Raw genomic sequence first — 56091 nt, 5'->3', positions numbered from 1 at the left:
TCCCCGCCGACGGTCAGCCTCAGGCCTGGGCGCTGTTCGCCCATTGCTTCACCTGCAACAAGAACTACAAGGCCATGGGCCACATCAGCCGGGCCCTGGCAAGGCGCGGCTACGGCGTCCTGCGCTTCGACTTCACCGGGCTGGGGCAGAGCGAGGGGGACTTCGCCGATACCGACTTTTCCTCCAACGTGGCCGACCTTCTGGCGGCCGCCGAGTACCTGGAGCGTGAGCACCAGGCACCGGCCCTGCTGGTGGGGCATTCCCTGGGCGGGGCCGCGGTGCTGATGGCGGCGCCTGATCTGGGCAGCGTACGGGCGGTGGCAACCCTGGCCGCCCCCGCGGCGCCGGAGCATGTGCTGGAGCTGCTGCGAGACGATCTGGACACGCTGCGGGCCAAGGGGCAGGCGCAGGTGAATATCGGCGGCCGCTCTTTTCGCATCCGCAAGGAGTTCGTGGACGACCTGGAGGCACAGCGCCTGGACGAGACCGTGCGCGGCCTGAACCGCGCCTTGCTGGTGCTGCACTCGCCACGGGACACGGTGGTGGGTATCGACAATGCCTCGAAGATCTTCCTGCAGGCCCGGCACCCGAAGAGCTTCGTGAGCCTGGACAGCGCCGATCATCTGCTCAGCGCCGAGGCCGATGCCGAGTACGTCGGCGAAGTGGTCGCGGCCTGGGCCCGGCGCTATGTGGGCGCGGAGGAGGCGGCGGTGGCCGCGGCCGCCGGAGATGATGGCTATGTGAGCGCGAGCATCGGCGCTGCGGGTTTTACCACCGAGATACGCGCAAGCGGTCATGCCCTGCTGGCCGACGAGCCCCGTTCAGCGGGTGGCGAAGGTCGCGGCCCCAGCCCCTATGATCTGCTCAGCGCCGGCCTGGGCGCCTGCACGTCCATGACCCTGCGCATGTATGCCGACCACAAGGGCTGGCCGCTGGAGGCGGTCACCACCCGGGTGGCGCATCGCAAGATCCAGGCCCAGGGCCGCGCGGAATGTGAACAGAGCAGCGGCAAGGTGGATCGCTTCGCGCGGGAGATCGCTCTGGAAGGCGCCCTGGATGCGGAACAGCGGGGGCGCTTGCTGGAGATCGCCGAACGCTGCCCCGTGCACAAGACCCTGCAGGGGCCGATCCAGGTGAGCACCCGGCTCGCGGACGGCGAATGAGCAAATCAACAAGGGGGGAATCCCGGCCAAGAGCCGCTCCTGCAGCGGCAGCAGCACTGTAGGAGAGCGGCTTCTGGCCGGGATTTCACCGACACCGATCAGGCGTCGCTCCCATGACGCCATCCCCGCGCTCTGGTAAAGTCGCGCAGGTCCTTTCCCGCCAGCCGAGCCCGCTCCTATGCACGTAGCCCAGCCGCTTTTCTCCCGCCCCCCCTACTGGGCCGAATGCTTCGGTACCGCGCCCTTTCTGCCCATGTCCCGGGCGGAGATGGATGAGCTGGGCTGGGACAGTTGCGACATCATCATCGTCTGCGGCGACGCCTACGTGGACCACCCCAGCTTCGGCATGGCGGTGATCGGCCGTCTGCTGGAGCGCCAGGGCTTTCGGGTCGGGATCATCGCTCAGCCCGACTGGAGTTCCGCCGAGGCCTTCCAGGCCCTGGGCAAGCCGAACCTGTTCTTCGCCGTGTCCGCGGGCAACATGGATTCCATGATCAACCGCTACACGGCGGACCGGAAGGTGCGCCACGACGACGCCTACACGCCCCATAACGAAGGCGGCAAGCGCCCGGACCGGGCGGTGCTGGTTTATACCCAACGCTGCCGGGAAGCCTATAAGGACAGCCAGGTGCTGATAGGCGGCATCGAGGCGAGCCTGCGCCGCATTGCCCACTACGATTACTGGTCGGACAAGGTGCGCCGTTCCGTACTGCTGGATTCCAAGGCGGATCTGCTGGTCTACGGCAATGCCGAGCGGGCGGTGGTGGACATCGCCCACCGCGCGGCCTGTGGCGAGGCGCTGAAAGACATGGCCGATATCCGCGGCACGGCGCGCCTGATCAATGCCCTGCCCGAGGGCTGGAAGGGCCGCGACTCCAGCCGCATCGACAAGCCGGGCAAGGTGGACCCGCTGCCCAATCCTTATGCCTATGACGCGGGGGAGGCCGGCGGCGACAGCCCCTGCGCCGGGCAGGGCAAGGAGGCGGCGCCCAAGCCCGCCGAGACGAAGGTGGTGCGCATTTCCCCGGTCATCGGCAGTGGGCGGACCTACATCCTGCTGCCCGCCTATGAGCAGGTGAAGTCCGACCCTGTGCTTTACGCTCACACCTCGCGTGTGCTGCATCTGGAAACCAACCCCGCCAATGCCCACACCTTGGTGCAGCCCCACGGGGATCGTTACGTCTGGCTTACGCCGCCGCCTCTTCCCCTGTCTACCGAGGAGCTGGACAGCGTCTTCGAGCTGCCCTATCAGCGGGTGCCGCACCCGGCCTACGGTGAGGCGCGCATACCCGCCTACGAGATGATCCGCTTTTCGGTGAACATCATGCGCGGCTGCTTCGGGGGCTGCTCCTTCTGCTCCATCACCGAGCACGAGGGGCGGGTGATTCAGAGCCGCTCGGAGGATTCCATCGTCCGCGAGGTGGAGAAGATCCGCGACATGACGCCGGGGTTCACCGGCACCATCTCGGATCTGGGGGGGCCCACCGCGAACATGTACCAGCTCAACTGCAAGAGCGAGGAGATCCACGCCAGCTGCCGGCGACTGTCCTGCGTGTATCCGAGCATCTGCAAGAATCTGGTAACCGACCAGTCGCCCACCACACGCTTGTACCGCCGTACCCGCAAGCTGCCCGGCATCAAGCGGGTGCTGGTAGCCTCGGGGCTGCGCTACGATCTGGCGGTGAAAGACCCGGAATACGTGGAAGAACTGGTAAGCCACCACGTGGGCGGCTATCTGAAGATTGCCCCGGAGCATACCGAGGATGGTCCGCTTACCCGGATGATGAAGCCCGGCATGGGCAGTTACTACGAGTTCAAGCGCATGTTCGAGCGTTTTTCGGAACGCGCGGGCAAGCAGCAGTTCCTGATCCCGTACTTCATCTCCGCGCATCCGGGGACTACCGACGAAGACATGTTGAATCTTGCGCTGTGGCTCAGGAACAACGGTTTTCGGGCGGATCAGGTGCAGAACTTCTACCCCTCGCCCATGGCCAGCGCCACCGCCATGTACCACACCGGCAAGGACCCGCTGCACCGCATCGACGCCAAGGCGCCGTCCGATATCCCCGTGCCGAAGGGCGCGCGCCAACGCCGCCTGCACAAGGCTTTCCTGCGCTACCACGACCCGGATAATTGGCCGCTGCTGCGGGATGCGCTAAAACGCATGGGCCGGGAAGATCTGATCGGCTACAGCAAGCAGCACCTGGTGCCGCCCACCCAGCCGGCGAACCACCCCAGCGCGAAGCGGGAGGCCCGTCAGGGCCGGGCCCAGCCGCGCAAGGGGCAGGTGCTGACCCAGCATACCGGGCTGCCGCCGAGAAAAGGCGCGGGAGCCCCCAAGCGACGGGGTGGCCGCCGCCAGGGGTGATCCCACCGCGGGATCGGCGTTCAGGGTTCGACGGTGAGTAGATCCGTCGGCAGATCCGTGGCAAAACCCGCCGCCTTGGCATGCCCGCCTCCACCGAAGCGCGCGGCGATCTTCGCCACATCCTCGCCACCGTCTCGGGCGCGCAGCGACCAGCCCCGCTTGTGGCCCGTGTCGCTGTAACCGGCGGCGAAGGGCTGGCCCTGCGCCAGTTCACCCAGCAGTTCGCTGCGGATATCGGAAGGCGCGTTGACGATGGGTACGGTGTAACCGGCGATCTGGCCCATCACCGCCCTGCGCTTGTAGCTGGCGATCTGCTGCTTGCGGTAACGGTTGATGGCCTGCCCCTCGGTGGCGAGCACCTCGACCCCGTGGCCGGACTCAATGAACCCGTGCCAGAGATCGAATTCGTAGGGGTGCGCCATCAGCGCGGCGGTGACGTCCGCGCTTTCCGGAAGCTTCCACTGCCACAGATCCCGATCCTGGACACAAGCCAGCAGCCGAGGAACCGGTGCACTGTGGAAATATTCCCAGGTGATCACCGCACCGGAGCGTTGCATGTCGAAAACCAGTTCCAGGTTGTCGAACTCCCGGTCCAGCCCCTCCAGATCCTCCTGGGCGGTAACGTGGTGGTCGAGAATCACCACATGGCGCGCGGCGGCGCACAGATCTCGAAGCAGGGGGCGCTTGTAGGAGAAATCCAGCAGGTAGACATCCCGATCCGCCACCTCGGGCAGGGGGTCACCGTGACTGGCTGGCAGGTATTCCGCCTCCACTGCCTGATTCAGGGCGAAATGGCGCCAGGCCGCGTAGGCGCTGCCGAAACCGTCCAGGCAGTTGCTGCCGTGATAAATGACCAGGGGTTTAGCCAAGGGTTCTCTCCGTTGGGTGCCGTTGTTGAACAGAGCTTAACCCAGGCGAGCTGCCCACCCCAGTGGGGCGTCAGGTGCTGCCCCCCGCGGGGTCCGGGCCTTGCTCCAGGCTCTCCCGCAGACGCCGCAGCAGGGATTGGTCCGCATGGCCGTCGGCGGGGTAGCCGCCGATCTGTTGGAAGGCACGCACGGCCTGGCGGGTCTGGGGGCCGACGATGCCGTCCGGCTCGCCCGCGCCCAGGCCCAGCGCGTTGAGCCCGCGCTGGATCTCCAGCACCTGCCCCCGGCGCAGAGGCGCTTCGTTCAGGGGCGCTGCACGCAGCTCCCCCATGCCGGCGATGCGGTCCGCCAGGTGCCCCACGGCCAAAGCGTAGTGGCTGGATCGGTTCCAGCGCATGATCACGTGGAAGTTCTGGTAAACCAGGAACGACGGCCCGCGGTGCCCCTGTGGCAGCAACAGGGCGGCCTGCATGTCCCCCGGGGGCAGGGGGGCGCCATTGGCGCGGCGCACGCCCAGCGCGCGCCACTCGTCCAGCGGGCGGTTTTCGTCCAGGCGCGCCAGGCTCCAGTCAAAGTCCCGGGGCAGGCGTACTTCTCGCCCCCAGCGCTCGCCGTCACGCCAGCCTTCGGCGCTCAGGTAATTGGCCGCCGAGGCGAAGGCGTCGGGCAGGCTGCCCCAGAGGTCACGGCGGCCGTCGCCGTCGTAGTCCAGGGCGTAGGCGTTGTAGGTGGAGGGCATGAATTGCTTATGGCCCATGGCGCCGGCCCAGGAGCCGCGCATCAGTTCCAGGGCGACGTCACCGCTTTGTACGATACGCAGCGCCTGCAGCAGTTCGTTGCGGAAAAAATCGGCCCGGCGGGTGTCGCAGGCCAGGGTGGCCAGCGCGTCCAGCACACCCATGCCACCCATGTAGCCGCCATAATTGGTCTCCAGCCCCCAGAAGGCGAGCAGATACTCCGGTCGCACGCCGAACTCGCGGTGCACCCGCCATAGAAGCGGACCGTGGGCTTGCAGCAGTCGGCGGCCCTGCTCCACGCGGGCCTGGGTGACCCGCGCCTGTAGATACTGCCAAAAGGTACGCTGGAACTCCGGCTGACTGGCATCCAGCTCCAGCACCCGGGGGCGCCGCTGTATACCCGCGAAGGCTCGGTCCACGGCGTGGTCGCTCAGGCCCTGGGCCAGGGCCTGAGCTCGCAACTCATCCAGACAGGCCCGGAAGCTGTCTTCCTCGGCGAGGGCGGCGCCCGAGATCAGGGGCAGGGCAAGCAGCAGGGCAGTCAGACGCATGGGCTGGGTCAGTCCTCGTGGCTGTTGTCGGGGGCGTCATGGCCTCCGGCTTTGAGCTCCGCTGAGGCCGTTGGTTCCCCGGCGCGGCTCAGGGCGGCGGATTCCTCTCTCGCTGCTCCCGGCTCTGCTCCAGGTAGTGCCGCAGAAGCCGCTGTTCAGCGTGGGCGGAGCGCCCGGCAGGCACCGGATACCGGGCCAGCAGATGCAGCTCATCGGGTTTGGGAAGGTGCAGGCTGACCCGTGGTTCCACCGCCGGAGGCTCTATGCCCAGGCGCCGGGAAAGCTGGTTCATGTGTTCGCGGGCCGGTTCCAGATACTCCGCGCACAGCTCACGGGCGGCACCGAGCAGGGCCTGCTCATGGCGCTGCCAGTCCTGATCCCGCTTGAGCGGCACCAGGGTGCACTGCAGCACGAACTGCTCCGTGTAACTTTCGTTGATGACCGGCTCGGTGAGGAACAGGGCGTTGGGCAGCACGATGGCCCGGCCGCTGTGTTGCTGGTTGAAGTTGTCGGGCCCGATTTCCAAAATCGTGGTGGTGAGCATGGTGAAGTCCACCACCTCGCCACGCAGCCCCTTGACCACGATGCGGTCACCCACACGGAAGCTGCCCGCTCCGGAGCGCAACAGGCCGCCGGTCATGCACATGAGCAGTTCCTTGGTGACCAGCACGATGGCCACCGCGAAACCCACCACGGAAACGGCCAGGGTGCGCAACTGCGCCGCCCAGATGACTACCAGCCCAAGCAGAAAGAGCAGTATGGCGAGGTTGCGCGCCATCACCAGCCAGCGCCGGCGGATGTCGGCGCTGGCCCATGGGGTGCGGCGTATACTGAGCGAGGCCAGCCGATAGGTGAACAGCACCGCCAGCAGCAGCAACAGGCTGCTGAGCAAGCGCCCGCCGGTCGTGCCTTCCGCCAGAGCCTGCGCCCAGTCCATGAAGGTCAGCTCTGGCCCCCACCGGCAATCTTCGCCCAGGTGTCACGCAGGGTGACGCTGCGGTTGAACACCAGCCGGTCGGTTTCCTTGTGATCCCGGTAGAAGTAGCCCTCGCGCTCGAACTGGAAGCGGGCTTCCGGGGGCGCCTCGGCCAGGGACGGTTCCACCCGGGCCTGGACGATGCGCAGGGATTCGGGGTTGAGATCCTCATGCCAGTCCCTGTCCTTGACCGCACCCGGGTCCGGCACCAGGAACAGGCGATCGTAGAGGCGCACTTCAGCCGCTACGCTGTGGCTGGCGGATACCCAGTGGATCACGCCCTTGACCTTGCGCCCCACGGGGTTGCTGCCCAGGGTGTCCGGGTCGTAGCTGCAGCGCAGTTCGGTGATCTCGCCCTGGGCATCCTTGACGGCCTCGTCGCAGCGAATCACGTAGCCGTTGCGCAAGCGCACCTCGCCGCCCAGCACCAGGCGCTTGAACTTCTTGTTCGGCGCCACTTCCATGAAATCGTCCCGATCGATGTAGAGCTCTTGGGTGAAGGGCACCTGGCGGCTGCCCATGCTCTCGTCCTTGGGGTGATTGGCGGCGGGCAGGTGTTCCACGCGGCCTTCAGGGTAGTTGCTCAGCACCACCTTGAGCGGGTTCAGCACGGCCATGGCGCGCGGGGCGCTGCGGTCCAGCTCCTCGCGCACGCAGTTCTCCAGCAAGGCCATCTCCACCGTGCCGTCGGACTTGGTCACGCCGATGCGCTCACAGAAGTCGCGGATGGCGGCGGGCGGATAGCCGCGGCGGCGCAGCCCGGCGATGGTGGGCATGCGCGGATCGTCCCAGCCCTCTACACGGCCTTCGCGCACCAGCTCGGTGAGCTTGCGCTTGCTGAGCACGGTGAATTCCAGGTTCAGGCGACCGAACTCGATCTGCTTCGGTTTGGCCGGCACGTCCAGCTGCTCGATGAACCAGTTGTACAGCGGTCGGTGATCCTCGAACTCCAGGGTGCACAGGGAGTGGGTGATGCCCTCGATGGCGTCCGAGAGACAGTGGGTGTAGTCGTACATGGGGTAGATCGGCCAGGCTTCGCCGGTCTGGTGATGCACCGCGCCCCGGCGGATCCGGTAGATGGTCGGGTCGCGCATATTGATGTTGGGGGAGGCCATGTCGATCTTCGCCCGCAGCACCCGCTCGCCGTCCTCGAACTCGCCGGCTCGCATGCGGGCGAACAGGTCCAGGTTCTCTTCGACGGAGCGGTTCCGGTAGGGGCTGTCGCGGCCGGGCTCGGTGAGGGTGCCGCGGTATTCCCGCATCTGCTCGGCGCTCAGGTCGCACACGTAGGCCTTGCCGTCACGGATCAGATCCTGGGCATAGGCGTAGAGCTGCGGGAAATAATCCGAAGCGTAGTACAGGGCGTTCCAGTCGAAGCCCAGCCAGCGTACGTCTTCCTTGATGGATTCGACGAACTCCAGGTTCTCCTTCTCCGGGTTGGTGTCGTCAAAGCGCAGATTGCAGCTGCCCTGGTAATCCCGGGCGATACCGAAGTTCAGGCAGATGGACTTGGCATGGCCGATATGCAGATAGCCGTTGGGTTCCGGCGGAAAGCGGGTGGCGACGCGGCCGTCATTGAGGCCGGCGGCCCGGTCGGCGTCGATGATCTGGCGAATGAAGTTGCTGGGCGCTTCCCGGGTGCTCATGAATACGGAGACCTTTCCTGCGTGGCGTACGAACGTTACTGGGGCGGCGCATTATAGCGCCGCCGGCGTCATGGTTATAAGAGGGGTAGAAAATGCCTATTGCACAAGGGCTTGTCAGCGGTTGTTGAGGCTCATCCGACCAGGGCCGCTGATGGCCAGCGCCAGGGCGGTGAACAGGAACATGCCCTGCAGCTCCAGAGCCCAGCCGCCGTTGCCGCCGAGCTGGAAGAACTCGTCGCTGTGAACGAGAAAGAGCGCGAAGAGCATGTTCACCACGATCAGCGCCGCACCCACCCGGGCGTAGTAGCCGATGATCAGCAGGATCGGGGCCAGTACCTCGCCGATGTAGACGCCGTAAGCGATGAAAGCCGGCAGGCCGTGGCCGGCGAGCATACCCTCGATGCCGCTCACGCCGCTGCGCAGCTTGGCGATGCCGTGAAGCAGGATGAGGATGCCCAGGGTCAGGCGCAGGATCAGCTTGGCGAGGTTGTCGGTTTCAGTCTGGGTCATGCGGGCTTCCTTCGGCTGTTATTGCTTGCTTTTCGGTCATGGGGGCGCGGGCGCGGCGACCCCAGACTGGGAGTATGGATAAGAACGGCGCGATACACCATGGCGGGCCCATGGGATTGAGGGCAGGCCGGGAGGCGTGCTCCCCATGAGGCTGTCGGCGGGCAAGCGACAGGTGCTGCGGCAGCTTGGGTTGATCGTCCTGGCCTTGCTGGTCATCGGGCTGTTGATCCAGGCCCTGGGAGGCATCGAGTTCGGCCGCGTGCTCACCGAGCTGCGCGCCATGCCCGCGGAGGCATTGTTGTACGCGGTGCTGCTCACCGTGCCCGCCTATGCCTGCTTGCTGGCCTACGAGGCTCTCGCGCTGGCATTTCTTGGTCGCCGTCTGCCTGTCGCGCGCCTGGTGGCGGTGTCTTTGGCCGCATTCGCGCTGCAGCGCAATGTGGGGCCGGCGCCGGTGACCGGCGGTTCCCTGCGTTACCGCTATTACCGGCCCTGTGGGTTCAGCGTCGGCGATGCGGTGTCCATCACGTTGCTGTGCGGCTTCGCCTTTACCTTGGGCATCGTCGCGACCACGGGTATGGCGCTGCTGCTGGAGCCTCAGGCCGTTTCCGCCTTGCTGCCGCTGCGGGATCTTGCATGGCGTCTGCTCGGGCTGCTGCTCCTGATGGGGCTGGCGGGCTATCTGTACTGGTCCCACCGGCGGCGGATGCCGTTGCGGTTTCGGAACTGGCAGGCGCCCACACCGGAATTGCGCATCAGCGCGGCACAGGTGCTGGTGGGCGTGATGGATATCGCGCTGGTGGCGGCGGTGCTCTACGTGCTGCTGCCAGCGGGCACGGGGGTGGATTATCCCGCCTTCGTGGGGCTGTATGTGCTGGCCATGCTGGTTGGGGCGCTCAGTCACGTACCCGGTGGTATCGGGGTGTTCGAGGCGACGCTGGCCTTGATGTTGCCGGGAACGGAGACTCATGAATTACTGGCGGCGATGCTGGCTTTCAGAGGAGTCTATTATCTGCTGCCCTTAGGTTTGGCGGGGCTTGGGGTGGGGGGCCATGAGCTTGGCCGGTGGCTGCTCAGGCGTTGATCTTCGGGCATCCTCGATTCCGCCTGGGGCTGCACAGGGGCTGGCTGAGGCCTGCGCAGGCCGCCGGGTTCGATGTGGCTTCCGCCAGGGCGAATCAGGTGTCGTCCAGCAGAGGCCGCAAGCCCTCCCAGATGTTGTCGAGGATCAACGGTTGGGCATCCTCGTTGGGGTGAATGCCGTCGTCCTGCATCAACTCGGGGCGCTCGCCGACCTTGTCGAGAATGCGCGGCACCAGCGGCGCGCCGGTTTCATGGGCTACTTGGCGGTAGCTTTCGGCGAACAGGCGGGTGAACGCGGCTCCGTAGTTGGGGGGTAGACGTACCCCCACCAGCAGCACTTTGGCGCCCGCCTCGCGACCCAGTGCCACCATGCGGCTGAGGTTCTCGCGCATTTCCCGGGCGGGAATGGCGCGCAACCCGTCGTTGCCCCCCAGGGCGATCACCAGTATGTTCGGTTCGTGGCGCGCCAGCGCCTGGGGCAGGCGGCTGAGCCCACCACGGGTGGTGTCGCCGGTGATGGCGGCATTCACGACCCGGTAAGCCAGCCCGCGCTCCCGCAGTCTCTGCTCCAGCAGCGCCGTCCAGCGGCTCTCCCGGGGCACGCCGTAACCGGCGCTGAGACTGTCGCCCATCACCAGGATGACCGCCTCGGCGGCGGCGCCCGGGGACACCGTCCACAGCAATGCGAGCAGGAGCCAGCGAGACATGGCGGAAGACAGCCGGCGGGTGGTTTTGGAAACGGAAGCTCTGGGCATGGTGTTCCAGGGTCCTGGGGGTGAGATTCGCTTGTTCGATGGGCTCGATCTTAGCATTTGCAGCGGCGAGAGCCTCGCCATCCTCGGGGCTTCCGGCTCGGGCAAGTCCACCTTGCTGGGCCTGCTGGCGGGGCTGGATTTGCCCAGTCACGGGCGCGTAAGCCTGTTGGGCACCGACCTGACCGCGTTGGGCGAGGATGCCCGCGCCCGCCTGCGCGGTCAGTCCCTGGGCTTTGTCTTCCAGGCCTTTCATCTGCTCGCGGGGCTGACCGCGCGGGAGAATGTGATGCTGCCCCTGGAGCTGGCCGGCGAGGACGGTGCCGGGGCCCGCGCGGAGGCCGCGCTCACCCAGGTGGGCCTGGAGCATCGCCTGGGCCATTACCCGCGCCAGCTTTCCGGCGGCGAGCAGCAGCGGGTCGCCATCGCCCGCGCCTTCGTCGCCAAGCCCGCGTTGCTGCTGGCCGATGAGCCCACCGGCAATCTGGACGAGGAGACCGGGCACCGGGTCGCCGATCTTCTGTTCCACCTGAACCGCGAATCCGGCACCACGTTGGTGATGGTGACCCATGATCCGCAACTCGCTTCCCGCTGTGACCGGGTACTGCGCCTGGAGCATGGCCGTTTGGTGGCTGCCTGATGGTGCCGCTGCGTTTCGCCCTGCGACAGCTGCTGCGGGACTGGCGCTCCGGCGAGCTGCGCTTGCTGGTGCTCGCCGTGGTGTTGGCGGTGACCGCCGTCAGTGCAGTGGGCTGGCTGGCGCAACGGGTCGGGGATGCCACCGAGGTGAGGGCTTCCGAGCTGCTGGCCGCCGACCGGGTGCTGGAGACCGATGACCCGTTACCCGATGCCTGGCTGGAAGAGGCCCAGGCGCGGGGATTGAACACCGCTCGAATGATGATCTTCCCCAGCGCCGTGCTGAGCGGCGAGCAGTTTCAGCTTGCCTCGATCAAGGCGGTGGAGGATGCCTACCCGCTGCGTGGAGAGTTGCAGGTGGGCGATTCACCCACCCGCGACCCGGTGACCAGTCGCGAGATTCCGCCCCCCGGCGAAGCCTGGGTATCGCCGCGCCTGCTGTTGCAGATGGACCTGGCAGTGGGCGATACGCTGCGCCTGGGCGAGTCGGAGCTGCGCATCGGCAAGGTACTGTTCCTGGAGCCCGACCGGGGCGGCGGCTTCGTCAATCTGGCGCCCAGGGTGTTGATCCATTTCGACCAGGTGGCCGACACCGGCCTGATCCAGCAGGCCTCCCGGGTGCGGTATCGACTGCTGCTCGGCGGCGCCGAGGCGGCCCTGGCCGACTACCAGCAATGGGTGCTCGCCCAGGGCCGCCGGGACGTGGAGATCGAAACCCCGGCCGAGGGCCAGCCCGGCGTGGGGGAGGTGATGCGCACCGCGCAGCGCTTCCTGGGTTTGAGCGCCTTGCTCACCATCATCGTCGGTGGCGTGGCCATGCTGCTCACCATCCGCCGTTATGCCGCCCGGCAGCTTGACCCGGTGGCGGTGATGCGGTGTCTGGGTGCGAGCCAGCGCCAGATCGTTCTGCTCTTTGCCCTGAAGCTCATCGTGCTGGGCTTGCTCGCCGGCGCGCTGGGCAGCCTGCTGGGCTTCGCCCTGCACGGGGTGCTGATGACGCTGGTGGCGGATCTGTTGCCCCATATGCCGGCCCCCGACTGGCGACCGGCGGTGATGGGCCTGCTCACCGGTCAGGTGGTGCTGCTGGGCTTTGCCGTGCCCAGCGTGCTGCGCTTGCGCCGGGTGCCGCCGCTGCGGGTGCTGCGCCGGGACCTGGGCGGGCGCCTGCTGGGCGGGCTGTCGGTGTATCTGGCCGCCTTGCTCAGTGTGTTCCTGCTGATGTGGTGGCAGGTGAACGATCTTCAGCTCGCCCTGTATGTCTTCGGCGCGGTGCTGGGCACCTTGTTGTTGCTCGGGCTGGGCGCTGCGCTGACGGTGTGGCTGGTGCGCGTGGCTCGGCGCCATACCCGCGGCACCGCGGCTCTGGCGCTCGCCGGCGTGGCGCGCCGGCCCTGGACCACGGTCATCCAGGTAGTGGTTTTAGGCCTGGGCTTGATGGCTCTGTTGTTGCTGGGCGTGGTGCGGGACGACCTGCTGGTGGCCTGGAAGGCGCGCATCCCGCCTGATGCACCCAATTACTTTCTGATCAATGTGCAACCGGAAGAAGTGGCCGCTGTGCAGGAGTTGATCGGGAGAAGCGGCGCCGAGAGCACCCTGTATCCGATGATTCGGGGCCGGCTGCTGGCCATCAGCGGCCGGCCGGTGAGCCGGGCGGATTACGACACGCCCCGGGGCAAGCGCCTGGTGGACCGGGAATTCAACCTCTCCTGGCTGGAGGTCCTGCCTGCCGACAATGAGCTCGCCGCCGGTCAGTGGTGGGACGAGCGGAACGGGGAACGTGCCCAGTGGTCGGTAGAGACCGATATCGCCGAGACCCTGGGTATGGAACTGGGGGATGAGCTCAGCTTCGAGGTGGCCGGCGAGATCGTCACCGGGCGAGTCACCAGTCTGCGGGAGGTGGACTGGGACAGCTTCAATGTCAATTTCTTCGTGGTGGGCACGCCGCAGCTGTTGCGGGGGCTGCCGGCGACCTATATCACCAGCTTCTACCTGCCCGAGGCCGCGCGGGGCATGCTGCCGGAACTGGTGCGTCGCTATCCCAGTGTCACCATCATCGACGTGAACGCCATTCTGCACACGGTGCGGGGAATCATCGACCAGGGCTCCCGGGTGGTGGAAACCATGGTGCTGCTGACCCTGGCGGCGGGGCTGCTGGTATTGCTGGCCGCACTGCAGATCACCCGTGAGGAGCGGCAGTTCGAAAGCGCGCTGTTGCGCTCCCTGGGCGCGCGACGCAGCCTGATTCGGCGCCTGGCCTGGGTGGAATTCGCCCTGGTGGGCGGCATTGCCGGCAGTCTGGCGGGGCTGGGGGCGGCCGCGGCGGGCTGGGCGATGGCGGATGCGCTGTTCCGTCTGGACTACGGCTTCCCGGCGTATCTGATCGCCCTGGGAGGTGGCGCCGGTGCGCTGATGGTGCTGTTGGCCGGCGCCCTGGCGACGCGACGCCTTTATACCGCCTCGCCCATGCGCCTGCTGCAGGCCGCCGAGGAGAACTGAGCGCGGGTGGCACCCCTGCCCAAGGGCGTCTGATATCCACCCGCAACCGAGCGGCCGAGCCGTGGCCAGACGACGCGGGTTCCGACTTGGGGCGCCAAGCGGCTGGCCCCAGGCCCGGGTGGGCGCGATGCAGCCGCTGGCGAAAACGAGGATCCCCCAACCACCACGGCTCGAGGATCCCCGTCCTTTTCCGCTTAGCCCCGCGCCTTGCGCCGTGCCTGCAGATCGATGGCTTCCCCCGCGCCCGGCACCCGCGGCGCGGCGGCGAGGATCTCCTCGCTGGCCTGATCGGCATAGGCGGCGAAGTTCTCCTGGTAGAGCTTCGCCAGCTTGATGGCCGTCTCCCGATAGGCATCCTTGTCGGCCCAGCTGTTCACCGGGATCAGCACCTCGTCGGGCACGTTCGGGCACTGGGTGGGAACTTCCAGGCCGAAGATCGGGTCGGTGACCGTCTCGGCCTGATCCAGGCTGCCGTCGTGAATGGCATCGATGATCGCCCGGGTGTGGGCGATGCTCATGCGCTTGCCCACGCCGTAGGGGCCGCCGGACCAGCCAGTGTTCACCATCCAGACCTTGACGTCGTGCTTGCGGATCTTGTCCGCCAGCAGCTCGGCGTATCGGGTCGGGTGCCAGACCAGGAAGGGGGCGCCGAAACAGGCGGAGAAGGTGGCCTGGGGCTCGGTGACGCCCATCTCGGTGCCGGCCACCTTGGCGGTGTAGCCACTGATGAAGTGGTACATGGCCTGGGCCGGGTTCAGCTTGCTCACCGGCGGCAATACGCTGAAGGCGTCGCAGGTGAGGAAGATGACGTTCTTCGGAATCGCGCCGGTGCCCGGAATCTTGCAGTTGGGGATGAACTCCACCGGGTAGGAGCACCGGGTATTCTCGGTGATGGACTTGTCGGTGTAATCCACCTCGCGGGTGGTCGGGTCGTAGACCACGTTCTCCAGCACCGCGCCGAAGCGGATGGCGTTGTAGATGTCGGGCTCGGCCTCGGCGGAGAGATCGATCACCTTGGCGTAGCAGCCGCCCTCGATATTGAACACGCCGTCATCGGTCCAGCAGTGCTCGTCATCGCCGATCAGGCGACGGGCCGGGTCGGCGGAGAGGGTGGTCTTGCCGGTGCCCGACAGGCCGAAGAAGATGGAGACGTCGCCATGGGGGCCTTCGTTGGCGGAGCCGTGCATGGAGAGCACGTCCTGCTTGGGCATGATGTAGTTCATGATGGTGAACACGCCCTTCTTCATCTCGCCGGCGTATTCGGTGCCCAGGATCACGAACTCGCCCTGTTTCAGGCACAGGCTCACGCTGGTCTTGGAGCTGATGCCCGGCAGCTGATCATTGGCGGGGAAACGCCCGGCGTTGTAGATCACATAGTCCGGCTCGCCGAATTCGGCCAGCTCCGCCGCCGAGGGGCGGATCAGCATATTGCGCATGAACAGCGCATGGTAGGCGCGTTCGCAAATCACCCGGATCTTGACCCGGTAGCGGCTGTCCCAGCCCGCATAGCCGTCCACCACATAGAGTTGTTCGCGGGTGTTCAGATAATCCACCGCCAGCTGGCGGGTCATGCGGAAGGTGGATTCCTCCAGGCTGATGTTCACGTCCCCCCACCAGACATCGTCCTTCAGCTCCTGGTGTTCTACTACACGTTTGTCCTTCGGGCTGCGCCCGGTCTTCTCGCCGGACAGCGCGATCAGTGCGCCGCTGGAGGAGATGGCGGAACCGGGCTCGTTGCGCAGCGCTTGCTCGTAGAGCTCGGCGGGAGCGGCGTTGCGCAGTACGCGGGGTTTGACGATGCCGTGTTGCTGAAGGTCGAAGCTGGACATGAGGCCTCCTGTTTGGGGTAAGACGCTTCCCTGCGCCCGGTCGCCCGGACATTTCTCGTTATTGACAGGCAAGCATAATGCAAAAGCGGGCAGAGTATTAAACCCTACGTCGGGTACCCGCTGTGGGCCGGTGCAAAAGCGGCGCAGGGCAAGGCGTGCGGTGCGCGTGGAGGCAAGCCTGCCGCCGGGCGGCGGCAGGCTGAGGATGGGGGCGCTACCACATCAGGTCGTCAGGGATGGGGTGCTCTTCGTAGGCAGGGTCGATGTCGGCCTGGGGATCCAGCAGGTAGACCATGAGGAAGGGGGCAAGGGCCTGAACCTTCTCGCCGATTTCCCGGGGAACCAGCCGGAACAGGTTTCGGGTGCGGCCCACCGCCAGTTTGCCCTCGGAGAGCTGCTTGTGCTGCTCGGCGCTGACGTAGAAATGCTTGATCTTGTTGTTGACCGTGACATTGAAGGCCACGTCGCCCTTGCCGTGGGGGATCTGGTGTTTCAACAACATCTCCCGGGCGGCGTGCTCATCGGCCTTTTGCTTGCGGGCCAGTTCCCGTTCGCGGTTCAGGGCCTGGGCGCGCAGGCGCTCCGCAGCGGCGGCATCGGCGGCGGCGCGCGCGGTTTCGCTTTGCTCGGGTCTGGCCTTGGCCTTCTTGCCGCGGTTCTGCTGCTGCTTGCGGCTGCGTTTCTTCTCGGCATTGACCTTTTTCAGGTCCTGTTCCTTGGCCAGGCCGCTTTTCAACAACTGCTCGCGTAGGGAATCGCTCATGTCCGCTTCGGCCTCCGTCCGGCGCCTCGGTGCTGGGGAAGCGAAAGCGTATCATGAGCGAGCCCGAGGGGGTGGGTCGAGGGGTCGAGGCTGTTGCGGCGGTTCCGTTGCGGGAGGAGCGGCCCGGGCCGCGAATCGCGCCCCGCCGAAACGGGAGGCCACTCGCGGCCCAGGCCGCTCTCACAAGGGTCGGGTGGCTCAGGCGAGCTTGAACTTGCCCACCACTTGCTGCAGCTCCGCGCCCAGGCGGGCCAGTTCCTTGCTGGATTGCGCGACTTCCCGCGAGCCATCCGAGGAGCGGGAGGCGGCGTCGCTGATGTCCATGACATTGCGGTTGATCTCCTCCACAGCGGCGGTCTGTTCCTCCGCGGCGGTGGCGATCTGCTGGTTCATGCCGTTGATCGAGCGCAGCCGCTGAGCCGCATCGGTGACCACGCCACCGGCCTTCTGGGCCTGGTCGACCACTTCGCCGGCCACGTCCACCTGGGCATGGATGACCTCCGCCGAGCCGCGGGCGGCCTGTTGCAACTTCTCGATGATGCTACGGATCTCTTCGGTGGACTGGTGGGCGCGGCTCGCCAGCACCCGCACCTCGTCCGCCACCACGGCGAAGCCCCGGCCCTGGTCGCCGGCCCGCGCCGCCTCGATGGCGGCGTTCAGCGCCAGCAGATTGGTCTGTTCGGCCACTTCCCGGATGACATCCAGCACCGAGCCCACGTTATCCGCATCGGCCTCCATGCGCGCCACGGCTTCGGCGCCCTCGGTGATACCCTGGGCCAGCCTCTGCATGCGCTGTACGGTGTTCTCCATGGCCTGCTGGGCATCCCGGGTAGCCTTGTCCGCGGCATCGGCCTCGCCGGCGGCCTGGTTGATGTTGCGGGCCACCTCCTGGATGGTGGCGCTCAACTCGTTGGTGGCGGTGCTCACCTGCTCGCTGGCGGAGCGCTGTTGATCTACGTTCTGCTCGGTTTCGCGGCTGGTGCCGGAGAGTTGTTCGGCAGCGGCGGCCACCTGTTGCACGGTCTTGTCCACCTGGCGCAGCATCTGCTGCAGGCTGTCCAGGAAGCGGTCCACCTCGCCGGCCATACGGCCGAACTCGTCGCGGGAATTGTGCTGGATACGCTGGGTCAGATCGCCGCCTCCGGCGTTGAGCTCGGCCAGGCGACGGGTCACGGCCCTCAGGGGTGCCAGAACCAGACGCGGCACCAGGATCAGCACGGCCGCGGAAACGGTGGCGCCGAGCATCAGCGCAATCCACAGGGCAGTAGCGCTGCGGCCAACGCGCTCGCCGGCCGCCACCGACCGTTCATTCGACAGGCCTTCCACGTGCAACATGATCTGATCCAGATGGGCGCGGGCGGCATCAAACGCCGGCGCGCCTTTTTCGGCATATTCCATATTGGCGACGTAGGTGCTGCCACCGGCGGCCAGCGCCAGTGTTTCGTCAGCAATCTTTTTCCAGATCGCCGCACTTTGGCGGAAGGCGTCGCTCATTTGGCTGCTGCGCTGCTCCCCCAGTACCTGCGCCGCGCCGGCCGCGCGGTCCAGGGCTTGCTGGTAGTTCTCGCGGAAGCTGGCTTGCTCGGAGGCAAGCTGCGCTTCTTGCAGTCGCCCGCTGAGAATGCGCTGGGCGGCAACCAACGCCTGGTGCAGATCGCGGTCTGCCTCCAGCGCCATGCGCTGGCCGGGCAGCAGGCGATCATTGTAGTGCTGGGTGTCTTGGGCCAGATCGCTCAGCAGGGACTGGGCGAGCAGCACGCTACCGATGAACAGCACCGCCAACAGCAGCAGTGGTATGGATAGTTTCCAGCGAAAGGAGAGATTCCGAATTATTTGAGCCATGGCATATCCTCGGAATACGCGACGTTATTAAGAACACACTGCGTGCATTGAGGATAGCGGCGGTGGCGGATATTTCTGAAGTATCCAGGAATGCAAGTTCAGCTTGACGGCGTATGTCCCCGTGCGGGCAGGCGCTCACTGAACAGGTTCTTGCAGTCCTCGATGATCATATACAGCGAGGGCACCAGCAGCAGCAGGATGGCCGTGGCGAAGAGGATGCCGTAGCCCAGGGAAATGGCCATGGGGATCATGAACCGTGCCTGGCGCGAGGTCTCGAAGATCATGGGCGCGAGGCCGCCGAAGGTGGTGAGGGTGGTGAGCATGATGGGGCGGAAGCGGCGTACCCCGGCGAGCGCCATGGCGGTGTAGGCATCGCGGCCCTCTCGGCGGCGGGCATTGGCGTAATCGATCATCACCAGTGAGCCATTCACGACCACGCCGGAGAGCGCGATCATGCCCATGATGCTGATCAGGCTCAGGCTGTAGCCCATCAGCAGATGCCCCAGGATCGCCCCCACCGCGCCGAAGGGAATGGCGATCATGATGATCAGCGGCTGGATGTAGCTGCGAAAGGGAATGGCCAGCAGCACGTAGATGGCCAGCAGTGCCAGGGTGGCGGTGTAGAAGAAACTTCCCACCGCATCCTGCATGCTGGCCTGGCGCCCGGCCATGCTCTGGCTCAGGCCCGGGTAGTCCCGCAACAGCGCGGGAAGAATGTCCTGCTGCACCGCGCTGAGCACCTGCTGGGTGGCGCTGGCCGGCTCCACATCGGCGGTGACGGTGAGGGTTCGGCGGCCGTTCTCGCGCTGGATTACCGGCAGGCTCAAGCCCGGTTCGATGCGGGCCACCTGGGTCAGCGGCACATAGGTGCCGGCGGGGGTGCGCACCATGAAATCCCGCACATCGCTGGGCGACCAGGTCTCCGGACCGGCCAGCCGCGCCCGCACCGTCACCTCATTGCGTCCGCGCAGCTGCTTGATTGCCTCGGCACCGAAGAAGGCGCCTCGCACCTGGCTGGCGATATCGTTGGCGCTCAGCCCCAGGGCCCGGCCGGATTCGCTCAGGCGCAGGCTCCACTGCGGGTTGCCGTCCCGGTAGCCATCATCGGTTTCCGTGACGCCGTTGATCTCCTGCATCCGTCGGGCCATGTCCTGGGCGGCGCGGTTGAGCAGGGCGGTGTCCCGGTGGCTCAGGCGCAGACTGATGGCCGCGCCGCTCCCGGGCCCGCCGCGATCACTGAGAAAGCTCAGGCTCTCGACGCCGGCCAGCTCCCCGCTGGCCTGGCGCCACAGGCGGGCGAACTCGGTGGTGCTGATGGGGCGCTGCTCCGGAGGCGTGAGGTAAACGCGCAGCTCCACGTTATTGCCACTCTCGCGGGTGAACACGCCTTCGCTGAGGCGCTCGCCGCCATTCTCCGCAATAACCTGCCTGGCCGCGGCATCCAGCCGGCGGGCGACCATGGCTACCTGCTCGCGGCTGGCCCCCTGGGGTAGCTCGGCGCTGGCCGCGGCGGCGTCGGATTCCACCCGCGGCATCAGCATGAAGCCCATGCGGCCGCTCATGGGCCAGGTGAAGGCGAGCAGCAGCAGGGCGAGCGCCAGACTCACGGTGATGTAGCGGTGGTTCATGGAAAAGCGCAGCAGCGGCCCGTAGCGCTGTTCGATGAAGCGGCTGTAGGCGCGGCTGAAGCGCTGCTGCAGCGCGTGTATCGGCGCCATCAGCCGGGTCGAGCCCTCCCGCACATGCCCCAGGTGCGAGGGCAGGATGATCAGCGCCTCCACCAGGGAGATGGCGAACACCGTGCCCACCACGGCGGGAATGACCGCCCAGATCTGGCCGAAATGGCCGGGAATCAGGGCCATGGGGAGGAAAGCCACAATATTGGTGAGCACGGCGAAGATCACCGGAATGGCGATATCCCGGGCGCCTTGAATAGCCGCCTGCATGGGCTTCATGCCCCGCTGGCGATATTCGTAGATGTTCTCCCCGGCCACAATGGCGTCATCCACCACAATCCCCAGCGCCACGATAAAGGCGAACATGGAGACCATGTTGATGGACACGCCCATGCCGGGCAGGAACAACATGGCGCCCAGGAAGGAGGCGGGGATGCCCACGGTGACCCAGAAGGCGAGCTTGAATTCCAGAAAGATACTGAGCAGCACCAGCACCAGCATCAGCCCCAGGAAGGCGTTCTTCAGCAGTAGTTGCAGCCGATCGCGGTAGATCTCCGCCCGGTCGTTACGCACCGCGGTCTCGATGGCGGGCGCCAGATCGGCGGTGAGCCCGGGCAGGGCCTCGCGCACGGCTTGCGATACGCCGATGGGCGTCTGCTCGCCCATCCTGTAAACCGCCACATTGATCGCCGGCTTGCCCTCGAACCAGGCCGCCTGGTCGGAATCGGCGAAGCCTTCGCGCAGTTCTGCCACATCCCCCAGGCGCAGCAGGGCGCTGCCGTCCCCTTGGAGGATCACCAGATCGGCGAAATCCTCGGCCCGGGCGCGGCGCTCATCCATCTGCAACAGCAGCCGGCCGTTGTCCGTGCGCAGCCGGCCCGCGGAACGGTCCAGCGCGTTGTCCGCGATGGTGCGGGAGAGCTGCTCTATGCTCAGGCCGTGGGCGCGCAATCGGCCTGCGTCCACATTGATATGGATCTCGTACTCGCGCACCCCCTGCAGTTCCACCTGGGTGATGCCCGGGGTCTGGATCAGCGCATCCCGCAGCTGCTCGGCAGCCTCCCGCAGGCTGTGCTCCGAGACCTCGCCATAGACCATTACGTCCATCACTTCCCGCTGCCATACGGGCATGGCCACCCGGGGGCGCTCGGCGTCATCGGGGAAGGTGTCTATGCGCGCGACCGCCTGCTCGATTTCCTGATAGGTGCGCTGCTGATCGGTGCCGGCGAGCAGCTCCAGGCGCACGGTGCCGCTGCCCTCGCTGGCCGTGGCGCGCATCTCCTTGATGCCGGCTATGCTCTGCACCGCCGATTCGATGGGCAGCAGAATGCCCTGTTCGATCTGCTCGGGCGTCGCGCCGGGGTAGGCCACTTTAACGGTGACCATCTCCGTCTCGAAGGGCGGGAACACTTCCTGCTGGATGCGGGTACTCATGAACAGGCCGCCCAGGATCAGCACCAGCAGGAGCAGATTGGGCGCCACCCGGTGTTCGACTATCCAGCCGATCACCCCGCGGCTCTGGCGCTGCGGCTCGGCCATCAGCGTTGCCCGTCCGATCCGGCGCCGGCGAGGCGCAGGGGCATGCCCTGAGCGGCCCCACTGATGGGGGTCGTGACGATACGCTCGCCGGGGCGCAGCTCACCGCGCAGCAGCACCCGCTCACGCCCGCGGTGCAATACCTCCACCGGACGCATGTCCAGGCGATCATCCGGGCCCATCACCCAGACCCGATCCCCGCCCCGCAGCCAGGCCGGGTCCACGGCGATGGCATCGTCCAGCCGCCGGCCGCTGATGCGCGCCTCCAGGAAGCTGCCCAGCAGCAGCGGCGGAGCATCCGTGGTCTGGCTTGCCAGCGGGTCGCTCACCTCGACCAGTAAACGGGCCAGGCGGCCCTGCTCCTCTACGCCCCCGTAGAGGCGGATCAGTCGGCCTTCACGGTATACCCCCTCGCCCCAGGCGGCTTGGTCGTAGAGCCGCACCCTGGAGCCGGGTTCGCCGTTCGCTGTGGGGAATTCCAGCCAGCGCAGGGCGTTCACCGGTACGGCAAGTTCCACCCACCAGCGCTCCACGCCCACCAGGCGGGCGAGATCCGTGCCACTGCTGACCAGCGAGCCGGGGGCGGCCTGCCGTTCCACTACCAGGGCCGGGAAGGGGGCGTTGATCCGGGTACGGCGCAGGGCCAGTTCGGCCTCCGCTACCCGGTTCTCCGCCGCGGCCACGGCCGCGCGGGCGCTGGCGAGCTGCGGTTCGCGCAGCATCAGGCGACGTTCCTGCTCGCTGACATCGCTGCCCAGCAGTTCGTACTCTCGCCGGGCTACCGCCTGTTGCCCCATCTCCAGAGCCAGATCCGCCTGGGCGCGGGTCAAATCGGCGCGTGCGTTGGCCAGTGCCAGCCGAAAGTCCGCCTGTTCCAGTTGCACCAGCACTGTGCCGGCACCCACCCGGACACCGGGGTCCAGGGCGTCGGCGACCGAGGCTACCCGGGCATTGAGCTGTGCCCGCAGGTGCAACTCCCGGGCGGGCTTCACCACGCCCCAGGCGGTGAGCGTGATGCGCTCCTGGAAACGCTGAGCCGGCTCGACCTGCACGAGCCTCGCCTGGCGTTCCGGCGGCGGGCGCCGACCCGCCTGGGGCGAGGTCTCCAGCAGTCGCGAGGCGATCAGCAGGGCGCCGCCCAGTACCAGCAACGGGATCAGGGTGAGCAGGGCTCGGCGGGCCTTGTGGGCCCAGCCTGCCTGGTTGCGGTCAGTCATGTTCCAGGTCCTGTGGCCAGCCGCCGGCCAGGCTGCGGGCGAGGGTGATGCGATTGCGAAGCACCCGCCAACGGCCCTGGATCAGTGCGCGATCCACCTGCTGCTGGCTCTCCAGGGCGTTGAGTACTTCCAGATATTGCGCGCTGCCGTTGATGTAGCGATAACGCAGCTGCTCGACGATGTGATCCGCGCGGCGGCGGCGCTGTTGCAGGTTCTCCAGCAGCCGCCTGTCCCGCTGCTCCATCTCCAATGCGGCTTCCACCTCGGCGACCGCTTCCAGCAGCGCCTGGGCATAGTCATTGAAAGCGACCGCGCGGGCCGCGGCGGCGGCATCCACGTCGGCCCGCAGGCGGCCCCCGTCCAGCAGTGGCACCGCCAGGTTGGCCGCTATGCCCGCCAGCCAATTGTCGAACAGACCGCTCAGCGAAGGGGCCCCGTAAGCCAGCGAGGCACTGAGACTGAAGCGTGGGTATTGCGCCGCCACCGCGGAGGCCAGACGGGCGTCGGCGGCGGCAAGCTCATACCAGGCCTGGCGCAGATCCGGGCGTCTTTGCAACCAGTCGGCGGGCAGGCCGGTGGCGGGCAGGTCGGGCGCTGTTGGAGCGGATGCCGGCTCGGAGAGCTGCAATTCGCCGGGCAAGCGGCCGACAAGTACCGCCAGGCGTTGGCGCAGCAGCGACCCTTTGCTCGCCTGTTCCACGATGGCCGCTTCAGTCTGGGCGGCCAGTTGGCGCTGTCGGAGCACTTCGTCGGCACTGGCGGCGCCGTTGCGGTACCGCAAGTCGACGATCTCCAGCACCTGCCCGTTCACCCGGCGTTGCTGCTCCAGCAATGCCGCCAGCTCCCGGGCCTGCAGCCATTGCATCCAACTGTCGGCCACTTCCGCCGAGAGGCTGATGGCGGCGCTGCGCAGGGCCGCGGCGCTGGCCCCGGCGTCCATCTCCGCGGCATCGGTATCCGCGGCGACTCGGCCCCACAGGTCTATTTCATAACCCGCGGCCAGGCCCGCCGACCAATGTCGTTCCGCATCAGCCCTGCGGCTGTTCTCCCGTCGGGCACCGCCGCTCAGCTCCAAAGAGGGGTAGCGGTTGCTCCCCGCGCGGCGGGCCAGCGCAGCGGCCCGCTGCAGCCGGGCGCGGGCGGCGGCGAGAGTGAAGTTCTCCTCCAGGGCCGACTCCACCAATCGGTCGAGCTCGGCACTGTCGAAATGGCGCCACCAGCGATCCGGCAGCGGCTGATCGCCGCTGGCGGAGAACTGCTCCGGCAACGGTGCGATCTCCATGGCGTTCTGCCGCTCGGGCACAGCCGCGCAGCCAGCCAGGCTCAAGGCCAGCAGGCCGGACAGAATCATGCGGCGGGTGCAGGTCGCGCTCTTCAAAGTGTTCGGTCTGGATTCGGTTTCTGTTGCTTGCGCCTTGGCGACAACGCCCGGCCATGGTGTTGACCGCGAGGTGCCCGTGTCGGTTCCGCGCGATGGGTTCTCTTGTACAACAGCCCGGGCGCAGCCCGGTGTCAAATCGTCGGCCGCCGCCGGCCGTATCCGCCCCAGGGCCCGCGCCAAGCTTGCAGGCCCGGCCATCAGCAGAATCGGGAGGCCTGTTGGTTGTCCCGCCAACCCGCGATGAACCAAAAAAAGCCGGGCCACCCGAGGGTGGCCCGGCTTTTCAGCCAGTCGAAGCGGCTTACCAGCGACGCGGGCCGCCGGCGGGCTTGCGCTCCTGGGCTTCGTTGATGCGCAGGTTGCGACCACCCATGTCCTTCCCGTCCAGGGCTTCGATGGCGGCGTCGGCGTCCGACGGGGCCATCTGCACGAAACCGAAACCGCGGGGGCGGCCGGTTTCACGGTCGGTCATCAGGCGCACGGATTCCACATTGCCGAATTCGGCAAACAGATCGCGCACTTCATCTTCGGTGGCGCTGAAGGGCAGGTTGCCCACATAGATCGACTTCATAAGGCTTCAATCACTCGTAGATACGATCGCTTGACGCGGCCACGGGGGGCCGTCCGTGTGGTCGTCCATCCGTCGTCTCGTGGGAATCCGGCGCAGGTGAAGGCTAAGGTGCCTTGGTTCGGCGGGTATCACGCAAGCCAGCGGTTTCAAACCGCAATCGACATTACCGCAGCCTTGATCGGCCGCGCAAGCGGTTTTCCCGCGCTTGCGCGGTCCGGTGCAGGGCCTCACATCAGAGCTTTGAGTGCCCGGCCCGAGAGGAGGCAGGCATGAGGGTGTTGATCGCGATGCTGGCATTCGCCGGCCTGGCCCTGGTGGCGACCGCGGTGCAGGGGCCGGGGCTGGTCCGGTGGCCTGGCGAGGCCCGACAGGCTGTGCCGGGGGAGGCTCAGACTGTGGCGGAACGCGAGGCTATTCCGACGCCTCTTGACTGACTGCCTTGCGCATCTGCGCCAGCCAATCCCGGCCGCTTTTTTTCTCTTCCGCCTGGGGGGCCGCGCCGCTGCGCCGGTCCAGCACCTGAATTTGGTGCCCGGCGCTGATCTCGGCCACGAAACGGGAGACCGCCAGGCGCTCGGCACCCTTGCCTACCGCCAGGTCCACCCGGTCGGCATGGTGGAGCGTGATGTTGTCCTGGGCGCGGGTGAGCGCCACATAGGCCAAGCGCCGCTCCTCGGCGAGGTTCTCCACCACCTGGTCGCGCTCCATGGGCATGAGCCCTTCCGAGAAGCCGAACAGGTGCACCTGGGGCCACTCCAGGCCCTTGGAGGCATGGATGGTACAGAGGGTCACCTTGGGCTGATCCGATTCGGCCTCGTCGGTGCCGGCGGCCACCACCTCCAAGGCCGCCGCCCAGCGAGCCTCCAGGCCGGGCTGGTCGCGGCTGCTGTCCATGCGCTTGCTCATGGCCATTTGCACGGCGCGCATGCGGCCCTGGGCGGGGCGCAGGGCCTGCTGCAGTTCCACGCCGCCCATGCTCTGCCCGGCGGCCTTCAACTGCGCGGCGGCACGCTGGTTGAGCCAGGCGCGGAACAGAGGGGTGTCTCGGCACCATTCCAGCAAGCTGCCCGGTCCCTGCTGATAGAGCTGGTCCAGGACGGTGCTCAGTTCCCGCACGCCCTTGGCGGCCTTGGGCGATAGACGGCCCAACTGCAGCAGGGGTTGGTCGCCGGCGCCGATCATCTGGGCGACACCCTTGGCGCCCAGGCCCGGCACCAGGTCCGCGAGTCGAGAAAGCGCCCTTATGTCCCGTCGATTGGCGGCCAGGCGTCCGGCGGCGAGCATCATGCGCACATCGGCGTAGCTGAGCAGATCGGTGCCGGCCTTGATGCGGTACGGAATGCCCCGACGCAGCAGGGCGGTTTCAACGGTGCGCGAGAGGCGGTTCTTGCGGTACAGCACGGCGATGTCCGCCGGGCTGGTGCCCAGGCTGGTGGCGGTGGCGATGCGATCGGCCACGCCTTCCGCCATGGCCTCGGCGTCCTCGTACTCCAGCAACTGCACCAGGTCGGAGGCCGGCGCGCCCCGCACCGGGTAGGGGTTCTTCTCCAGCCGGTTCTCGTTGTGACGCACCAGGGCGGTGCCGCCGTTGACGATAGCCGGCGTAGAGCGGTAGTTGCGTTCCAGGCGATAGATCACCGCGCCGTACTCATCGATGAAATCGCGCATGTTCTCGGGGCGGGCGTGGCGCCACTCGTAGATGGCCTGATCGTCATCGCCCACCAGCAGCACGGTGTTGTCTTCGGGGGTGATGAGTTTGAGCAGGCGGAACTGGGCGCCGTCCGTGTCCTGGGCTTCGTCCACGGTGACGTCCTTGAGCTGGGCGCGCAGGCGTTGCTGCAGGTCGGGCTGGCACCGCAGCAGACGGGCCGGGAGCAGGATCAGGTCGGAGAAATCCAGCACCGCCGCGCGGCGTTTTTCCGCCTCGTAACGAGCCAGGGCGGTGAGCAGGCCGGTCTTGGCGCCGCCAGGGAAGCCCTTGTCGTCACACAGCCGTTCTATGGCCGGGCGCTCGGCCTCCTCGGTGATGTCCAGGCCGTGGGCACAGAGGGTTTCGTACATGCGCATGGCGTCCAGGCGTCGGCCCTTGTCGGGGAAGCCCGCGGCGAGGAAGGCGTCGAGCATGCGGGCGGCGTCGTCGGCATCCATCAGGGTGGCGTTGCGGGGGATGCCGATGTGCTTGCCGTGCATGCGCAGCAGGCGGTTGCCGAAGCTGTGGAAGGTGCCGATCCAGGGCAGCTTGAAACCCGAGGGCAGGCGTTGGCCCAGCCGCTCGCGCATTTCGGCGGCGGCCTTGTTGGTGAAGGTGAGCAGGATCAGCCCCTCGCTGGGGACCCCGGCCTGGGTGAGCCGGCGCACCGCGCGCTCGGTGGTGCAGCGGGTCTTTCCGGAGCCCGCGCCGGCGAGCACCGCCGCGGGTCCGGTGTTGTGGGCGACGACCTGAGCCTGGTCCTGATCGAGCATGATGGCCTCTGGGATATGGCGAGCCGAGGATTGTACCCGCGCAACTGCCGAGAAGTTAGCCGCGCCGTCCCCGGTTCCGGAAGACCCCTCTCTGGGGGCGGCCCAGGCCGGGAAGTGTCGGGCGATGGCTACCGCGCCGGAGGAGCGATGGCCCGGGAAGATTTCGCAATCAAGGCCGCTCCCGCCAGGGGCCAGGGCGCTGGCGACAAAGCCAGACGGAGAAGACAATGATTCCACCGCCCAGGGCGAGCCGGCTCCAGTCCACATCGCGGCCCCAGAACAGGTAGTTCACCAGGATGCCGGCCGGAATGAGCGCGTTGTTCATGGTGGCGAGCTGGCCGGTGTTCACCCATTTGCCGGCCATGTTCCAGCCCAGGTACCCGAGCCCCGAGGCGCCTAGCCCCAGCCAGAGCAGCACCCCCCATTGCAGAGCGCCGCTGGGCAGCATACGCCAGTCCGTGAAGAGCAGCATCGCCACGCCGCTGAGCAGCGCCGCGCCCAGGAAGAAGAAGCCAAAGGCCTGAACCTGATCTCGGTTCGTACCCAGAGGCAGACGCTTGTAGGCCACCTGGCCGGCGGCGAAACACAGATTCGCCCCCTGAATCAGGGCAAAGCCGGTGAGGTAGCCCGCATTGATGCCGTCATAGCGGATCACCGCCGCCCCCAGCACCGCCACCGCAGCCGCCAGCCACCAGCGCAGGGGCAGGTGGCGGCGCTGCAGGATCAGTTCGTCGATCAGCGTCACGTAGAGCGGGGTAAAGATGGTGAACAGCAGCACCTCCGCGACACTCAGATAGGTGAAGGCGTGGTAGAGGAACAGATAGGTCATGCCGATCTGCACCGCGCCGATGGCCATCAGAGCCCAGCGCCTGCGCGGCGTCACGCGGGAGGGGCGCAGCAAGGGCAGGAACAGCAGCAGCGCGAGCGCCATCCGCAGGAATACGGCCAGATAATTGTCCACCTGCCCCGCCAGGTAGACGCCGATGAGCGAGAAGCTGGCCGCCCAGGTGGCGGTGACGATCCAAAGCAGCAACATGGTTTCGAGTCGGTCCGGCACAAAACCGGGCATCCTCTGACCTGGCGGCGGCCCGGTCAAGCGCCGGGGCGGGCTTTATTGCAAACCATTCGCAACAAAATTAATATCCCCCGAATCGTATGCCACTACCCGGGAGACTGCCATGCCGGCTGTCCAAGCCACCGCCGAACTGCTCAGCAACGGCGGGCCGGTAATGATGATCCTTGCGCTGCTGTCTGTGCTGGCGGTGACCATCATTCTAGTCAAGCTGTGGCAGTTCTTCGTCCAGCGCGGCAACCCGGCACAGGACGACCACGCGCTGGGGCTGTGGCGTGCCGGTCGAACCGGGGAGGCTCTGAGCGCCCTGGGCGAGGGCCGCGGCCCGGTGAACCGCGTGTTGCGTGTGGCCATGCAGGGGCAGAGCAAACCGGATGCCGTGGAAGCCACGGTGCGCGAGGAAACCGCCCGCGTGGCGGCGCTGGAACTCGAGCGGCTGCGGGGCCAGTTGCGTGGCCTGGAGGCCATCGGCACCCTGAGCCCGCTATTGGGGCTGCTGGGGACGGTGCTCGGTATGATCACCGCGTTTCAGCAGTTGCAGGCGGCCGGGTCCCAGGTGGACCCGTCCATCCTCTCGGGTGGTATCTGGGAAGCGCTGCTGACCACTGCCGCGGGCCTCGCCGTGGCCATCCCCGCCGTGGCAGCGCTACATTGGCTGGAGCGCAGGGTCGATGGCGTGCGCCACCGGATGGAGGACGCGGTGACCCGTGTGTTCACCCAGGCGCCGTCGCCGCAGCCACACCGGGAGCCCGCGCCGCTGCGCGCCGCTGCCAATGAACATTGATTCGCCTCCGCGCCGGCGGATGGCTGTCAGCCTGACGCCGCTGATCGATGTCGTCTTTATTCTGCTGGTGTTCTTCATGCTGGCGACCAACTTCAACCAGTGGCGCTCCCTGAGCCTCTCCGTACCGGGCGAGGGCGGTGCTGCCGCCACCGAAGAGACCGCCTTGCGCCTGGAGGTGCTGAGCAATGGTGGCCTGCGCCTGCAGGGAGATGTGCTGGGGCTGGCGGATCTGGAGCGACGCGTGGCCGGCCTGCTCGGTGACGATCCTGGTCGCGCGGTGCGCATAGTGCCCGAGCCCGCGGTTCCGCTGGAGCGCATTGTGGCGGTGATGGACAGGCTTAGCCTGGCGGGCGCGCGGAACATCTCCCTGGACGAGGACTGAGCCATGCGCCTGGCCGCCCCCCAGAGGCGGGAGCAGGAGGAGAACCTGGTCCCGCTGATCAACATCGTCTTTCTGTTGCTGATCTTCTTCATGCTGGCCGGTACCTTCACCCGCCCGGAGCTGTTTCCGGTGACGCCACCGGAGTCCTTGAGCGAGGCGGAAGCGCCGGAAGAAGCCCTGCGCCTGCTGCTGGCCGCGGACGGACGCCTGGCCCTGGACGGCGAGGAGCTGGAGGACGCGCAGTTACGGGTGCGGCTGGGTGAGCGGCTGCGGGTGGAGCGCCCCCCCATCGTGCAGCTGAAGGCCGACGGGGACATCGAAGCCGCACGGCTGATGGCGGTGATGAATCTGCTGCGAGATTCGGGTGTGGAGGATTTTCGGCTGTTGACGGTGCGGGGCGGCTGATGGCGCGTTGGACTCTTGCGTTCATTTTGGCCTTGCTGCTCCATGGGGGGCTTTTCTGGCAGTTGCGTTCCGAGGAACAGCACGAGGGCGCCATAGCCGCGGGGGTGGCCGGTATACAGGTTTCCCTGGGCGCCGCTGGCGGCAAGACCGGGGCCCCCTCGCCGAAACCCGAGCCGAAACCCGAACCGAAACCCGAACCGAAACCCGAACCGAAACCCGAACCGAAACCCGAACCGAAACCCGAACCGAAACCCGAACCGAAACCCGAACCGAAACCCGAACCGAAACCCGAACCGAAGCCCGAACCGAAGCCCGAACCGAAGCCCGAACCGAAGCCCGAACCGAAGCCTCGCGGCGCGGTTGCCGATCAGTTTTATCCCGAGGCGGCCCCTGTGAGCGAGGCGGCCGAGTCGCTGGAGGCCGATGCCCGGGAAGGCGCGGCGCAGGAGCTGGGCGGCTTGAGCGCCGATCAGCAGGCCGGTGGCAACCCGGGGGCAGTGCGGAGCTACACCACGGCGCTGCGCGCCTGGCTGGAGCGACACAAGCGCTATCCGCGTCGGGCGCGCATGCGGCGACAGGAAGGCGTGGCGACATTGCGCTTTGTGGTGGACCGCGAGGGCCGGGTGCTGGAATACGAACTGTTGGACGGCTCCGGTCATGCGCTGCTGGACCGGGAAGCACGGGAGATGCTGGAGCGCGCGCAGCCCTTGCCGGCATTTCCCGAGGGCATACGCCAAGAGCGCATGACCCTGGAAGTGCCGGTGTCCTTCGCGCTTCGCTAGCCGGGCGCTCAGGGCATCCGGCGCGTATTACACGCGCATGGCAATGCGCGCGGACGAGGCCCTGTAGCCGGTCAGGCAGGCCGGTCGAAATCGGGTGGGAATCGCGACTCAGCCGCGCAGGCGCTTCGCCACCGCGGGGCTGGCGCGCAAGCGCTCTAGATCCTCCTCCGCGGGCAGCTGCGGGCGGTCCCGCTCCCGATTGACCATGCACAGAAAGCCCAGCGGCTGCTCGCCGGTGGCGTGGAACTGATGCCAGCTCCAAGGGGCGATGTACACGCAGTCATGGGCTGCCACCCGCTCCACCCGATCGTTCAGGATCACTTCCCCCTCGCCGCGCAGGATGATCACCGCATGGGCATGTTCGTGGCGCTCCAGGGTGGAATAGCCGCCGGGCTGCACCTCGAAATACCGGGTGAGAAAGGCCAGCGCCTGCTGATCTTCCCGCTCGCCCATCAGCGTCTGCCGGGTGATGTCGCGAAAGTGGCTGCCTTCGGTCTTGTACTCTTTCAGGTCCACCGCGTCCCAGCGGTAACCCCGCATCCGCGTGATCCGCGATTGCTCGCTCATGCTCCTACTCCTGCCTGTTCCACCGCCTCGCGCAAGGCGCGGCTAGCGGTGCGTATATCGCCCTGGGCATAAAGGCTGCCGCCAATGAGCAGGACTGTATCCAGGCCGTATTGTTTCACCCAGTAGCCCGCGCGGGCTACATCCATGCCACCCCCCGGGGTGGGCAGGGCCGGGCGAATGCCGGGCAAGGGCGCGCGCAGGGCCCGGTTGATGGCCTCGCAGCCCGCTTCGCTGAACCCGAAACGGCCACCGGCATTCGGGTAGATCACGGCATCGGCGCCGGCCAGCCGAAACAGTTCGCCCAGCAGCAGCGGCGCCGCGAGGCCATGATCCGGGCGCAGCAGTCCGCCGGTCATGGCCGGGTGCGCCATCAGCAACAGGCCGAATTCGTCCCGCGCCCAGCGCATGGCATCCAGCCCGGTGATCCAGGGGTTGATGAGCACCCCCTGGCAGCCGGCTTCCTTGGCCGCCCGCAGGCGGCTCGGCAACTCGGCGTAACCGGCGGTGACATTGGGAAAGTACTGGCTGCGCCCGCCGGACTGGGCATTGGCCCGCGCGACGGCCTCGCTGCAGGCGCGCAATCGGTCCAGGAAGGGGGCATCGGGCTGGTTCGCCAGGCCATGGTCGTCCTTGATGATGTCGATGCCGCCCAGCGCGAATTCATGGGCCGCCGTGGCCAGTGCCTCGGCGCTGCTGCCCATGGGTTTGAGGGCGGTGCAGAGCAGGGCGCGCTCACTGACCCCCAGGCGCTCCCGCACCCCGGCTATGCCATGGCCCGGGCCGCCCAGCCAGCCCAGCACGGCCTCGGGCCATTCCACCCGCGCTAGATGTATGCCGTCCTTGAGGGAGATATTGCCGAACAGTACGTTGAGCAGCTGAGTGAGTTCACCGCCCAGGGTTTCCTGTGCATAGCTGATGATCAGGCCATGGCCGCCCTCGGGCAGTGCGCGCAACTCCTCGATCCGTCCGACCATGCGTTGGCGCACGTCGGCGCTGAGCACGCGGTCCGGCAGTTCCACGGTCTGCTCCAGGGCGATACCCCGGGCCTTTTCCTCGGCGGCTTCGCCGGGCGCGCACTGCAGGTGGTAGTGGACTCGAAGACGTTCGCTCATGGCTCGCTCGTTGGGCTGGAAAACTTCATTGTAAGGGTAAACAGGGTCGGGTGGGGCCGGCGCGGGGCTGTCGCGGAGGCTCATGGGGATTGCCCCGCGCCTCCCTGGAGATCAGGAGGGTTGACCGGCAGAGCGGGGCGCTGTGGCCCATTCGCGCAGCAAGCCGCTGATGCGCCCCAGCGCGGGCCAGGCCACCAGCAGTTGGGTGAAGCGCAGGGTGGACGCGGGCCCCACCGAGGGCTGGCCGAGGGACTCCACCGCCGGGAGCCCAGTGTAGCTCATGATCTCGTTTTCCAGTTGTTGCAGGGCGGCGCCGGGGATCACGCCGTCCACGTGCACCACGTTCACCGGCCGGCCCCAGTAACTGCTGGGCACATTGGCGAGCATGAAGGGCAGGGCGTCCTGCTTGGTCATGCCGTTGAGATCCACCGGCAGGTACAGGGCGGGCAGCGGCACGGCGGTGGGGGTGACGATGACCTCCATGTGATGGCAGTCATCGGGCAGGCGGCCTTCGTACTCCTCCACCGCCAGGGAGGCCAGCTCGCTTTCGTGGATCTTCACGATCACATCGGCATGGGTCTTCTGGAAATCGATCCAGCGCTTGTAGGCCACCTCCCGGCGCTGCATGTCCCGTTTCACCTCGTCAGGCCTGTAACCCCGCACGTGCACATCGCGCTGGAACTTCCAGCGCCACTTCACCTCGCGGTCCGAATCCACGTAGAGGGTGAAGTCCATGAGCTTCTGCAACTCGGGATACAGGGCGTGCAGCCCCTCCACCACGATCACCGGAGCCGGTTCCACCCGGCGCGGTTCGGCGAAGCGGCCGCTGACGTGGTCGTAAACGGGGATATCCACGGTCTGACCGGCGCGCAGCGCGTTCAGATCGGCCCGGGCCTGGCGTAGATGATTGGCCTTCGGGTCCAGCGGCAGGCGACCGCTGAGCCGGCGCTGGGCACGGTCTTCCTTGTGATAGCCGTCCAGCGAGATGCTCGCCACCACATCGCTGCCCAGCAGGCGGCGGATACCGTCGGTGTAGGTGGTCTTGCCCGAGCCACTGTCGCCGGCCACCGCCAGCAGGATCGGCCGATGGGCGCTGGGCAGCAGTTCGCGGATGCTGGCGCGGCGCTCGGCGTCGGGAGTATTCAGGGGCTCGGACATGGGGCGAACTCCAGGCGGGGTTCAGGGTTCAGCATTGTGCGCGCTGCGCGGCCCTTGTCAACGGCCGCGCAGCAGCTGCTCCGGCCCTTGCGCCGGGGCGGTGGGACGGTTAGGTTTCAGCGAGCCGACAAGAATATCAGAAGGAGTAGCCATGAGCCTCAAGACCACGGATCTGTGCGACGAACATTCCGAGCGGCTGCGTATTGCCGCACCCATGTTCATCACCTATGGCGGCCGGCGGCTGTTCAACGGCCCGGTGAGCACCGTCAAGGTGTTCGAGGACAATAGTCTGGTGCGGGCGGCGCTGGAAGAAGCCGGTGAAGGGCGTGTGTTGGTGGTGGATGGCGGTGGTTCCATGCGCTGCGCGCTGCTGGGCGATCAGCTGGCCGAGCTGGGCCGGAAGAACGATTGGGCCGGCGTGGTGGTGTATGGCTGTATCCGTGATTCCGAAGATATCGCGGGAATTGATATTGGCGTCAAGGCGCTGAATACCCATCCCCTCAAGAGCGTGAAGAAAGGGGTGGGCGAACGGGATGTGCCGGTGAGCTTCGCCGGCATTACCGTGCGGCCGGGTGATTATCTCTATGCCGATGACGATGGCGTGGTGGTGGCCGAGGGCTCCCTGGCGGGTTGAGCCGGGGCCAGGTGGATCAATCGGGGAAGGAACAACCATGAAGGAACCGGTCAGCATGATTCTCGCCCGCAAGGGCAGCGAGGTGCTCGCGCTGCCGCCGCAAGCCAGCGTGGCGGCGGCGGTGGAGATGATGAACCAGCGCAATGTTGGCGCGATCGTGGTGTTGGACGAGGAGCGGGTGCAAGGGATATTCACCGAGCGGGACGCCCTGCGCCGGGTGATCCAGCGCCGGCTGGACGTGGAAAGCACAGACTTGTCCGAGGTCATGACCCGGCAACTGGCGGTCATACGCCCTTCCACCAGCATCCAGGAGGCGCTGGCGGTGGTGAACGCCAAGGGTGTGCGGCACCTGCCGGTGATGGAAGGCGAGACGCTGCTGGGGCTGCTGTCGGTGCGGGACCTGGTGCAGTATCTGGTGGAGGACCAGCAGCATCAGATCGAGGAATTGGTGGACTACATCCATGGACAGTATGGGCCGTCCATTCACGGCTGAGCGGGCATGAGCGCGGAGCGGGTACGGCTGGACAAGTGGCTATGGGCGGCGCGTTTCTACAAGACGCGGCGTCTGGCCACCGAGGCCGCGGCGGGGGGCAAGGTGCAGGTCAACGGCCAGCGGGCCAAGCCTGCCCGGGATGTGCAGGTGGGGGCCCGGCTGACCGTCAGCAAGGAAGGTTTCGAGTACGAACTCACGGTGCTGGGCCTGAGCGAACGCCGGGGGCCGGCCAGTCAAGCGCAGTTGCTGTACGAGGAAAGCGCCGAGAGCCGACAGCGCCGTGAAGCCTTGCGCGAGCAAATGCGCGCCGCGGCCTTGGGCACGCCTCGCACCGAAGGCCGGCCGGACAAGCATGACCGTCGCCGGCTGGGAGCCTTCAAGCGGGGGCAGGGCGAGTAGCCTGCCCTCGCTGTTTGCGCCCCCGGGTCAGCCCTGGCCTGGGAGCTCGCTCTCTTCCGCGTCGATGATGGTCGGCGCTTCTGCAGTGGCCTCTGCGTCATCTCGCGGGGCAGTGGGGGCTGCGGCGGTCTCTCCCACCGGGCTGTCGCTTTCCGAGAAGGTTTCCGCGGTCTGATCCGCACCGCCCAGCGCGGCGGTGGCCGTTTCATTGACCCGCAGGTCGGCCTCCACGGTCTGTACACCCTCGGTTTCCCGTACCAGTTGCATGACGCGGTCCCGGTCGGCCTCTGAGCCTACCGCGCCGCGCAGGTTCACGGTGCCGGCCTCCGCGTCCACTTCGATCAGCACGGCCTGGAGTTGATCGTCCTCGGTGAGCTTGCGGCTGATCCGCTCCATCAATGCCTCGTCGGAGTCGGGGGCGGTGGCCGAGGCCTGATCCTCGGCGGTGATGCCTTCTTCCGTATCGTGTTCCAAGCCAGGCGCGGCGGCGCGCTGTTCGCCGTTCTCGGTGGTTTCATCGGCGGCGCCGGCCTGCTGCTCGTCCTGCTGGAGCGATTCATCCGCCAGTTGCGCCTGCTCGCTCCCGGCGATGGCGTCGGTGGAATACTCCTTCATGATCTCGGATTGTTCACGCTTCGCCTGATCCTCGGCCAGCACGCCGATCGGCGCGATGATCAGGGCGAAGGCCAATACACAATGGCCTGGATGCTGGAATTTCATGGGCATTCTCCTCCGGCTGCTGTGATCGCTACCCATGTTGTCAGCTAAGGGCTGGCGGAGAGTGTTACAAGATCGAAACATCCCGCCATGCACTGCGCGGGGAGCGCTCTTGGCTGGGAATGGCTTTGAAAACGCCCTGAAAGGCGGGAAATCGCGGCCAAGGTCAGCTCTCACAGGGAGGTCAATGGAAGTCCCGGGAGCGGTGATCCAGCTGCCCCAGCAGGTGGCTCAGATCCTCCAGCCGGCCGGCGATGAGGTGGCAGACCGGGCCGCGGCGCTCCCAGATGCCCACCACTGCCAGCAGACGCGCACTTAGCAGGGCGGCGCGGTGACGTTCGGCCACCGGCGGCTTGACTACCACGTTCACCTGGCCGCTTTCATCTTCCAGGGTAAGGAAGGTGATGCCCCCGGCCGAACCCGGGCGTTGGCGCATGGCCACCAGACCGGCGGCGCGCACCAGTCGCCGATGACTTTCATGGCGCAATTCCCGCGCGCGGCGCAGGCGGCGCTCGCGCAACTGGGGGCGCAGTAGGGCGAGGGGGTGACGGCGCAGAGAAAAACCGGTGGCGGCGTAATCGGCGAGAATGGCTTCGCTCTCTTCCGGGGCCGCGAGTCGGGGCGGGTCTTCCCGCACTTGCAGGCCCTGCGCGTCCAGGGGCAGGGGGCGCTCCAGCCCCAGCACGGCCCAGCCTGCGGCGCGCCGGTTCGCGGTGTGGCCGCGCAGGGCCTCGGCCCGGGCCAGGGCCTGCAGGGCGCGGCGATCGAGCCGTGCACGGCGCAGCAGGCTCTCCAGTGGCTGATCCGGCCTCTGATCACGGGCGCGCAGCAGGCGTTCGGCGGCCTCCCGGCCCAGGCCGCGCACCAGGCAAAGCCCCAGCCGCACCGCCGGCTCACCCCGCTCATCGGGTTCCAGGGTGCACTCCCACTGGCTGTGGCGCAGATCCACCGGGCGGATCACCACGCCGTGCTCGCGGGCATCGCGGATGAGCTGCCCGGGGCTGTAGAAGCCCATGGGCTGGCTGTTGAGCAGTGCGCAGCAGAAGATGGCCGGCTCATGGCATTTGAACCAGGCCGAGCAGTACACCAGCAGGGCGAAGCTGGCGGCGTGGGATTCGGGAAAGCCGTATTCGCCAAAACCGAGGATCTGCTGGTAGAGCTGGCGGGCGAATTGCTCCCGATAGCCCCGCTCGCGCATGCCTTCGATCAACCGCTGCTCGAAGGGCTCCAGCCCGCCGCGCCGGCGCCAGGCGGCCATGGCCCGGCGCAGCCGGTCCGCCTCGCCGGCGGAGAAACCGGCGGCGACGATGGCCAGCTGCATGACCTGTTCCTGAAAGATGGGCACCCCCAGGGTGCGCTCCAGGGTGCCGCGCACTGCCTCGGAGGGGTAGCTGACCGGCTCCAGCCCCTCCCGGCGGCGCAGGTAGGGGTGCACCATATCGCCCTGGATGGGGCCGGGGCGCACCAGGGCGATTTCTATCACCAGATCGTAAAAGCAGGCCGGGCGCAGCCGGGGCAGCATGGCCATCTGGGCGCGGGATTCGATCTGGAACACGCCCACGGTGTCGGCCCGCTGGATCATGCGGTAGGTGGCCGGGTCCTCGGCGGGGATCTGCGCCAGGGTGAGCCTGCGCCCGCGCCAGCGGGCGAGCAGGTCCAGGGCCCGGCGCAGGGCGCTCAACATGCCCAGGGCCAGGCAATCCACCTTCAGCAGGCCCAGGGTTTCCAGGTCGTCCTTGTCCCACTGGATCACGCTGCGTCCGGCCATGGCGGCGTTCTCGGTGGGCACCAGTTCGGCCAGCGGTCCGCGGGAGATGACGAAGCCGCCCACGTGCTGGGAGAGATGCCGGGGAAAGCCCAGCAGGGCGCGGGCCAGGCCCAGCACCCGACGGATGACCGGGCTTTGCGGGTCGAATCCGGCCTCGGGCAGGCGTTCGGTGCTCAGCCGGCCCCGGGACCAGCCGACGTTGCGGGCCAGCACCGTCGCCTGCTCCGTATCCAGCCCCAGGGCCCGGGCGGCATCGCGCAGGGCGCTGCGGGGGCGGTAGCTGATCACCGTGGCGGCCAGTGCCGCTCGGTGACGGCCGTACTTGCGGTAGATGTACTGGATCACCTCCTCGCGGCGCTGGTGCTCGAAGTCCACGTCGATATCCGGCGGTTCGTCCCGCTCCCGGGAGATGAAGCGCTCGAAGAGCATGGCCATGCGCGCCGGGTCCACCTCGGTGATCCCCAGGCAGAAACACACGGCGGAATTGGCCGCCGAGCCACGGCCCTGGCAGAGGATGCCGCGGCCGCGGGCATAGTCCACCAGATCGGCCACGGTGAGGAAGTAGGGCTCGTAGCGCAGTTCGGCGATCAGAGCCAGTTCGTGCTCGATCAGCCCTCGCACCTTCTCCGGGACGCCGCCGGGGTAGCGGCGGCGGGCGCCGGCCTCGGTGAGCGCGCGCAGATGCCGGGTGGGGGTGGAGCCGGTGGGAACCAGTTCTTCCGGGTATTCGTAGCGCAGGCTGTCCAGGGAGAAATCGCAGCGGCTGGCCAGGCGCAGGGTCTCCTGCAAAAGCGCCGCTGGGTAGAGGCGCTGCAGGGTCTGCAGCGGGCGCAGATGGGCCTCGGCGTTGGCGGCAAGATCCAGGCCCATCTCGCTCAGCGTCTTGCCCGCGTGGATGGCGTCCAGGGCATCGAGCAGGGGGCGACGCGCGGGGTGGTGCATGCGCACGTCACCACAGGCGAGCAGGGGCAGGCGGTGGGCTTCGGCCAGCGCCCGGGCCTGGGCGAGCAGGGCGGGGTCCTCGGGGCCGTGCTGCAGGCTCAGGCCCAGCCAGCCGCGCTCGCGGAAGTGTTCGGCGAACCAGCGGATCTGTGCCGCCGGCGTGTCGGCGTGCACCCGGGCGATGGCGAGGCAGTCGGGCACGCCCTGCTGCAGATCTTCCGGGGCGAGGCGGTAGCGGCCCTTGGGGGCCTGGCTGCGCCCCAGACTGATCAGGGCGGCGAGTTGGGCGTAGGCTCGGCGGTGGGGGGCGATGAGGATCAGGGTAGGGAGGTCGGGCAGGCGCAGTTCGGTACCCACCAGCAGTTTCAGGCCGGAGTTCCGCGCGGCCTTGTGAGCGCGCACCAGGCCGGCGTAGGAGCATTCGTCGGTGAGGGCCAGTGCCTGGTAGCCCAGGGCGGCGGCCTGCTCCACCAGCTCTTCGGGGTGGGAGGCGGCGCGCAGGAAGCTGAAATTGGAGCGGCAGTGCAGTTCGGCGTACATGATCGTGACCATGAATACTGTTTATATGTACAGCATTGTAGCCGCGATGCAGCCGCAGGCGGAATCGATGATTCCCCAGCCACGCGCCTTGAAGTCTTGCCTGGTTCCTCAGGTGTTCTTCACAAGGGATTGACTGGCAAGGCTTTATCTCTCCTCGATGGCACACCTGTCACGGGGTGGAGAGGAGATTCCGGGTTCTCGCCGTCGGCGTCACCCGGGCCAGGCGAAAGTGAAGACGAGGCCCCGCGTCCGCGTAGCGGGATCGAGGAAGAGGCTCGCGCCGCGCTCAGGAAGACCGCACGGCGCTTCGCGCCCGGCTTTCACCGGCCGGCAGGCCTTCTTCCAGCCATTCCAGCAGGCCATTCCATTCCCCGGCCCGGGGCTGTCCGTCGAGTTCGTGCAGTCCCAGGCCCTGTGCGAAGACCTCGCCGTAGCGTGGGTCGTCGCTGATGCGCCCGACCAGGGGCGTCTCGTGGCTGTCCAGGAATTCGTTGAGCTTCGCGGGTACGCGGTCACCGCTCAGGCGGTTGGCGATCACGCCCAGGCGGGCGTGGGGGGAGATTCTCCGCAGGGTCTTCAGGAAGCCTTCCGCGGCATGGATGTCCACGGCGCCGGCCTGCATGGGGATGAGGATGCTGTGAGCATCCCGCAGATGTTCGCGCAACTGGGGCTCGTCCAGAGCGGCGGCGGTGTCCACCAGCAGGCGCTCGGTCTCGGGGGGCAGGCGCAGGGCCCAGGAGCGGGTGATGTTGAAGCCGCTCGCCTGGTAGGCCGCCACGCCGTGCACCGGGGGACGCTCGGCGGCGCGACGCCGGTGCCACCAGGCGCTGGAGCCCTGGGCGTCGTAGTCATACAGCGCCGTGCCGTAGCCCAGCGCGGCATAGCGGCTGGCCAGGTTGGTAGCGACAGTGGTCTTGCCGGAGCCCCCCTTGGGGTTCACAACGACGATGCGATGCATGGATCGGTCCCGGTACGCGTTTGACCGGCGATTGTGGGCGGATCAGCGGGCCCTTACAAGGGTGGCCGTCACGTAATCGCCAAGAAGACGCTGGGCAATTTCCCTGGGCCTCTGTGGTAGCCCGCTGGTCCTCGGCAAGGGGCCAGACGGTCGAGGGCTCCCTAGGAAAAAAAACCGTGCAGGTACCAGCGCCGTTCGGGGGCGCGCTCCTGGAACACCCACAACCGGGCGCCGGCGGGGTTGACCGCCTGGTAGTAGTCCCGGCGCTGGTCCTCGCCATCCCACCAGCCGCTTTCGATGCGCTCCGGGCCGCGCTCCAACCGCAGGGGGCCATGCCAGAGCGGTTGCTGGCCGCGCTGATGCAGGGCCAGTGGTTGCTCCAGCAGCCACAGAGGGCGCTGGGGCCGGCCCCGCCCCAGGCCCTGGCCCACGTCGGTGTGCCGCCAGGCCTTTTCCGGTCGGTGCTCGTCCACGGTGCTCAGCCCGCGCACCGCGGATGTGCCCAGGCGGACGCTGAGCCGCTCGGCCAGGGGCCGCCAGTCGGCGTCACCCTGTCGGGCATGCTGTTCGAGCAGGCTGGCGGTTTCCCCTTCCCAGGGGCGGATGTCGTCACAGCGCAGGCGGACGGCGCGCACCGGAGCCCGCAACCTGAGCCGTTCCAGCCGCTCCTGCCCCAGGGCGAGCAGGTGGGCGGGATCGCGCGCGGGGCGAAGCAGGCCTACCCCGAGCCGGGTGGCTTCGCCTTGCGGGTGCTCCAGGGCAAGCTCGTAGTGCTGCAACGCGGCGTCCCGGCCACGCAGCGCACCGCTCAGTTCGCGCAATAGCCGGCCCAGGGCGAAGACCAGCTGGCCGCAGTGCTCCACCTCGGTGGGCAGTTCCAGGCGGCTATGAAAGCGGGGCGGGCTTTGCCAGGTCTTGCGGGGCTCGGGGCGCAGGCCCTGGGCCTGGTCCAGTCGCTCGCCGAGCGCGGCCCCGAGCCGACGGCGCAGGCCGCCCCGGGGCAGGGCAAGACAATCCCCCAGATCACGCAGACCCAAATCCCGCATCGCCTGCAGGCAGCGCCCATCCGGCGCCAGTACCTCGCAGGGGACGCGGCGCAGGGCCGCCTGGAAGTCGGCTTCCCCGGTATACAACCCCTCCAGGCCGGCCCGGGCCAGCAGCCAGGCGCCCCGTGGTGTGGGGGCCAGGGCGAGCCGCCCTTGGTAGCCCAGTTCCCGCAGCTCCCGGTGAACGCGCTCTTGGAATCGTTGGGCACCGCCAAACAGGCGCAGGCTGCCCCCGGCTTCCAGCAGCAGGGTGTCGGGTGGCTCGGGGCTGACCCAGGAGCTGAACTGCAGGGCCCAGTCCGACAACCGTGCCAGGGCATCGGCCTCGGCCCGGCCATCGCGGACTTTCAACTGCAGCTCGGGGCTCAGGGCCAGGGCCGCGTTGCGGCCCAGGCCCGGGCGAACGGTGGGCTCGTTGGCAAGCAGAACCCGGCCCTGCTCAAGCACCGCCAGGGGGGTGTCCTGCGCCTGACCTCGGGTGTGCACCTCCAGAGGCAGGGCGGGCAGGTACAGGGCCAGCCAGAGCACCGGGCGCGCCCCCTTCAGTTGCCCGGCGGCAGGGTTTCTTCTTCGATGGGGCCGTCGAGGCTTTCCGCGGTGCCCACGCTGGCGGCCTCGGCGGACGCGCCGGGGGCGGATTCCATGGGGGTGAAGCGCACCAGCAGCCCCAGTCGCGGATGATCCAGATAATGCAGTTCGCCGCTGCGCATGCTCGCATGCTGGCGCATCACCTCGGCGGTGAGTTCGCCGCCCGGGCCGGGCTGGGCAAGACGGAGATCCGTGCGCAGGTGGATCAAGCGGCCCACGTGCACGCGCAGCAGGCCGTGAAAATTGGGCGCCTGGTGCAGATAGGCGGAACGGCGGATCTCCAGCATCGGTGCCGGATCTTGCTCCGCCACCGCCTGGCCGCTGGCCGGCTCGGCGGAGCCCCCACCCCGCGCTTCGCCGGCCAGGGGTTCGTTCATGACGGGCGGCATCCAGCCCGTGGGCAAGGCGACGGCCACGGCCCCGGCTTCCTCATAGGCCGGCTGTTCCCAGCCCAGATGGACCAGCGGTTCGTAGGGCCCGGATTCCGCGAGCCGCTGCCAGGCGCCCTGCAGGGTCAGGCGCTGGGGCGGCAGCAGGCGAAAGGGAGTGCCGGGCTCGGCGCCAGCATCGGCCAGGGCGGCAATACGTTCGAAATAGGGCGGCGGCGGGTCGGCGGGCGTTAGCTCCGCATCTTCGGCGCCGCCGGCCTGCCACTGGCGGAAGATCAGCACCTCCACCTCGTACCACTGGGTATCCTCCTGGGCCCAGGCCATGCCGGGCGGGGCGGTGATCAGCACGGTCAGCAGGCACAGACGAGAGAGTAGCTTGTTCATGAGGTGGCTCTTGCTTGGGCCGTCGGGCCGAGGCGCCCCAGCAGCGCGGCGACGGCCCCGATCCGGTCTTCGGGCTCCGCCAGTGTCTGGCTGAAGCGGAGTTTTTCCTGGCCTTCCAGTTTATACACCTGGGGCTGACTTTGTATCAGGCCGACGATGACGCCCGGATCCACCTGGGGTTGCTCTCCGAAGTGCAGCGCCCCGCCCCTGGGGCCGGCCTCCACCTTGCGCAGCCCCAGGGCCTGGGCCTGGAGCTTCAGCTCGGTGATGCGCAGCAGATTCTTGCCGGGCGGCGGCAGCAGCCCGAAGCGGTCGATCATCTCCACCTGCAATTCCCGCAGGGCCTCCCGGTCCGGCGCGTTGCTCAGGCGCTTGTACATCACCAGGCGGGCGTGCACATCGGGCAGGTAGTCCTCGGGGAGCAGGGCGGGGATGCCCAGATCCACTTCGGTGCCCTGGTGCAGGGGCCGGGCCAGCTCCGGCTCACGCCCGGCCTTCAGATCCTTCACCGCCCGTTCCAGCAGCTCGTTGTAGAGGCTGAAGCCCACCTCGTGAATCTGGCCGCTCTGGCCCTCGCCCAGCAGTTCACCAGCGCCGCGAATCTCCAGATCGTGGCTGGCCAGGGTGAAGCCCACCCCCAGATCCTCGGTGACGGTGATGGCCTCCAGTCGCTTGACCGCGTCGGGGGTCATCTGGCGCGCGGGCGGGGCGATCAGATAACAGTAGGCCCGGTGGTGGGAGCGACCCACCCGGCCGCGCAGCTGATGCAGCTGGGCCAGCCCCAGCCGGTCGGCGCGGTTGATGATCATGGTGTTGGCACTGGGCACGTCGATGCCGGATTCGACGATGGTGGTGCAGACCAGGATGTTGAAGCGCTGGTGGTAGAAATCCAGCATCACCCGCTCCAGATCCCGCTCGGGCATCTGGCCGTGGGCGATCCGCACCCGGGCCTCGGGCACCAGTGCCTCCAGCTCCTGGGCCTTGCGCTGGATGCTGTCCACGTCGTTGTGCAGCACATAGACCTGGCCGCCGCGCTTGAGCTCGCGCTGGCAGGCTTCCTGCACCAGCGCGTCGTTCCATTGCGAAAGGAAGGTCTTTACCGCCAGGCGCCTGGCTGGCGGGGTGGCGATCACCGACAGCTCCCGCAGGCCCTGCAAGGACATGTTCAGGGTGCGGGGAATGGGCGTGGCGGTGAGGGTGAGCATGTCCACATCGGCGCGCAGGCTCTTCAGGCGCTCCTTTTGGCGCACGCCGAAGCGATGCTCCTCGTCGATGATGACCAGGCCCAGGCGGCTGAATTTCACCGTGTCCTGGAGCAGCTTGTGGGTGCCGATGAGGATGTCCACCTTGCCCTCGCGCACGTCCCGCAGCACGGTGCTCTGCTCCTTGCCGGTGGAGAAGCGGGAAATCACCTCGATGCGCAGGGGCCAGTCAGCGAAGCGGTCGCGGAAGTTCTGGTAGTGCTGGTTGGCGAGCAGGGTGGTGGGCACCAGAACCGCCACCTGTCGACCATCCTGGGCGGCGACGAAGGCGGCGCGCATGGCCACCTCGGTCTTGCCGAAGCCCACATCGCCGCAGACCACTCGGTCCATGGGCTGGGCGGCCTGCAGATCCTGGATCACCGCGTTGATGGCATTGGCCTGGTCGGCGGTTTCCTCGAAGGGGAAACTGTCGGCGAAGGCCTGGTAATCCTGCTCGTCCAAACGATAGCGGTGTCCGGGCTTGGCGGCGCGCCGGGCGTAGATGTCCAGCAGTTCGGCGGCGACATCCCGGGCCTTCTCGGCGGCCTTGCGCCGGGCCTTCTCCCAGTGGTCGGTACCCAGCTTGTGCAGCGGGGCGTTGTCGCCCTCGGCCCCGGTGTAGCGGGAGACCAGGTGCAGGGAGGCCACGGGCACGTAGACCTTGTCGCCCCGGGCGTACTCCAGGGTGAGGAATTCGGTGGCGACCCCGCCCAGCTCCAGGGTCTGCAGGCCCAGATAACGCCCCACACCGTGGGCCTCATGCACCACCGGGGCGCCTTCGCGCAGGTCGGTGAGATCGCGGATGATGGTGTCCGGGTCGCGCAGGCGCTGGGAGGCTCCCCGACGCCGGCGGCGCTGCTGGGCCCGCTCGCCGAACAGTGCGGCTTCGGGAATCAGCGCCAGGCCCTGATCGTCCAGTCGCAGACCGCTTTCCAGCGGACCCACACCGATGGCCAGGTTCGCGCTGCCTTCGACGAAGGCGCGCCAGTCCGCCACTTCCTCCGGGCGCAGGCCGCTGCCCTGCAGGCGCTCCAGCAGTGCCTCCCGGCGACCGGCGGTCTCGGCCAGCAGCAGCACGCGGCCCTGGAAGCCGTCGATGAACGCCTCCAGTCGCGCCGCGGGCCGGCTGGCCTTGGGTTCCAGGCGCAGATCCGGCAGGGCAGCGGCGGTAAAGGCCCGCCCCTTGTTGTCTTCCGCGGTGGTGAGTACCTGGCGATAGCGGTTCAGGGTCTCGCGCAGGGCATGGGGGCGCAGGAACAGCTCGTCCGGGGGCAGCAGCGGGCGTTCCGGGTCGTGGCGGCGCTGTTCGTAGCGCTCCTCGATCTGGTGCCAGATCTGCTCGGCGGCCCGGTCCACATCGGCCAGACGCACCGTGAGAGTGTCCTCGGGCAGATAGTCGAACAGGGTGGCGGTCTGCTCGAAGAACAGGGGCAGATAGTATTCGATGCCGTTGGGCATGTGCCCGGCGCTGACTTCCCGATAGATCAGGCTGCGCTTCGGGTCGCCCTCGAAGCGGGCCCGGAAGGCCTGGCGGAAGCGGGTGATACCCGCCTCGTCGGTGGGGTATTCCCGGGCCGGCAACAGGTTGATCTGCTCCACCTGTTCCAGGCTGCGCTGGTTTTCCGGGTCGAAGATGCGGATGGAGTCCACTTCCTCGTCGAACAGGTCGATCCGATAGGGCGCCCGGCTGCCCATGGGGTAGAGATCGAGAATGGAGCCGCGCACGGCGAATTCGCCGTGCTCCATGACCTCGGATACGCAGCTGTAACCGGCCTGCTCCAGGCGTGCGCGCATGGCCTCCAGCTCCAGGGTGTCGCCGCGCTTGACCAGCAGGCCCCGCCCCTCCAGCCAGCTCACCGGCGGCAGCCGCTGCATCAGAGTGGCGGCGGGCACGATCAGGATGCCGCGGCGAGTCCGGGGCAGGCGGTACAGGCTCGCCAGCCGCTCGGAGATGATGTCCTGGTGCGGGGAGAAGACGTCGTAGGGCAGGGTTTCCCAGTCCGGAATGCTGAAGGGCGCGTCCTCGGCGGGGCGGAAGAAGCGCAGGGCCCGCTCCAATTGCTGGGCACCGTGAGAGTCGCCGGTGACGATGAGCATCAGCCCTGGGTGCTCCGCCGCGGCCCGGGCCAGGGCAAGCGCCGTGGCGTCCTCGGGCAATTGGCGCCAGTGCAGTTTCTGACCGGCCTTGGCGGGGAGCGGGGGCTGAAAGACGCTGGCGGTTGAACTCATGCAATAGGGGTCGTGTGCAGTGAAGGGGGCACAGTCTAGCGCAGCGGGGGCGTAGGGTGCAGCGGTGTGGGGGATTAACCGCGGAGGCGCAGAGGACGCAGAGTGATGGGAGCGGACAAGTTCATGATGTCATCTCTCCCGGCCTTTCTCTGCGTCCTCTGTGGTTAATGGCGTTCAGTCCCGATAACGCCGCAACAAATCGCCATAGGCGTCTATCCGCCGGTCCCGCAGATACGGCCAGACCCGGCGCACGGCCTCGCTGCGGCCCCGGTCGATCTCCACCACCAGCGCCTCTTCCTGATCGGTGCTGGCCCGGGCGAGGAACTCCCCCTGGGGCCCGGCGACGAAGGAGCTTCCCCAGAACAGCGCGCCCGGGCCCTGGGGGTCCGGGTCCGGTTCATGGCCCACGCGGTTGACGGCGATCACCGGCAGCCCGTTGGCGATGGCATGGCCCCGCTGCACGGTGATCCAGGCTTCCCGCTGGCGATCCTGCTCGGCGGCCTCGTCTCGCGGGTCCCAGCCGATGGCGGTGGGGTAGATCAGCAATTCAGCGCCGGCCAGGGCCATGAGGCGGGCGGCCTCCGGGAACCACTGGTCCCAGCACACCAGCACGCCCAGGCGGCCCACGCTGGTGTCCACGGGCTCGAAGCCCAGGTCGCCGGGGGTGAAGTAATACTTTTCGTAATACCCCGGGTCATCGGGGATGTGCATCTTGCGGTAGCAGCCGGCAATCTCCCCGTCCCGCTCCAGCACCACGGCGGTGTTGTGATAGAGCCCCGGCGCCCGGCGCTCGAACAGGGAGCACACCAGCACAATACCCAGTTCTGCGGCCAGCGCGCCCAGGCTGTCGGTGGACGGGCCGGGAATGGTTTCGGCCAGATCGAACAGCTCGGTCTGTTCCTGTTGGCAGAAGTACACGCTGCGGTGCAACTCCTGCAGGACAACCAGTTCGGCGCCGGCCTCGGCGGCCTGGCGGATGCCCTGCATGCTGCGGGCGAGGTTGGCGTCCGTGTCCTGGTCGCAGCCATGCTGCACCAGGCCGACCTTGAGGGGATCTGCTCTGCTCACGGCGGCTCCGTTCAGGTCTCGATTCGGCTGCCCAGACGGGGCAGCTTGATGCCTTGCGGCAGTTGCATGCTCACGCAGTGCAGGCTGCCGTATTGCTCGATGATGGCACGGGCGGCCACCCCTATCACTTCCCGCTCCGGGTACAGGCCGTGGAGAATTTCCAGCGCCTGGGGGTCCTGGGGAACCCCATACTGGGGCACCAGCACCGCCTGGTTGATGATCAGGAAATTGGCATAGCTCAGCGGCAGGCGCTGGCCCTCGGCGTCGCGGGTCTCCTCGGGCCAGGGCAGGGGGGCCAGCCGATAGGCGCCGCCATCGGCGCGGCGCAGGGCGCGCAGTTCACGCTCCATGGCCTGGAGCGGGGCGTGGTGCGGGTCTTCCGGGCGATCGCAGCGCACGTAGGCGATGGTGTCCGGGTCGGTGAAGCGCGCGAGCATGTCGATGTGGCTGTCGGTATCGTCACCCGCCAGTTCGCCATGAGCCAGCCACAGTACCCGTTGGGTGCCAAGCTCATCGCGCAGCCGCTGCTCTATGGCCGCCTGGTCCAGGTCCGGATTACGGTTCGGGTTAAGCAGGCAGGCGCGGGTGGTGAGCAGGCTGCCCCGCCCGTCGCTGTCCACACTGCCGCCTTCGAGCACCCAGTCGTGGCTGTCCAGGGCCGCGTCGCCATAGATCCCCGCCCGGTGCAGCCGGGCGACCAGCGCATCGTCCCGCTCGCTGGCGTACTTGCCGCCCCAGCCGTTGAACCGGTAGCTTTGCAATCTCGTCCTCACGGCCTTGCCGTCGGTGGCGGTTTCGTACACGGTCAGGGGGCCGTGGTCCCGGCACCAGACGTCGTCCGACGGGCAGACGACGAGGCAATAGGCACTGCGACCCACGCCCGCGTCGCTGAGTTTGCGCTCCAGGGCATCGGCCATGGCGTTGTCGGCGCAGCTGATCAGCAGGTACTGAAAGCGGGCGATGGTCGCCGCCAGGCCGAGAAACTCGGCTTCCACGGCGGCGTAAAGCGCGCCCCAGTCACCCTCGGGATGTGGCCAGGTCAGTTGTATGGCGCTCTGGGGTTCCCATTCGGCGGGCAGGCGGCGGATGCGCCCGGTGGAGGTTTGCTTCATCGATTCAGCGACGCTTCACACTGTGGAGCACCCGCTGGTGCTCGAAGTAGACCACGGAGTCGGCGTACACCCAACGGGTGATGGGTGGTTCGCCCACCGGCGCGCGACGGCTCTCCGGCGCGCCGTAGTGGCGCTGTACCTCGCTCATCAGCATGCCACGGGGCGGGTCGATGTTCGCGGCACCCGAGCGCTGATCCATTTTCAGGGTGTCTGCCATCAACGGGCCGGCGGCCAGCAGCAGGGCGGCGAGGAGCAGGCGCGGCATGTTTTTCTTCATGAGTTTTTCTCCTGTCGGGTGCCTATCGGCCGGAACTATAGCACCGGGCTTTTCCCACCGGAACGGCGCGCGCCTCCATAACGGATAACGGTCATGGATTTTCCCGAAACCCTGCGCGAAGCGCGCCTGATCCGGCGCTATAAACGTTTCCTGGCCGATGTGCGTGGCGAGGACGGTGAGCTATTCACGGCCCATTGTCCCAATACCGGCAGCATGCTCGGCTGCACGGAGCCCGGCAGCCGAGTGTGGCTGAGCCGCTCCGATAACCCCAAACGCAAGTACGCCCATACCTGGGAATTGGTGGAACTGGCGGATGGCACGCGGGTGGGTCTGCACACCGGGCGCTCCAACGCGCTGGTGGAGGAGGCCTGGCGCGAGGGGCTGCTGCCGGAGCTTGCGGGTTACCGGGAACTGCGCCGGGAGGTGAGCGTGCCGGGTATGCCCATGCGCGCTGACATGCGGCTGCGTGGCAACGGTCTGAGCGATTGCTGGCTGGAGGTTAAGAATGTCACTGCCGCCGTGGAGGCCGGGGTGGCGATTTTTCCCGATGCGGTGAGTGAACGTGGCACCCGCCACCTGGGGGTGCTCTCCAGGCTGGTCGGGCGGGGCGAGCGGGCCGTGCTGGTGTTCTGCGTGCAGCGCGATGACGTGGGCGAGGTGCGTCCGGCGGACGCCATCGACCCGGCTTATGGCCGGGCTCTGCGTGGGGCGATCGCCGCCGGGGTGGAGGTGTACGCCCTGGGCGCGCAGGTTGGCCCGCGGGCCATCAGCCTGAATCGTCGCCTGCCGGTGGTGTGTCCGCCACTCTGATTCATGCTTTAATGCCGCACCATGTTCAAGCCCATAGAACTCTACATCGGCCTGCGCTACACCCGTGCCAAGCGCCGCAATCATTTCGTCTCCTTCATCAGCCTGAGCTCCATGCTGGGCATAGCCCTGGGGGTCACGGCGCTGATCACGGTGCTTTCCGTGATGAACGGTTTCGAGCAGGAGCTGCGCACCCGGATACTCGGCATGGTTTCCCACGCCACCATCAGCGGCGCGGGCGCCCCGCTGCGTGACTGGCCCGGGGTGGTGGAACAGGCCGAGGAGCATCCGCGGGTTTTGGGCGCGGCGCCCTATGTGGGGGCGGAGGTCATGGTGAGCCGCGGCGGCCAGGTGAGCGGGACCTTGCTGCGGGGCGTTGTCCCGGCCCTGGAGAACAGGGTTTCCGAAGTGGGGGCGAATATCCGCAGCGGTTCGCTGGAGGCACTTCGGGCCGGTGAGTACGGCATCGTTCTCGGTTCCGAACTCGCCGCCATTCTGGGCGTGCGCCTGGGCGATGCGCTCACCGTCATCACCCCGGAGGCCCAGGCGTCGGTGGCGGGCATTCTGCCGCGGGTCAAGCGCTTCACCCTGGTGGGCACCTTCGAAGTGGGGATGTACGAATACGACCGGGGCCTGGCGTTGATCCACCTGCGCGATGCGCAGACGCTCATGCGCCTGGGGGCGGGCGTGAGCGGGGTGCGTCTGAAATTCGATGACCTGATGCAGGCGCCTTGGCTGTCCCGGGAAGTAGAGCGGGAACTGCCTGGCGTGCACCGGGTGCGGGACTGGACCGTGCAGCACGCTAATTTCTTCCGCGCCGTGCGCACCGAGAAGACCGTGATGTTCGTGATCCTTACCCTGATCGTGGCGGTGGCCGCCTTCAATATCGTCTCCACCCTGGTGATGGTAGTCACCGACAAGCAGGCGGATATCGCCATCCTGCGCACCCTGGGCCTGAGTCCGCGCAGCGTGATGGGCGTGTTTGTGGTGCAGGGGGCGGTGATAGGCCTTATCGGCACCCTGTTGGGGGTGGCGGGGGGTGTTTCCCTCGCGCTAAACGTCGAAACCATCGTGCCGGCCATAGAACAGGCCTTCGGCATGCAGTTTCTGCCCTCCGATGTGTACTACATCTCCGATCTGCCCTCGGAGCTGCACTGGGGCGATGTGGGCCGGATCACGGGGGTGGCGCTGCTGTTGTCGTTGCTGGCGACCCTGTACCCCGCCTGGCGGGCGGCGCGCACGGCACCGGCGGAGGCACTGCGCTATGAGTGATCACAAGGCGGTAATAGCCTGTCGCGGCGTGGCCATGCAGTTTCGCGAAGGCCCACTGGATGTGGACGTGCTGGGCGGCGTGGATCTGAGCGTCGCGCCCGGCGAGCAGATCGCCATCGTCGGGCGCTCCGGTGCCGGCAAGAGCACCCTGCTGCATCTGCTGGGTGGTCTGGAGCAGGCCAGCCGCGGCGAGGTATGGGTGGATGGCGAGAATCTTCAGGACCTCTCCGAGGCCGCCCGCGGGCGCCTGCGCAACCGCGCATTGGGTTTCATCTACCAGTTCCATCACCTGCTGCCGGAATTCACCGCGCTGGAAAACGTCGCCATGCCGCTGTTGATCGGTGGCGCGGCGCCGGCCCGGGCCACGGAGGCCGCGGCAGCCCTGCTAAAGCGGGTAGGACTGGCCGAGCGTGTCCGGCACAAGCCCGGGGAGCTGTCCGGTGGCGAACGTCAGCGGGTCGCCATTGCCCGCGCGCTGGTGAACAAGCCACGCTGCGTGCTGGCCGACGAGCCCACGGGCAACCTGGACCGACAAACCGCCGAGCGGGTGTTCGAACTGCTGCAGGAGTTGAACCGCGCCTTCGCCACCAGCGTGATCATGGTGACCCATGACATGGAGCTGGCCCGGCGCATGGACCGGGTGCTGCACCTGGAAGACGGCGCCCTGAGCCGCTTGAAATAAGCCGACGCCCAGCATCGCACCGGCAGGGCTGGTGTCGCCCCTGTCACGCCCTCATTATGAGCCAGGATGCGCAGGCCCTGCCCGCTTGATGCAAGGGCGCGCGTTAGCGCCCGCCGCGCTGCCGTCTCTGATGCAGCAGGCGCATCACGTGCAGGCGCCATAGCAGGTGAGCTGCGCCATAGCCGGCCAGGCCGATGATGCTGCCCACCAGCAAGGAGCCCGTGAGCAGTGGCTGCCAGATGTGCGTGGCCTCGGTCCAGAGCCAGCCGAGACTCGGTTCGAAGGCGATGCGCTGCTCGTGTTCACCCAGCACCCGCACACCCACCCGGTAACACAGCCAGAAAAAGGGCGGGATGGTGAGCGGATTGGTGATCCACACCGCACTGACAGCGATCAGGATATTGGCCCGGAACAGGATTGCCGCCGCCGCCGCCAGCAACATCTGCGCGGGCAGGGGAATGAAGGCGACAAAAAGCCCCAGGCCCACGCCGCCGGCGACGGAGCGGCGATTCAGGTGCAGCAGGAACGGGTCGTCCAGCAGCCGACCGAAAAGGCGCACGCCGCGACGCTGGCGAAAACGCACCGGGTCGGGCAGATGACGCTTTAGAAACTTCTTCGGCATGGCGCCTCCCCTCTGGAGCGCGCAAGCCTACCAGCCGCATTCCAGGGAAGGAATATGCGCCTAGCCTCGGCGGCCCTGATGTTCACCCTGGGCGCAGTGAGCCTGCACCAGTTGCCGGCCCTGCCCCCCGGGGAGATGCTTTTCCTGTTGCCGCTTCTCGGGCTGCTTCTGTTGCAGCGCCCAGGCACGGCCAGGCGCGTCGCCGGCCTGACCGTGTTGTTCATCGGTCTGGGCGCGGGCTGGGCCGGCTGGCAGGCCCAAGCCGCCCTGGATCGGCGCCTTCCCGCCGCGCTAGAAGGGGAAGACCTGTGGGTGGAGGGCCTTATCGCCGATATTCCCCGTGAGCGCGGCATACGCACCGGCTTTCTGCTGCGCACCCAGTCCCTGCAGGGCGTGCCCGGCGATCGCCTGCCCGAGTACCTGCGGCTGTCCTGGTATCGCGATGCTCCCACATTGCGGGCGGGACAGCGCTGGCGACTGAAGGTGCGCCTTAAACGCCCCCACGGGCGGCTCAACCCCGGTGGTTTCGACTACGAGCGCTGGCTGTTCTCCCGCGGCGTGGGGGCGACTGGCTATGTGCGTGACAGCGTGGATGCGCGCCAGCTCAGCGAAGCGGCCGGCCTCGCGGCCCTGCGTCAGAAGCTCTACCAGAGGCTGTTGGGTCTGGCGTCGAACCAGCCGACGCGCGGCATGCTGGCGGCCCTGGCGGTGGGTGAGCGCGCGGCCATGGAGCAAGACCAGCGGGATCTTCTGGAGCAAAGCGGCACGGCCCATTTGCTGGCCATTTCCGGCCTGCACATCGGTTTGGTATTCGGCTTCGGGGGGTTTCTTGCGCGACGGTTATGGCACTGCTCGGCCCGCCTGTGCCAGGCCTGCCCGGCGCCCCTGGCCGGCGCCCTGGGCGGCCTCGCCTGCGCCGGCGCCTATGCCGCCTTGGCGGGCTTCACCCTGCCCACCCAAAGGGCCCTGCTCATGCTCACGGTGGCGGTGATACTGATGACCGGGCGCCGGCGGCTGCCGCCGGCGGATGTGCTCGGCGTGGCGGTGGTGGCCGTGCAGCTGTGGGATCCTCTCGCCCTGCTCGGAGCGGGGTTCTGGCTGTCCTTCACCGCCGTGGCCGCAATCGCCTTGCTGGCGCTGGACGAGGCGGGGTTTCGCTGGCGCCGCCTGCTGCGCCTGCAGTGTCTGCTCGGCGTGGCCCTGTTTCCCGTGTTGGCGCAGTGGTTCGGGCAGCTTCCCCTGGTCTCGCCCCTCGCCAATTTGCTGGCGATCCCCTGGGTGGGTTTTCTGGTGGTGCCGCTGGACCTGCTGGCGGTGTTGGCGCTGCCTTTCTCGGCGGAGCTTGCCGCGCGGCTTCTGGCGGTGGCCGGGAGCCTGCTCAATGGGCTGTTGCAGCTGTTGGACTGGCTGCTGTGGCTGCCCGCGGCGGCGGTGCCGGAGTTGCCCTGGTGGCTGCTGGCCCTGTCCCTGGCCGGCGCCGGCTTGCTCCTGCTGCCCGGTGGCACCCCGGGGCGCTGGCTCGCCGTGCCTCTGCTGGCCTCCTTGCTGCTTTATCGGGCGCCGCGTCCGCAGCCCGGCGAAGCCTGGGTGCACATACTGGATGTGGGGCAAGGCCTGGCGGTGGCGGTGGAAACCCGCCAGCACATACTGCTGTTCGACACCGGAGCGCGTCTGGGACCCGGCTGGAACATGGCGCAGACGGTGATTCTTCCCTGGTTGCGCGCCCGGGGCTGGCGGGCGCTGGACGCGCTGGTGATCAGCCATGCCGACAATGATCACAGCGGCGGCGCCGCCACCCTGGGTGATGCCCTGCCCATTGCCCGCGCCTGGGTAGGCGAACCGCTGCGTGGCCTGGAGGCGGAGCCCTGCCGGCAAGGCCAGCGCTGGGAGTGGGACGGCATAGAATTCGCGTTTCTCTACCCGCGAACCGGAGGCTTGGTGGGAAACAATGCGTCTTGTGTCTTGCGGGTCGGCAGTGCCGGCGCCGCTCTGCTGCTGCCCGGTGATCTGGAGCGGGAAGGTGAGCGGGCACTGCTGGGCCAGGGCGAGGAGCTCGGCGCCGATCTGCTGATCGCCGCCCATCACGGCAGCCGCAGCTCCTCAACGGCGGCGTTCATCGCCGCGGTCGGTCCTACCCAAGTGGTCTACAGCGCGGGTTACCGCAACCGATACGGCTTCCCGCACCCGGAAGTCGCCCAGCGATACCGGGAGCGGGGCGTAGTGGCGCACCACAGCTGGCTGAGTGGCGCACTGAGCTTTCGCTTGGGTCGGGAAGGGCTTTCCACGGCCAGCGCCGAGCGGGAGCGTCGCCGACGCTACTACCACCTCGGGAAATGATCGGGCGCGGTCGGTGTTTCCGTCGGGTTAAATTCGCTATCATCGCCGGCATTCAACAGGGATGAGGGGAAGCCCCGTGTGGGAACTGGTCAAAGCCGGCGGCTGGCTGATGCTGCCGATCATTCTATGCTCCATCCTGGCGCTCGCCATCGTCGTCGAACGGCTGTGGACGCTGCGCCGCGCACGGATCATCCCGCGCCATCTGGTCGCACAGGTCTGGCACCAGCTTAAAAAGCGCAGCTTCGAAAAGGAGCAGCTCAAGGCGCTGCGCACGGGCTCGCCGCTGGGGCGAATACTGGCCGCGGGGCTGGCCAATGCGCGGCATGACCGTACGGTGATGCTGGAGAGCATCGAGGATGTGGGCCGTCACGAGGCCCATGGCCTGGAGCGGTATCTGAACACCCTGGGCACCGTCGCCGCCATCACGCCGCTGTTGGGCCTTTTGGGCACGGTTATCGGCATGATCAAGGTGTTCGGCGCCATCCAGCAGCAGGGCCTGGGCAATACCGCGGCCCTCGCCGGTGGCATCGGCGAAGCTCTGATCACCACCGCCGCGGGCCTGGTGGTGGCGGTGCCCGCGCTGATTGCCTATCGCTATCTGCGCGGCCATGTGGACGGCCTGATTGTCGACATGGAACAGGAGGCGCTGAAGCTGGTGGACGCGCTGCACGACCACCGTCAACCGGGCGACGACGAGGCCGCCGCGTGAATCTCAGGCCCCGTCGTCGCGAAGACCCGGATATCAATCTCACGCCACTGATCGATGTGGTGTTCCTGTTGCTGATCTTCTTCATGGTCAGCACCACCTTCCTGCGCGACGCCAATCTGCGCATCAACCTGCCCCAGGCGGCACTGACGCCCCAGGAGCAGCCCGAACAGAGCCTGGAGCTGACCATCAACAGCCGCGGGGAATATTTCCTCGATGGCCGCGCCCTGGTCAATTCCGGCATGGACACGCTGCGACGCGCCCTGGAAGAGGCCGGCTCGGGTGACACGGCCCTGGTGCTGCGCGCCGACGCCGACACGCCCCATCAAGCCGTGGTGACGGCGCTGGAAGCCGCCGGCAAGGCGGGTATCGCCAGCGTGGGCATCGCCACCACACAGGACGATGATGAGTAAACGACGCAAGGAACCCGCCGCACCCGACATGGCCGGCCCGGCCCAGGTCTATCGCCGCCTGCTGCGCTACATCGCCCCGTATTGGAAGCAGGGCGTCATCGCGGTGCTCGCCATGATGGTGGCGGCCAGCACCGAGACCGGTTTCGCCGCGCTGATCAAACCCATGGTGGATGGCAGCTTCGTCGATCGCGACCCCACCATGATCAAGCTGGTGCCGCTGGCGCTGCTGGGCATCTTCATTCTGCGGGGGCTGAGCGGCTTCATCGCCGATTACGGCATGAAGTGGATCGCCCGCAACATGATCAGCACCATGCGCGGCGAGCTGTTCGCACGCATGCTGAAACTGCCCACGCGCTTCTACGACAACCACTCCTCCGGGCGTCTGCTCTCCAAGATGACCTACGACGTGGAGCAGGTCGCCCGGGCCGGCGCGAACACCGTCACGGTACTGATCCGCGACGGCTTCACTATCCTGTTCCTGATGGCGTACATGGTCTACCTGAGCGGTTACCTGGCGCTGATCTTCCTGCTTATCGGGCCCATACTCGCCGCCATCGTGGTGCGGATCAGCAAGCGTTTCCGGCGCCTGAGCCGCAATATCCAACGCTCCGTGGGGGAGCTGGCTCATGTCGCCGAAGAGGCCATCGAAGGCCATGCGGTGATCAAGACCTTCGGCGCCCAGGAGCACCAACAGCAGCGCTTCGAGCGCGCCAATGCCTACAACCGCCGTCAGTTCATGAAGCACGCCGCCGCGGACGCCGCCAACACGCCCATCGTGCAGTTCTGCGCGGCGGTGGCCCTGTCGGTGATCGTCTACCTGGCCACCCTGGACCAGGTGCTAGAGAGCGTGACCGCCGGTTCCTTCGTCTCCTTCATCGCCGCCATGCTGCTGCTGATGCCGCCGCTCAAGCGGCTGACCAAGGTCAACGCCGCCCTGCAGCAGGGCATCGCCGCCGGCCAGAGCCTGTTCGCCCTGATCGACGAGCCCTCGGAACCGGACACGGGCCGACGCGAACTCAAGCGTGCCCGGGGCGCGATCGTCTACCAAGACGTGCGCTTTGCCTATGAGCCGAAGAAGGGCGAAGTCCTCAAGGGCGTGAGCCTCACCATAGAGCCGGGTGAAACGGTGGCCTTCGTCGG

Annotated in this window: 48 protein-coding genes (2 of these 48 cut by a window edge); 20 read left to right on the top strand and 28 right to left on the bottom strand. The window is 67.6% G+C overall.

The genetic code is table 11. The features are described from left to right. Both GBG68_RS04245 and GBG68_RS04240 read left to right on the top strand, forming a co-directional pair. Window positions 1–1163: the 3' portion of a bifunctional alpha/beta hydrolase/OsmC family protein gene (locus tag GBG68_RS04245; protein ID WP_152145465.1), read on the top strand. Its footprint begins 64 nt before the window's first position; only the last 1163 of its 1227 coding nucleotides appear in the window; its start codon lies beyond the left edge, outside the window; the stop codon is at window positions 1161–1163. Between the two features lie 178 nt (window positions 1164–1341). Further along, complete coding sequence (locus GBG68_RS04240) at window positions 1342–3531, top strand: YgiQ family radical SAM protein (RefSeq protein WP_152145463.1); 2190 nt, start codon at window positions 1342–1344, stop codon at window positions 3529–3531. 20 nt (window positions 3532–3551) lie between these two features. Here the strand turns inward: GBG68_RS04240 and GBG68_RS04235 are convergent, their stop codons facing one another. From GBG68_RS04235 to GBG68_RS04215, 5 genes are all read right to left on the bottom strand, one after another. Next, on the bottom strand, window positions 3552–4400 hold the full coding sequence (locus tag GBG68_RS04235) for a phosphoesterase (protein WP_152145461.1): 849 nt from the start codon (window positions 4398–4400) through the stop codon (window positions 3552–3554). Window positions 4401–4470: 70 nt separating this feature from the next. Next, window positions 4471–5688, bottom strand: coding sequence for a lytic murein transglycosylase (locus GBG68_RS04230; RefSeq protein WP_152145459.1), 1218 nt, complete (start codon window positions 5686–5688; stop codon window positions 4471–4473). An 88-nt stretch (window positions 5689–5776) separates the two neighbouring features. After that, complete coding sequence (locus GBG68_RS04225; RefSeq protein ID WP_152145457.1) at window positions 5777–6625, bottom strand: mechanosensitive ion channel domain-containing protein; 849 nt, start codon at window positions 6623–6625, stop codon at window positions 5777–5779. Between the two features lie 5 nt (window positions 6626–6630). Continuing rightward, the gene (locus GBG68_RS04220; RefSeq protein WP_152145455.1) at window positions 6631–8310 is read right to left on the bottom strand and encodes a glutamine--tRNA ligase/YqeY domain fusion protein; all 1680 of its coding nucleotides are present in this window, start codon (window positions 8308–8310) and stop codon (window positions 6631–6633) included. Window positions 8311–8424: 114 nt separating this feature from the next. Beyond that, window positions 8425–8820 carry a DoxX family protein gene (locus tag GBG68_RS04215; protein ID WP_152145453.1) on the bottom strand — a complete coding sequence of 132 codons (396 nt, stop codon included), beginning with the start codon at window positions 8818–8820 and terminating at the stop codon, window positions 8425–8427. Window positions 8821–8965: 145 nt separating this feature from the next. Between GBG68_RS04215 and GBG68_RS04210 the strand changes: the two genes are divergently transcribed. Continuing rightward, window positions 8966–9904, top strand: a complete 939-nt coding sequence (locus GBG68_RS04210; RefSeq protein ID WP_152145451.1) for a lysylphosphatidylglycerol synthase domain-containing protein — start codon at window positions 8966–8968, stop codon at window positions 9902–9904. Between the two features lie 94 nt (window positions 9905–9998). Here the strand turns inward: GBG68_RS04210 and GBG68_RS04205 are convergent, their stop codons facing one another. Continuing rightward, window positions 9999–10610 (bottom strand): arylesterase, encoded by a 612-nt coding sequence (locus GBG68_RS04205; RefSeq protein WP_152145449.1) that lies wholly within the window; start codon window positions 10608–10610, stop codon window positions 9999–10001. On the opposite strand from GBG68_RS04205, the gene GBG68_RS04200 reads away from it, so the two are divergent. Beyond that, on the top strand, window positions 10609–11295 hold the full coding sequence (locus tag GBG68_RS04200; RefSeq protein WP_152145447.1) for an ABC transporter ATP-binding protein: 687 nt from the start codon (window positions 10609–10611) through the stop codon (window positions 11293–11295). The genes GBG68_RS04205 and GBG68_RS04200 overlap by 2 nt on opposite strands. Then, window positions 11295–13787 carry an ABC transporter permease gene (locus tag GBG68_RS04195; protein WP_152145445.1) on the top strand — a complete coding sequence of 831 codons (2493 nt, stop codon included), beginning with the start codon at window positions 11295–11297 and terminating at the stop codon, window positions 13785–13787. The genes GBG68_RS04200 and GBG68_RS04195 overlap by 1 nt, the downstream gene beginning before the upstream one ends. A 194-nt stretch (window positions 13788–13981) precedes the next feature. Here the strand turns inward: GBG68_RS04195 and pckA are convergent, their stop codons facing one another. From pckA to GBG68_RS04160, 7 genes are all read right to left on the bottom strand, one after another. Further along, window positions 13982–15616: a phosphoenolpyruvate carboxykinase (ATP) gene (gene pckA / locus GBG68_RS04190; RefSeq protein ID WP_152145443.1), complete on the bottom strand. Its 1635-nt coding sequence runs from the start codon at window positions 15614–15616 to the stop codon at window positions 13982–13984. A 214-nt stretch (window positions 15617–15830) separates the two neighbouring features. Then, on the bottom strand, window positions 15831–16379 hold the full coding sequence (locus tag GBG68_RS04185) for a DUF2058 domain-containing protein (RefSeq protein WP_152145441.1): 549 nt from the start codon (window positions 16377–16379) through the stop codon (window positions 15831–15833). Between the two features lie 198 nt (window positions 16380–16577). Further along, the gene (locus GBG68_RS04180) at window positions 16578–18221 is read right to left on the bottom strand and encodes a methyl-accepting chemotaxis protein (protein WP_152145440.1); all 1644 of its coding nucleotides are present in this window, start codon (window positions 18219–18221) and stop codon (window positions 16578–16580) included. 98 nt (window positions 18222–18319) lie between these two features. Beyond that, complete coding sequence (locus GBG68_RS04175) at window positions 18320–21436, bottom strand: efflux RND transporter permease subunit (protein ID WP_152145438.1); 3117 nt, start codon at window positions 21434–21436, stop codon at window positions 18320–18322. Next, window positions 21436–22650, bottom strand: a complete 1215-nt coding sequence (locus GBG68_RS04170) for an efflux RND transporter periplasmic adaptor subunit (protein WP_152145436.1) — start codon at window positions 22648–22650, stop codon at window positions 21436–21438. The genes GBG68_RS04175 and GBG68_RS04170 overlap by 1 nt, the downstream gene beginning before the upstream one ends. Next, window positions 22643–24001 (bottom strand): efflux transporter outer membrane subunit, encoded by a 1359-nt coding sequence (locus tag GBG68_RS04165; protein WP_193222213.1) that lies wholly within the window; start codon window positions 23999–24001, stop codon window positions 22643–22645. Before GBG68_RS04165 ends, GBG68_RS04170 begins: the two co-directional genes overlap by 8 nt. 331 nt (window positions 24002–24332) lie before the next feature. Next, window positions 24333–24602: an RNA recognition motif domain-containing protein gene (locus GBG68_RS04160; protein ID WP_152145432.1), complete on the bottom strand. Its 270-nt coding sequence runs from the start codon at window positions 24600–24602 to the stop codon at window positions 24333–24335. A 269-nt stretch (window positions 24603–24871) separates the two neighbouring features. Between GBG68_RS04160 and GBG68_RS14090 the strand changes: the two genes are divergently transcribed. After that, the gene (locus GBG68_RS14090; RefSeq protein WP_193222212.1) at window positions 24872–25036 is read left to right on the top strand and encodes a hypothetical protein; all 165 of its coding nucleotides are present in this window, start codon (window positions 24872–24874) and stop codon (window positions 25034–25036) included. Here the strand turns inward: GBG68_RS14090 and GBG68_RS04155 are convergent. Both GBG68_RS04155 and GBG68_RS04150 read right to left on the bottom strand, forming a co-directional pair. Beyond that, complete coding sequence (locus tag GBG68_RS04155) at window positions 25014–27065, bottom strand: ATP-dependent helicase (protein WP_193222211.1); 2052 nt, start codon at window positions 27063–27065, stop codon at window positions 25014–25016. The two genes, GBG68_RS14090 and GBG68_RS04155, sit on opposite strands and share 23 nt — an antisense overlap. 169 nt (window positions 27066–27234) lie before the next feature. Then, a complete protein-coding gene (locus GBG68_RS04150; protein WP_226801621.1) occupies window positions 27235–28122 on the bottom strand; it encodes an EamA family transporter in 888 nt (295 codons plus the stop codon). A gap of 121 nt (window positions 28123–28243) precedes the next feature. On the opposite strand from GBG68_RS04150, the gene GBG68_RS04145 reads away from it, so the two are divergent. The 4 genes from GBG68_RS04145 to GBG68_RS04130 are packed head-to-tail and all read left to right on the top strand — an operon-like array spanning window position 28244 to window position 30490. After that, complete coding sequence (locus GBG68_RS04145; RefSeq protein ID WP_152145428.1) at window positions 28244–28921, top strand: MotA/TolQ/ExbB proton channel family protein; 678 nt, start codon at window positions 28244–28246, stop codon at window positions 28919–28921. A 19-nt stretch (window positions 28922–28940) separates the two neighbouring features. Further along, complete coding sequence (locus GBG68_RS04140) at window positions 28941–29303, top strand: ExbD/TolR family protein (protein ID WP_264297975.1); 363 nt, start codon at window positions 28941–28943, stop codon at window positions 29301–29303. Window positions 29304–29306: 3 nt separating this feature from the next. Continuing rightward, complete coding sequence (locus GBG68_RS04135) at window positions 29307–29708, top strand: ExbD/TolR family protein (protein ID WP_152145424.1); 402 nt, start codon at window positions 29307–29309, stop codon at window positions 29706–29708. Further along, window positions 29708–30490 carry an energy transducer TonB gene (locus tag GBG68_RS04130; protein ID WP_152145421.1) on the top strand — a complete coding sequence of 261 codons (783 nt, stop codon included), beginning with the start codon at window positions 29708–29710 and terminating at the stop codon, window positions 30488–30490. Before GBG68_RS04135 ends, GBG68_RS04130 begins: the two co-directional genes overlap by 1 nt. A gap of 108 nt (window positions 30491–30598) precedes the next feature. Here the strand turns inward: GBG68_RS04130 and GBG68_RS04125 are convergent, their stop codons facing one another. The 3 genes from GBG68_RS04125 to GBG68_RS04115 form a co-directional block, all read right to left on the bottom strand. Continuing rightward, a complete protein-coding gene (locus GBG68_RS04125) occupies window positions 30599–31057 on the bottom strand; it encodes a cupin domain-containing protein (RefSeq protein WP_152145419.1) in 459 nt (152 codons plus the stop codon). Beyond that, window positions 31054–32169 (bottom strand): RuBisCO large subunit C-terminal-like domain-containing protein, encoded by a 1116-nt coding sequence (locus GBG68_RS04120; RefSeq protein ID WP_152145416.1) that lies wholly within the window; start codon window positions 32167–32169, stop codon window positions 31054–31056. Before GBG68_RS04120 ends, GBG68_RS04125 begins: the two co-directional genes overlap by 4 nt. Window positions 32170–32280: 111 nt before the next feature. Further along, window positions 32281–33327, bottom strand: a complete 1047-nt coding sequence (locus GBG68_RS04115; RefSeq protein WP_152145414.1) for a phosphoribulokinase — start codon at window positions 33325–33327, stop codon at window positions 32281–32283. A 151-nt stretch (window positions 33328–33478) separates the two neighbouring features. Here GBG68_RS04115 and rraA point away from each other — a divergent pair, with 151 nt between their 5' ends. The 3 genes from rraA to GBG68_RS04100 are packed head-to-tail and all read left to right on the top strand — an operon-like array spanning window position 33479 to window position 34853. Next, window positions 33479–33961 carry a ribonuclease E activity regulator RraA gene (rraA, locus tag GBG68_RS04110; protein ID WP_152145412.1) on the top strand — a complete coding sequence of 161 codons (483 nt, stop codon included), beginning with the start codon at window positions 33479–33481 and terminating at the stop codon, window positions 33959–33961. 37 nt (window positions 33962–33998) lie between these two features. After that, on the top strand, window positions 33999–34454 hold the full coding sequence (locus GBG68_RS04105) for a CBS domain-containing protein (protein WP_226801619.1): 456 nt from the start codon (window positions 33999–34001) through the stop codon (window positions 34452–34454). Between the two features lie 6 nt (window positions 34455–34460). Beyond that, complete coding sequence (locus GBG68_RS04100; RefSeq protein WP_152145411.1) at window positions 34461–34853, top strand: RNA-binding S4 domain-containing protein; 393 nt, start codon at window positions 34461–34463, stop codon at window positions 34851–34853. A gap of 27 nt (window positions 34854–34880) precedes the next feature. On the opposite strand, the gene GBG68_RS04095 is transcribed toward GBG68_RS04100, so the two are convergent. The 9 genes from GBG68_RS04095 to GBG68_RS04055 form a co-directional block, all read right to left on the bottom strand. Next, a complete protein-coding gene (locus GBG68_RS04095; RefSeq protein ID WP_193222210.1) occupies window positions 34881–35573 on the bottom strand; it encodes a BON domain-containing protein in 693 nt (230 codons plus the stop codon). Window positions 35574–35754: 181 nt separating this feature from the next. Then, a complete protein-coding gene (locus tag GBG68_RS04090; RefSeq protein WP_152145407.1) occupies window positions 35755–38832 on the bottom strand; it encodes an error-prone DNA polymerase in 3078 nt (1025 codons plus the stop codon). 274 nt (window positions 38833–39106) lie between these two features. Beyond that, window positions 39107–39778 carry a ParA family protein gene (locus tag GBG68_RS04085; protein ID WP_152145405.1) on the bottom strand — a complete coding sequence of 224 codons (672 nt, stop codon included), beginning with the start codon at window positions 39776–39778 and terminating at the stop codon, window positions 39107–39109. Between the two features lie 161 nt (window positions 39779–39939). After that, entirely contained in the window at window positions 39940–41352 is a 1413-nt protein-coding gene (locus GBG68_RS04080) for a Y-family DNA polymerase (RefSeq protein ID WP_152145403.1), read from the bottom strand. 14 nt (window positions 41353–41366) lie between these two features. Next, window positions 41367–42185, bottom strand: a complete 819-nt coding sequence (locus tag GBG68_RS04075) for a CsiV family protein (RefSeq protein ID WP_152145401.1) — start codon at window positions 42183–42185, stop codon at window positions 41367–41369. Further along, window positions 42182–45655 (bottom strand): transcription-repair coupling factor, encoded by a 3474-nt coding sequence (gene mfd, locus GBG68_RS04070; protein WP_152145398.1) that lies wholly within the window; start codon window positions 45653–45655, stop codon window positions 42182–42184. The genes GBG68_RS04075 and mfd overlap by 4 nt, the downstream gene beginning before the upstream one ends. Before the next feature lie 174 nt (window positions 45656–45829). Beyond that, window positions 45830–46723, bottom strand: a complete 894-nt coding sequence (locus GBG68_RS04065) for a carbon-nitrogen hydrolase (protein ID WP_152145396.1) — start codon at window positions 46721–46723, stop codon at window positions 45830–45832. A gap of 11 nt (window positions 46724–46734) precedes the next feature. Further along, window positions 46735–47835, bottom strand: a complete 1101-nt coding sequence (locus GBG68_RS04060; protein WP_152145394.1) for an agmatine/peptidylarginine deiminase — start codon at window positions 47833–47835, stop codon at window positions 46735–46737. Between the two features lie 4 nt (window positions 47836–47839). Next, the gene (locus GBG68_RS04055) at window positions 47840–48112 is read right to left on the bottom strand and encodes a hypothetical protein (RefSeq protein WP_152145392.1); all 273 of its coding nucleotides are present in this window, start codon (window positions 48110–48112) and stop codon (window positions 47840–47842) included. 93 nt (window positions 48113–48205) lie between these two features. On the opposite strand from GBG68_RS04055, the gene sfsA reads away from it, so the two are divergent. The 3 genes from sfsA to lolD are packed head-to-tail and all read left to right on the top strand — an operon-like array spanning window position 48206 to window position 50873. Then, window positions 48206–48922, top strand: a complete 717-nt coding sequence (sfsA, locus tag GBG68_RS04050) for a DNA/RNA nuclease SfsA (protein WP_152145390.1) — start codon at window positions 48206–48208, stop codon at window positions 48920–48922. A gap of 21 nt (window positions 48923–48943) precedes the next feature. Next, window positions 48944–50191: a lipoprotein-releasing ABC transporter permease subunit gene (locus GBG68_RS04045; protein WP_152145388.1), complete on the top strand. Its 1248-nt coding sequence runs from the start codon at window positions 48944–48946 to the stop codon at window positions 50189–50191. Continuing rightward, a complete protein-coding gene (gene lolD, locus GBG68_RS04040) occupies window positions 50184–50873 on the top strand; it encodes a lipoprotein-releasing ABC transporter ATP-binding protein LolD (RefSeq protein ID WP_152145387.1) in 690 nt (229 codons plus the stop codon). Before GBG68_RS04045 ends, lolD begins: the two co-directional genes overlap by 8 nt. 103 nt (window positions 50874–50976) lie before the next feature. On the opposite strand, the gene GBG68_RS04035 is transcribed toward lolD, so the two are convergent. Then, complete coding sequence (locus tag GBG68_RS04035; RefSeq protein ID WP_152145385.1) at window positions 50977–51495, bottom strand: DUF2062 domain-containing protein; 519 nt, start codon at window positions 51493–51495, stop codon at window positions 50977–50979. A 54-nt stretch (window positions 51496–51549) separates the two neighbouring features. Between GBG68_RS04035 and GBG68_RS04030 the strand changes: the two genes are divergently transcribed. The 4 genes from GBG68_RS04030 to msbA form a co-directional block, all read left to right on the top strand. Then, entirely contained in the window at window positions 51550–53832 is a 2283-nt protein-coding gene (locus GBG68_RS04030; RefSeq protein WP_152145383.1) for a DNA internalization-related competence protein ComEC/Rec2, read from the top strand. Between the two features lie 76 nt (window positions 53833–53908). Beyond that, on the top strand, window positions 53909–54541 hold the full coding sequence (locus GBG68_RS04025; protein WP_193222209.1) for a MotA/TolQ/ExbB proton channel family protein: 633 nt from the start codon (window positions 53909–53911) through the stop codon (window positions 54539–54541). After that, complete coding sequence (locus tag GBG68_RS04020; RefSeq protein ID WP_152145381.1) at window positions 54538–54951, top strand: ExbD/TolR family protein; 414 nt, start codon at window positions 54538–54540, stop codon at window positions 54949–54951. The genes GBG68_RS04025 and GBG68_RS04020 overlap by 4 nt, the downstream gene beginning before the upstream one ends. Continuing rightward, window positions 54944–56091, top strand: partial view of a lipid A export permease/ATP-binding protein MsbA gene (msbA, locus tag GBG68_RS04015; protein WP_152145518.1) — the 5' portion only. It continues 652 nt past the right edge of the window; the window shows 1148 of its 1800 coding nt (coding positions 1–1148); the start codon lies at window positions 54944–54946; the stop codon falls past the right edge of the window. The genes GBG68_RS04020 and msbA overlap by 8 nt, the downstream gene beginning before the upstream one ends.

Origin of the sequence: Alkalilimnicola sp. S0819 (assembly GCF_009295635.1) — a bacterium.
GTDB lineage: Bacteria > Pseudomonadota > Gammaproteobacteria > Nitrococcales > WHIW01 > S0819.
Note: the sequence above shows the minus strand (reverse complement) of the source record. Positions and strands in the feature narration are given on the sequence as shown.

What these genes read in the sequence shown, in the direction of transcription:
- GBG68_RS04230 (WP_152145459.1), bottom strand. Translation starts at nt 5,688, where the DNA reads ATGCGTCTGACTGCCCTGCTGCTTGCCCTGCCCCTGATCTCGGGCGCC.
- GBG68_RS04225 (WP_152145457.1), bottom strand. Translation starts at nt 6,625, where the DNA reads ATGGACTGGGCGCAGGCTCTGGCGGAAGGCACGACCGGCGGGCGCTTG.
- GBG68_RS04105 (WP_226801619.1), top strand. Translation starts at nt 33,999, where the DNA reads ATGAAGGAACCGGTCAGCATGATTCTCGCCCGCAAGGGCAGCGAGGTG.
- GBG68_RS04220 (WP_152145455.1), bottom strand. Translation starts at nt 8,310, where the DNA reads ATGAGCACCCGGGAAGCGCCCAGCAACTTCATTCGCCAGATCATCGAC.
- GBG68_RS04140 (WP_264297975.1), top strand. Translation starts at nt 28,941, where the DNA reads ATGGCTGTCAGCCTGACGCCGCTGATCGATGTCGTCTTTATTCTGCTG.
- GBG68_RS04035 (WP_152145385.1), bottom strand. Translation starts at nt 51,495, where the DNA reads ATGCCGAAGAAGTTTCTAAAGCGTCATCTGCCCGACCCGGTGCGTTTT.
- pckA (WP_152145443.1), bottom strand. Translation starts at nt 15,616, where the DNA reads ATGTCCAGCTTCGACCTTCAGCAACACGGCATCGTCAAACCCCGCGTA.
- rraA (WP_152145412.1), top strand. Translation starts at nt 33,479, where the DNA reads ATGAGCCTCAAGACCACGGATCTGTGCGACGAACATTCCGAGCGGCTG.
- GBG68_RS04165 (WP_193222213.1), bottom strand. Translation starts at nt 24,001, where the DNA reads ATGATTCTGTCCGGCCTGCTGGCCTTGAGCCTGGCTGGCTGCGCGGCT.
- GBG68_RS14090 (WP_193222212.1), top strand. Translation starts at nt 24,872, where the DNA reads ATGAGGGTGTTGATCGCGATGCTGGCATTCGCCGGCCTGGCCCTGGTG.
- GBG68_RS04135 (WP_152145424.1), top strand. Translation starts at nt 29,307, where the DNA reads ATGCGCCTGGCCGCCCCCCAGAGGCGGGAGCAGGAGGAGAACCTGGTC.
- GBG68_RS04095 (WP_193222210.1), bottom strand. Translation starts at nt 35,573, where the DNA reads ATGAAATTCCAGCATCCAGGCCATTGTGTATTGGCCTTCGCCCTGATC.
- GBG68_RS04145 (WP_152145428.1), top strand. Translation starts at nt 28,244, where the DNA reads ATGCCGGCTGTCCAAGCCACCGCCGAACTGCTCAGCAACGGCGGGCCG.
- sfsA (WP_152145390.1), top strand. Translation starts at nt 48,206, where the DNA reads ATGGATTTTCCCGAAACCCTGCGCGAAGCGCGCCTGATCCGGCGCTAT.
- GBG68_RS04185 (WP_152145441.1), bottom strand. Translation starts at nt 16,379, where the DNA reads ATGAGCGATTCCCTACGCGAGCAGTTGTTGAAAAGCGGCCTGGCCAAG.
- GBG68_RS04195 (WP_152145445.1), top strand. Translation starts at nt 11,295, where the DNA reads ATGGTGCCGCTGCGTTTCGCCCTGCGACAGCTGCTGCGGGACTGGCGC.
- GBG68_RS04240 (WP_152145463.1), top strand. Translation starts at nt 1,342, where the DNA reads ATGCACGTAGCCCAGCCGCTTTTCTCCCGCCCCCCCTACTGGGCCGAA.
- GBG68_RS04215 (WP_152145453.1), bottom strand. Translation starts at nt 8,820, where the DNA reads ATGACCCAGACTGAAACCGACAACCTCGCCAAGCTGATCCTGCGCCTG.
- GBG68_RS04205 (WP_152145449.1), bottom strand. Translation starts at nt 10,610, where the DNA reads ATGTCTCGCTGGCTCCTGCTCGCATTGCTGTGGACGGTGTCCCCGGGC.
- mfd (WP_152145398.1), bottom strand. Translation starts at nt 45,655, where the DNA reads ATGAGTTCAACCGCCAGCGTCTTTCAGCCCCCGCTCCCCGCCAAGGCC.
- lolD (WP_152145387.1), top strand. Translation starts at nt 50,184, where the DNA reads ATGAGTGATCACAAGGCGGTAATAGCCTGTCGCGGCGTGGCCATGCAG.
- GBG68_RS04085 (WP_152145405.1), bottom strand. Translation starts at nt 39,778, where the DNA reads ATGCATCGCATCGTCGTTGTGAACCCCAAGGGGGGCTCCGGCAAGACC.
- GBG68_RS04075 (WP_152145401.1), bottom strand. Translation starts at nt 42,185, where the DNA reads ATGAACAAGCTACTCTCTCGTCTGTGCCTGCTGACCGTGCTGATCACC.
- GBG68_RS04045 (WP_152145388.1), top strand. Translation starts at nt 48,944, where the DNA reads ATGTTCAAGCCCATAGAACTCTACATCGGCCTGCGCTACACCCGTGCC.
- GBG68_RS04210 (WP_152145451.1), top strand. Translation starts at nt 8,966, where the DNA reads ATGAGGCTGTCGGCGGGCAAGCGACAGGTGCTGCGGCAGCTTGGGTTG.
- GBG68_RS04120 (WP_152145416.1), bottom strand. Translation starts at nt 32,169, where the DNA reads ATGAGCGAACGTCTTCGAGTCCACTACCACCTGCAGTGCGCGCCCGGC.
- GBG68_RS04060 (WP_152145394.1), bottom strand. Translation starts at nt 47,835, where the DNA reads ATGAAGCAAACCTCCACCGGGCGCATCCGCCGCCTGCCCGCCGAATGG.
- GBG68_RS04160 (WP_152145432.1), bottom strand. Translation starts at nt 24,602, where the DNA reads ATGAAGTCGATCTATGTGGGCAACCTGCCCTTCAGCGCCACCGAAGAT.
- GBG68_RS04175 (WP_152145438.1), bottom strand. Translation starts at nt 21,436, where the DNA reads ATGGCCGAGCCGCAGCGCCAGAGCCGCGGGGTGATCGGCTGGATAGTC.
- GBG68_RS04170 (WP_152145436.1), bottom strand. Translation starts at nt 22,650, where the DNA reads ATGACTGACCGCAACCAGGCAGGCTGGGCCCACAAGGCCCGCCGAGCC.
- GBG68_RS04155 (WP_193222211.1), bottom strand. Translation starts at nt 27,065, where the DNA reads ATGCTCGATCAGGACCAGGCTCAGGTCGTCGCCCACAACACCGGACCC.
- GBG68_RS04180 (WP_152145440.1), bottom strand. Translation starts at nt 18,221, where the DNA reads ATGGCTCAAATAATTCGGAATCTCTCCTTTCGCTGGAAACTATCCATA.
- GBG68_RS04115 (WP_152145414.1), bottom strand. Translation starts at nt 33,327, where the DNA reads ATGTCCGAGCCCCTGAATACTCCCGACGCCGAGCGCCGCGCCAGCATC.
- GBG68_RS04125 (WP_152145419.1), bottom strand. Translation starts at nt 31,057, where the DNA reads ATGAGCGAGCAATCGCGGATCACGCGGATGCGGGGTTACCGCTGGGAC.
- GBG68_RS04055 (WP_152145392.1), bottom strand. Translation starts at nt 48,112, where the DNA reads ATGAAGAAAAACATGCCGCGCCTGCTCCTCGCCGCCCTGCTGCTGGCC.
- GBG68_RS04130 (WP_152145421.1), top strand. Translation starts at nt 29,708, where the DNA reads ATGGCGCGTTGGACTCTTGCGTTCATTTTGGCCTTGCTGCTCCATGGG.
- GBG68_RS04030 (WP_152145383.1), top strand. Translation starts at nt 51,550, where the DNA reads ATGCGCCTAGCCTCGGCGGCCCTGATGTTCACCCTGGGCGCAGTGAGC.
- GBG68_RS04100 (WP_152145411.1), top strand. Translation starts at nt 34,461, where the DNA reads ATGAGCGCGGAGCGGGTACGGCTGGACAAGTGGCTATGGGCGGCGCGT.
- GBG68_RS04200 (WP_152145447.1), top strand. Translation starts at nt 10,609, where the DNA reads ATGGCGGAAGACAGCCGGCGGGTGGTTTTGGAAACGGAAGCTCTGGGC.
- GBG68_RS04090 (WP_152145407.1), bottom strand. Translation starts at nt 38,832, where the DNA reads ATGGTCACGATCATGTACGCCGAACTGCACTGCCGCTCCAATTTCAGC.